Genomic DNA, 56,966 nt, shown 5'->3' on the forward strand with positions numbered 1-56,966 from the left:
GTCGAGCCGATCGAGCCGCCCGAGGGCGAACGCGAGAGCAGGCCGATCCAGTAGAACAGCGTGGCGAGCACGAACAGCGCGCTCATCCACAGGATGGCCGACTGGCTGGACAGGAAATACTTCAGGAAAAACGTGCTGTCGGCGCGCGACAGATCACCCTGATACAGCTGGATTGCGAACAACGACAGCGCCGCGATCCCGGCGATCAACAGGCGCGCCGGCTTCCAGCGCCAGCCCAGCACGACGAGCGCCGGCGTGGTGCCGCAGAGCACCAGCTTGTCGTAGTCGTTCATGTGCGCGTGGTAGCGCGACAGGGCAAAGGCCGCGCCCGCAATCATGGCGAGGGCAAACAGCCAGTCAGGGGCGTCGAGACGCCTCATGAAGGGACGCTCGTCGTCCAGCACGCTCGTTTGACTCGCGCTGCGCGCGGGCCTGGATCGATGCAGTGCCGCTGGAAGTGGCACCGCGGCATCAGCTGAAGATGAGCCTGATTTCATGGCATTCACCATTCAATAACGAAGCAGACAGCATGGCGCAGCGCCTGCCGCCGGGCATAAAAAGGGTGCCCGCTCCGGGGGGGACGGCGCACCATGAAAGATGCCCGATGAGGAGGCGGGCACCAAAGCCGTTGAGCGCAAGCGGCGCCACGTGCAACGCTGCCGCCTCATTGATTGCCTGGCGGGCTGGCGGATACCGCCTCTTCTGGCGGAAACACCTCAACGAACGCCGCCACCGCACGCATGTCCCGGTCCGACATGTTGGCGCACACCGCCTTCATGGCTGCACCGCGAGGCCGGGTGTCGGTTTGCTGGAACACCTCCAGTTGCTTCATGACGTAGTCCGCGTGCTGGCCCGCGAGCCGGGGAAACTGATTCATGCCTTCGCCATGCTGCCCGTGGCACGCAACGCACGCCGCGACGCCCTTGTCAGGCAGGCCCGAATGATAGATCGCCTTGCCTTCGTTGATGAGATCGAGTTTGCCCGCATCGCCGAGAACCACGGATTGACTCGAAAAATAGGTGGCAAGCTCGTCGATCTGTGTGTCGGTCAAATGCGTGAAGCCCCACATAAAACGCTGCGCGTTCGGATCGGCTCGCGAGTGAGTCTTGAAGTCCGTCAGTTGATCGACCAGGTATTCCTTTTGTTGCCCGGCGAGCTTCGGAAAGCTAGGCGACACGGAAACGCCGTTCACACCGTGACAGTTCGAGCACACCTGCAAGGCGATCGTTTTCCCCGGAACCTGCGGGTTGTCGACCTGCCGCGAATGCTCCAGGTCCTGGCAGGCCGACCCGGCCAGCAGCATTGCGATGGAAACGAATTGCGCCATTTTTTCCATGTTGCCAACCTCCTTGCTGCAGTCTCTGTATCTGTACTTCGTGCGCTGCGCGTCAAAGCGCAGCCACTTCGACGCACAGGCAACAGCGCGTGGAGCATCACCACGAAGCGGCCCACAGATAGATGAATAGCGTGTCGTTGTCTCTCGCGTTGCGCCCGGCGCCGTCGTAATTGGACGTGGCGCCGAGAAACTTGGTGTAATGCGTATATTGCAAGCCTATCCTGATACGTTGATTCGGTATCCAGAATATTTCAGGCATCCAGCCCTGGGTGTTCGTGTGAAAGTTCGCGCTACCCGCGTAGGCTACGCTGTCGGGACTGCCTGTCGTATTGAAGAACGAAAGACTGACACCGTACTTGGCCTGGTAGACGTACGATGCCTTGAGTCTCAGCGAATCGAGGTTTCCCGACGTGCTGTCGCCGAGGACGAAATTGTTCGGATCGTGGATGTTCTCACGCACATAGCGGGCCTGTGCGGTGATCGTGTGCGGCTCGAGCAGGTACTCGTACTGCGCGTCCATGCCGTAGTCGCGAAAGCGCGTTACGCCCTGTGTGAAGATCGGGAACTGGTTCGAGTCGTTCGGATAGATGTTCACGTTCAACAGGAACGCGCCGACCATTGCGCTATGGGGCCCCCAGTCTTTCGTCAACGCAATGCGCGCGTACGGGTTGTAGCCGCGCAGATACGTTTGCGGGTGAGCCGAGTTTCCTTCTGCACTGCCGTGACTCATGAACGACCAGATGCCGTCGGCCGTGCTGTACGCGGTCAGTTCGGCATAGACCGTTTTGTTCCAGTACAGATAGCCGCCAACGCCTGCCACCTGCGACGCAAGGCTGCCCTCAATGACCGGCAAACTCGGGATCGAGGCAACCGGACTGATCGTCGAGGCGATGTACGGATAGCCCCATGCCGGCGCGGAGTTCCAGACGTCCTGCACGGTCGGATTGTTGTGCACCGTCACGCCGAGGATGAGATCGTTCGCCTCTCCGATGATCCGGTCCACGAACCGGATGTCGGTATTGTCGGACCCCCAGTGGCCTTCCCATTTGTTCGTCACGCCATTCTGATGGTCATAGTTCGTATAGGTGAACTGCGCGAACGCGCCGATCTTGTCGGTGATCTTGCCGGCGAGGAAAATGCTCGCAAAGTCGAATATGGGCAGGCCGTTCTTCGGGTTGATGATATTGCCGCTCGCGTCGTTGTTGACCCTCGTCTGGCTCAGATCGCCGACTGCCATGGCGGCGATCGGGATCGTGCGCTCGCCAAGCGTGTAGCCGGTGAGCTTGAACATTCGCCCATAAGGCGTGAGCTCAGGAAATTGCCCTCCGGCGTGGCAGGCCACGCAACTTTGCCCGGTTTGGCGCGCGAAGATCGGCAACGCGTATGCGGTGCTTGCCTGCAGCAATGCCAGCATGGTTAAGGCGACTATCCAGCCGCCGCGCAGCAAGTTGTGAAATGCTGCATGGCTGACACGTGTTCTTGCCATGGCTGCGTTCACGATGAACCTCTCGTACCTCACGCGATAACTTCATTGTGCAAACGCGCAATCCGGATCGGCATGGGTTAATGCCCTCCTCTTCCGGTAGGCGTTGCGCTAGATGTCGCGGTGTGTCAATTGCCCGTTCATCGTTTGGCGCACAGCATTGAGCGCCGCGGCCTCTTCGAAACGAAGCTGCGCGCGAAAAATTCCTTCGGTATGTTAATTAATCAATACATGAGCTTGAAGGCGCGTGACACGTTCCTGTCACACGCAATTGACCTCACGGCACGATCCAGTCCCCGTCGGCCACGAGATTGATGTGATCCGGCCCGGCAAAGCGGACGATATAGCCGCCTTTGGACGCGAATGTCTGCCCCGGCGCCAGCGTCAGGCGCGGATAGTAACCCGTCAGGATGCGGCGTTCGAGCATGTCCTGAATGCGCTCCACCAGGTAGTCCCTCACGAACGCATCGACCATATGGCTCAGCGTCTCAGCGAGCAGACCGCAGGCAAGATACGTGTCTGCCTGCACCTGGGGAGCCACCATCGGAATCTGTCTGATCGAGAACCAGCCGAACGCATAGTCGACGCGCACGCGCCGCCCTTCCGGCAAATCGAACGGGTACGCGAGGCGCGTGACGCCGCGCCAGCTCGCCGGCAAGGGGGTGCCGTCGAGCCCGCCCATGAGGCCCGACATGAACACGGTATGTGTCGCCGGGGGGATGCGCGCAAGCGCCGCGACGTCCGGTGGACGCAGCCACAGCACGAGCACGTCTGCGCGCGGTATGCCTTGCATGGCGTGCGCCACGCTCTCGCCGGGGGCAAGCGCGCGGTCCGACACCGCCATGCCGTGAGCCTTCAGCGCAGTGGCGAGCGCTTGCGCGCCGCGCTCGCCGTTGTCGCCGGCACGATAGACCTGCCAGACGTGCAGCGCTTTCGCGTCTTTCGTTCCCTGCGCCTGCCGCGCGCCGGCTTCATCGACAATGCGCGCCGCGATCAGGCCCGATTCGAGCAGCACGCCTTTGGAGAAGTACACGGAGTAGAAATCGTGATCGGTTTCGACCGGCACTTCCACGTTGGGAAAGAGGCACGGCACCGCCTCCTGCTCGCAAAAGTCGTGAATCGGCGCCCAGTTCTTGCCTCCGATACCCGACACCACGGCGAACACGGGCTGCCGGGCGAGAAACTGCGTAAGCTGGCCGCGCCAGGTGTCCGGCGGACCTTTAAGCTCCCAGACGTGCAGCTCCCACCGGCGATTCACCATGAACATCATCTTGCGCGACGAACGCAGCGGCGGCACCGCACCGAGTGGAAAGACGTTCTTGTCGGCGAAGTAGTGCGTGAGCACATCGAGCATGCCCGCGCGCTTGACCGGATCGGCATCGGGCGTGACGATCGTCGCGAAGTGCAACACGGTATCCGTTACGCCCGTTGGCCTGTGCCGATCGAGGTGTTTCAGATAGCCGATCAGCGCCTGCATATCGGCGTCGTTCAGCGCGTATTGCGGCATCAGGCTGCTCAGCGGCTTGCCTTCCGAGTCGATCCCTTCGCGAATGGCTCGCGCGATCGTCGCATCGGTGTATGGTTCGCGCTCGGCGCGCATGCCGGGAACATACGGCAAGTCGGTGTCTTCCGGGTTTTGCGCACGCGGCTCGACGAGGTAGCGCCACGTGATCGGCGGGATGCTGCTGTTGCCCTCCCGCGCGCCCAGGCCGCTGCGGCGATGGCAGTTCACGCAGGCCGCGGCTGCGCCTTGCAGGTGCACGCCCCCCTCGTGCATCGCCTCGAGCGGTTCGCCCGAACTGAGGATGCCCTGCTGGTAGAGGGCCTCACCTGCGCTGCCCGTTGTGATCGACTGCGCCGCCGGTGCGCAGCGCGCTTCGCCCACCGGCACGATCAGCGCGGCGAGCAGCGTGACGAGCAGCGTGACGAGCCGTGCGCAGGGAGCCAACCCTCGCCACGCCAGCGAAGGTGTCCATGCCCGGCCTCGTGGCCTGCTTGCCGCGCGCTTCATGGTCAGGGCAACGGCTGTCCGGCGCCAGGCAGCGCCGGTGAGGCATCGACGTCGATTGAAACCGATTTGCGATGCATCTGCGGCGGCGCGGGTCGCGTGAAGAGGCCATCGTCGAGCGCCGGATTGACCGACACCTTGTCGATCGTCAGCTTGTCCTTGTTGTCGGACGCCGCTGCGCCGCTTTCGATCTCCAGCGGTATTTGCAACCCCTCGACGCTCCTGAAGTCGCTGTAATCCACCAGCACCACGACCGTTTGCCCGAGCGGCGTGCGCACCTGGTGGTCGACCCGTACGTCGAGAAAGGTTTGCGCGTCGATCCACACGTGGCGGGTCACGCCGGAAGGCAGCTTCGCGGCGAGACGATACGTATCGCGGCCGCCCACCTGATCGGTGCCCTCGAGCGTGACCGCGACACCCTTCGCTTGATGGTCGATCAAGAACCCGTCGATCACCTGCTCGTCGCGTGCGGACGTCGCCTCATCCATCGAGTACGGACGCGGCGTGGCGCTGCCCATGCCGTTCGGGCCCAGTTTCCACCCTTGTTTGCCGTCGAATACGCGCACCGACTTCTGGTTGTACACCGTGACCTCGAAGCGTGTCTTGTTCGGGCGCTTCATGGCGAGGACGAATGGCAGATCCGGTGCAGGCGCATTGGCGCTATTTACGTGGCCGGACCAGATCATGGTCTGGACTTTGCGCCAGGCGTCGAGACCGCCACGCGCTTCGACGTTCTTCTCGACAATCTGATCGACGCTCAGGTCCCGCGCGGGTAGTTGCTCGCCCGCGAACACGACCGCCGCGACGCTGCCGGCGAGCACCCATACTGCGACTGGTTTCATGGCCGTGAACCTCATCGAGGCGCTCGCTGGCTAGTGGCTTGCGCTCTGGCGTGGGCTCGGGTGAGCGCCGGCGTTCGCGCTTGCATTGGGACTGGCGCCAGGGCTCGCCGCCGCGTGCGGGCTCGGGCTCGGGCTCAGAACCGGGTTGGCGCCGACGCCCGGCGCCGGGTGCGTCACTTTCGCCACCGTGAGCTGCGGCTTGGCAAAAAGCGTGTCGTCCGCCGGGGCGTTCAGCGTGACCTTATCGACGATCAGCTTGTGCGAGCCTCTCGCACCGATGACTACCGTCTCGAGCGTATGCGGCATGACGAGACCGCCCTCCTTGCGGTAGTCGCGATAGAAGATGGCGACGTTGTGCATCTTGCCGTCGAGCTTGCGCGCGTCCCCGTCCATCTTCAGTTCGAGAAAGCTGGACGCATCGACCCATACGCGGCGCGACGTGTTGTCTTTCATCGTCAGCTTCAACACATACGCGCGGTGGCCTTCGACCATTTCCATGCCTTGCACGTCGACTCTCGTGCCCGTTGCCGCAGAGTCCATGAGCGGACCGTCCAGCTCGGCCCACGATGCGGCCGCTTTGGCCTCCGCGGGCGAGTACGGCTCCACTTCGTTGCGGCCGAGGAACGGTCTGACCTTCCAGCCCTGTGCGCCGTCGTAGACCTGGAATGCCGTCTGGTCGTTGAAGCGGACCTCGATGCGGCTCTTGCGCGGGCGCTTGAGCGTCATCGTGAATGGCAGCCTGGTGTTCTTCGTGCCGCCCGCCTCGAGCTGCCCAGACATCGTCATCGTGTTGACCGCGTGCCATGCCTGCAGGCCGCCGCGTGCCGCGGCGTTGCGCTCGACGATCTGCGCCGCGCCCATATGCGCCGCTCCCGCCGTCTGCGCGCTTGCTGCAGAAGACCCCGCAAGCGCGGCGGGAGCGCTCGCCAGAAGGGTCGCCACCGACGCGGTCTGGATTGCCAGCGAAAGAAAGCGGTTCATGAGTCATCTCCTCTTTATCTGCGCACGCAAAGCGGTTGCGCAATCATTGGACTATCAGCCCGTCGACGTGAAACGACCCCACGAAAACGTCGACACGCTCTCCGGCCTTGATCACTCCACCCTTGTTCGAAAACACCATCCAGTACTCCTGACCGGTTTCCAGCGGACCGCTCTGGCGCAGCGCGCCGACCTTGTCCATCACCGGGATTTCGAGCAGCGCATGGCTCGTTCGCCCGAACATCAACGCCGTCGCGGTCTTTTCGCCGAGCGGCCGCGCCGCCACCGGGTCCGTCACGCGATAGCTGAAGCGGATCAGGTTGCCCGACGCCGTGCGGCGCACGCTCAGGTGGTCGATACCCTGTGCCAGCTCGTAGTACCCCTTCGCGCGCTGCGGCAGGCTCGCCGGCGAGTACGGCGACTGCTTCGCCGCCGCTCCCGCTGGCTTGTGCGCCGCGTTCGCGCTTTCCTCGCCCGCGGCCGGCTGCAGCCAGGCCGCGGCGAGGCACACAGCGCCGGCAATCAGCACTGCCCGCGGCGGCCGGAGGCTGCGCCCGCTCACGGCAACGCTCCCAGCGTCTTCGCACCCGCCGGTGCCGCCGGTGCGGGCGTGGCAGGCGCAGTCGTCGTGGCGGCCGGCAAGATCCCCTGCAGCAAGCCGAGCAGCGTCACCGGGTTGTTGACCCCCAGCGCAAGCGGGTACGGCTGCGAGGCAAGCGTGCCGGGCCGCACGAACTCCACTGCGCCGATGTCGTAGGCCCCCAGCTGCGGCCGCGGCGTGCCGAAGATGTCGCGATTCGGTGCGCCCGCCGCCGTGGCATGGTTGAGCGCCGGCGAGGTGCCCGGGATCGTGTAGTTCCCGAGCAGCACGTTCAGTTGCGTGCCCGTGCTCGCCTCGTTGAACAGCGACAGCGGACCGTACGCCATGTTGATCCAGTTGTTGCCCTCGTCCGGCGTTGCCGACGGCAGCAGGCTGAACAACGGATTCGGCAGCACCGTGTCCGCAATGCCCGGTGGCACCGTGATGCCGATGCCGCCCGCCTCCGGCGGCACACGCGAACCGTTGCAGTACTGATGCACGACGGTCGGATTCGATCCGCTGTTGTTCGCGTTCGGATAGTCGCCGGCGTCGGTCAGGATCGAGTAGCGCGGGTTCATCGTCAGGCCCGAGCCGTGGTTGGCGGCCCCGGTGTCGCCGAACGCGCCGATGTCCCAGTAGACCGCCTTCGGATCGCAGTAGCCCGTGGCCTGCCCGGCCTGATTCAGCGTCGGGACCAGCGTGACGACGTTCTGCAGCCCGGCAATGCCCGGATCGAGTCCTCCCACTGTGATGTAGAACGTGCGGTTCTGCCAGAACAGGTCATTCGTGAGCACCGGGTTCGAGAACGTCGTGCAGCTCGGGTGGCCGGCTGGACACGTCACGCCCAGGTTGGTGAATGCCGCCACCAGATTCTGCGTATGGCGCGCGGTCTCGAGCCCGGCCGGCTCGTACTGCGACGTCGTGGTCGGCTGGCAGGTCGTTTCCGAACCGGAGGTCGTGCAGTTCGGCGGCCCGACATTGGCCTGGGTCGCAGCGGCGGTGTTGAACAGCACGCCGGCCGTGGCGGTCGTGTCGTTGGAGATGACCGTGTTGTTGATGAAGCTCACGGCCACCGCATCCTGCAGCGACACGCCACCGCCTGCCCAGCCCGCCACGTTGTTCGCGATGATGTTGTTCGTCACGTTCACGCGGTACCAGCTTGCGCTGTTGTTCGGACTGCGTTGCACATCGGTGCCGTTGACGTTCTGCAGCCGCAGGCCGCCGCCCTTGCCGCTTTCCGCCGTATTGCCGATGATCAGGTTGCCGTCGATCGTGATGCCCGGGCCTGCGCCGTCCGAGAGCTGCGGCGCGCAGTCGACGTCCTCGGTCGCGTTCTCGCAGAAGGTGCCATCCGGCGGCACACCCTGAACGATCAGCCCGCCGCCGTACGTCGGCAACGTCGGGTTGTTGCTCTGATTGAACAGGATCCAGTTGTGCGACAGGTCGCCGTTGTAGCTGAAACCGAAGTGCGCGACTCCACCGCCATCGCCGCTGCTGATGTTGCCGCAAACCCAGTTGTAGTTGAACCTGTAATAGTCGGCACCCGAGCAGAACGACACCCCGCCGGCCGAAGACGGCGTGGTCGAATTGATCTCGTCGCCGTACGAAGCGTTCGACGTGACCTGGTTGTTATGCACGTTGACGTGGGCGTTGTACAGGAACGGGAGCTGGGTCACGTTGTCCCCCGCGATCGTGCCGTCGGGCACTTCGACCTGGCCGACGATAATGCCGCCCGTGAGCGTTCCCGCGTTCGAGAAGACGCGATTGTTCGACACCTCCGTGTAGTGATTCCAGCCGTGCAGGTAGATACCGCCGCCGCCTTGCGAGCTGTTCGTGAACGACATGCCGTCGATGCGCGACGGGTTGCACAGGAAGTTGCTCTGATAGGTATTGCAGTCCGCGGCGCTGTTGGTCAGCGGCGTGCAGATACCGTTCGCGACGCAATTCTGGTCCTGTGTCAGCACACCGCCCACGAGCACGTCCTTCACGCCCTTGCCGAGCACGGTAATGGCCGCGCCTTCGTACGCGCCCATCAGCGTCGGCTCGATCAGCGTCTCCGCAAGGTTGCCGTTGAGGTTGAAATCCCAGCCGGCAGTCGGCTCGAACGGGATGCCGTCGATCTTGCGCTGCATCGAGGCGAGGCAACTGTACGTGCCGGTCGGATCGTACGGATTGCCCGCCGAGATCAGGGCCCCGTTCAGTGCGTCGCCGAACAGGCATCCTACTTGCCTGCGCCACGGGTCGAGCTTGCCCGACGGATGCGGATTCGCGTCGATCGTGACGGACGTGGCACCCACGCCCTGCAGCCGCACCGGCTTCCACATGAGCAGCATCTCCTTGTAGGTGCCCGGGCCGACGACGATCATGTCGCCCGAAGTGGCGTGGTCGATCGCGGCCTGGATCGCGTTGCCCGCGGTGTTCTCGCCGCCCACGTAGGTAGGCGCCTTGCCGCCGACCGTCACGGTGACCGCGTCGATCGAGCGCTTGCCGCTGGCCGAGGTCACGACGAGCTCGCCGCACTGGGTAGGCGTTGCCACCCCGCGCTGCTGGATCGTGCAGGCCCCGCCGGCGCCGATCAGCGGCGGCACGACCACCGTGATCTTCGCGTCGCTCCACGATGTCACGAGAGCCGGTAAGCCCCCGATCGTCACGGCGCCCCGCTGCGCGCCGAAGCCGTAGTTGCGCGTGATGAACTTCTGGTTGAACGGCGCGTTGGTTGCGCTCGGGCCGGTGTAGGCATGGTTCGGCACCTGCTGCTGGCCGACCGACGTGATCGTCAGCGTCTTCAAGGGTGCGCTGACCCACGGGCCCGCGCCGCCGTTGCTGCCCGCGGACGTGTTGCCGGAAATCGCGTCGCCGGTCACGCTCGCAATGCCCGGCGTGCCGTCCGGATAGGCGCAGTCGACCTGGTTATACCCGTCCGCGAACGCCGCAACGGGCACCACCGGTGTATCCATGTACTGCGTTTGTCCGGGCATGAACGGAATCTCGTAGCAGAACTGGCTGTATGCCGGGTTGTAGAGCGGGTCCTTGATGGTCTGGCCCGAGTGCGCCGGATCGGGCATGTACGGGTCGTTCATGCAGGCGACCATCATCGTCGGCGCGTAGCCCGTCGGGTTCGGCGGATTGACTTCCCAGGTCGAGTAGGTCAGCCCGTTGAAGATGCCCCACTGGTCCGAATAGGTGCGCGAGATTTCGTTGCCCGCGAAGTCCTTGAACGACACCGGCACGTTCGGCACTGCGAACTTTTCGCCGAACTGCGGCGAGTACGGATCGAACTCCGACGAGAAGTCGTCCAGCATGAAGCCCGTGTAGTGCGCGGCAACGTGCGTCGAGCTGAAGATCCAGAACTTCGCCAGCACCGAACTCTGGTCGGTGAGTTCCACCTCCTTGCGGTCGCACAGATTCCTCGAAGCCCCCGCGAACGGCGAGACTTCCTGCGAGCCCGGGAACAGGCTGATGTAGTCAGGAACGATGCGCAGCTCGCCCACACACGGCCAGAAGCGTTCGACCGACCCGGTATCGCCTTCGCCGTGCGGCGTGGAGCCGAGATTCGTGGTCGGGTTCTGCGCGTTGTTCTGGTTGTACGTGGAGTTCATCGCGGCCTGGTCGGGCAGGATGAAAATGTCGCCGATGCCGCCGAACTGCTGCGTGACCGGTGCGATGTAGTTATCGCCGATCAGGATGTTCTTGTCCTCCTCCTTCACGAGTTCGTAGCCCGGCGGCACGATGATCTCGACCACGTACTTGCCGGGGGGCAGCATCTGCGTGCCGTCCTTCGTGGGATTCGCCTGGCAGATCGTGCAGTTCGTGCCGGTCGGCAAGCCGGTTTGCGGGTTGCGGCTCGTCACGCTCGGGAACTGGTACATGCCGTCGTACGGCGCCGGCTGCACCTGGTTGAACACGTGCATGCCGTCATAGCACTTGAACTGCGAATTATTCGGCAGCGCGCGCTGCTGCGGGTCGAGCCACATCTTCGTGTTCTGCAGCGTGAAGAAGAATGGATCGCTCGTGCTCTGGCCCGGGCAGTTCATGTTCGGAATGCCGTCCGAACGGAAACCCTGGGCCCAGTCGTCCCAGCTCGCGGTCTTCGTCGAGTCGACGAGTTTCAGGCTCGTGGAGCCGTCGGCCGCGACGCCTTCCTGGTACAGGTTCACCGTGACGTTCGGCACGTCGGGCGTCCACTTCGTGTGAATCAGCAACGTGGGATCGTCGAACGGGCGCGTCGAAGCGTAGATGACTTCGCCGTGGATGCCGCCATTCTCGTTCGGCGCGAACTGCGCCTTGCCGAACTCGATGAACGAGCTCTGGCCCGAGAAGCCCTGCCAGCCCATGGTGGTCACCCACGGCGGATCGACACGGCCAGTCGAAGGACTCGAGCCCGAGCGGTCGTTGCAGTCCGCGTCGTTGCAGTACACCGCGCCCGGCACCCGCAGGTTCGTTGGCAGATGGATCGATTCCAGCGTGTTCGCGTAGTTCGCGGCGATGGTCGACTTGCCGCCGCCCGGCGTGCCGTCGGGTGGACCGCCCGCGTCATAGACAACGTGCACGCCAGTCTGCTTGAAGCGGGTCTGGTCGGTATCGACGACGTACCAGTTGAACAACGGGAACTCTTCGTTGAACGACGCATAGCCGTTCATGTCCGTGTTGTTGAAATCCGAATAGCTGCCGTCGCGGAAGCGGATGTTGGTCGACAGCAGCGCGAGCCCTGGCTTGCTCGGATCTCCTATGCCGTTGCCGTTCGTGTCGAGGAACGTGCGCGTATAGAGATTCGTCTGCCACTGCAGCACCGCGAGATCGCCGGCGTCCGTCACCGCGCCGCCTCCGAGCGTCACGGCCGAGGCGAGCCCGTCGACGATCTGGTCGTTCCACTGGTCGAACACCGTGATGCGGGTAATGCCGGCCGGCAGGCCCGAGAAGCTGAATGTGCCGTCCGCGTTGCACTTGGTGAACGCGTAGTCTTCGCCGTCCGGATCGCCCACGCTCACGTAGCACTGCGTGAAGCTCAACGGCTTGCGCGACTGGCTGCCGTACAGGTGCTCGTCAGGCGGACGGCTGTAGTGCAGGTTCGTCACGCGGCCCTTGAGCCCGTTGTTGCAGGTCGAGGTGGCGCACAGCAAAGGCAGCCGCGCGTTGACGATCTTCGGGTTCGCAAAGCCGATCGAGACATGGAAGCCCGCCGGCCCGAACTCCTGGAAGTACGCCGGGCCGCCGACCTTGATGAACGAGTCGTGCGCCTTTTGCCCGTCCAGCGTGTTCGTCTGCAGCCACTCCTCGCCTCGTGAGATGCGGTCGGCCGCGGGCGTGGCGATAATGCCATACCGGCCCGGCATCAGATTGGCGATGATGGCCTGGCCGACGAGCGGCGATATCGTCTTGCCGTCCGACTCGTATTTCGGGCAGGTCGGGATCATGCCGACAAGGCCGTCCGGGTTCGTCGAAATCGGGCACGCGTTGAGCTGGGTGACCGGATCGATCGTGCCTGCCAGCGAATTGGACAGCGGCATGTTGAACATGTCGTAGGTCATCTGTCCGGTCGGGCTGCCGCTGCCGCCGGCGTCGTCCCACAGCTTGATTTCGAAGCCGCCGAGTCCCGGCTCGCGGGCCGAGCCGAAGGTGTCGGTGCCGCCGCTCACGTCCACTTCGCCGTTCAGCGGTGCATCGTCCTCGAACACGAACACGGAAACCTTCGCCGTCGGGAATGGCGCTTCCTCCAGCAACACATTGACCGAGGTCTGGCCGGCCGAGATCGGTGCGCCGCCCATGCCGTTGCCGCACTTGCCCGTGCCCGGCGCGAAGTTCGCAACGGTCGGACAGTCCTTGGAGATATCGAACTGCCGCTGCGCACCTGTGGGGTTGGACGGATCGACCGGCTGCGGCGCACCGCCGCCGTTCGTGAACGAGTTGTAGGCGTTGCCCGGCAAGATCGAGATGTAATAGCGCTTCTTCGGATCGAGCGCCACTTGAGACGGATCCACCGGCACCTGCTGCGCCGCCGTTGTCCGGCACACGCCGTTGCCGATATCGCACACGGCTGGTTTATGGGTCTGGCTCGCGGGATCGTAGACCGTCTGGCCCGCTTCGCATGCGGCGACGCCGACACAGCCCGCCGCCACCACAGGCATGTAGCTCGTATGGAAGTTCGCGCCAAGACTCGGCACCGGCAGCGGCGGGCAAGTCGCCGGACGCGTGGACGAATTCACCTGGCAGGCCGGATCGATCTGGAACGTTCTGTCTTCCTCGATGATCCAGCGGTAGTCGCTGATCTTCACCGGCGTTTTGCCCGGTTGCGTGCTGGGCGCATCCAGCACGTTGACGACGAGTCCGCTGCCGCCCTTGAACGTCACGGTCACGGTCGCCGTGTTGCTCGCCGTGTTCTGCGCATTCACCGCCTGGTACCGGAACGTCACGCTGGCGGACGCCGTGCTGCCCATTGGCGCCGTTGCCGGGCTAGCCGTGAACGAGCCGTCCGGATTCAGCGTAACGGAGCCGCCGGTCGGCGTGCCGACGAGCGTCGCGGTGAGCTGTAGTCCATTCGGATCGCTCGCGTACGTGAGCACGCCGGGTTCGGCGATCTGCAGGCGCGAGGCGATGTTGCTCGTATAAGCGGCGTTGCCGGCCGTGGGCGGCCCGGACAGACAGCCGTTGCCGGACGTGCACGCCGTGAGCGTCACGGTGGCGGCGGCGTTCGGGTTACCGTTCGCCTGATACTGGAAGCTGTCGGCCGTCGTGCCTGGATTCGGCGTGTACACGAACGTGCCGTCGGGGTTCAGCGTGAGCGCGCCGCCGGTGGGCGGAGTCTTCACCTGCACGCCGTAGACATTGGCGTCCTTCGCCGCCACGCCTCTCGCCGGATCGGACACGGTGAGCGTCTTGCCGGGCACGAAGAAATAGGTGGAACCGGTGACCGTCGCGTTCGCCACGGCGGCAGCGGAAGCCGCACTCGAGTTGTTGATGCTGATGTAGCCCTGCATGCCGCCATCGCGCGCATTGTTGGTCGACAGACTCAGCTCGCGGTCGAACACCGGCAACGCGGACGTGCTCGCCGCCGGCATGTTCACCAGCGCATCGTAAGTCTTGCCGGCAGACATGAACACTTCCGACTGGACCCGCGGATTGCCGGGCAGCAGGTTGCCGTCCTCCGCGATCAACGCGAAGCCGGAAACCGGTGAGGCGCCGGTTTGCGCGCCCACCACGGCAGGCACGTGCATGCGCAGACCCGCATTGACAAAGCGAAGCATGATCGGCCCGGTCGTCGCGGCGCTCGTCGCGGCGAACGTCGAAGCGCCCGGATTGGTGCGGTCGAACGAGACACCGTTGATGAGGTAATAACGCGGGTCGTAGTTCACCGTGGGCGGATAGCAGGTGCCAAACGCGGTCGACTTCGAATCGCCACAGCCGCCTGGCTGAGCGGACCAGGCCATGGTTTCGCTAAAGCCCGGGGTCGCGACCGCCGCGGCGACCGCCGTGTTCTGCACTGGATCGATTTCGCCCAGCACGAGCGGCACGTCGGTGTCGTAGCTGACGCCCGGATACGCTTGCGCCGGAGTCGTGCCGTTTGCCGCCGTTCTCACCACCAGCACGCCATACAGCCCCATCGGCCCCTGGATCGACGGATGCGTGCCCGACTCGATCAGGTACGTGCCGGGGTTCAGGTTGTTCCATGAGAGCGCCGTGGTGCTGCCGTGCGCCACTTCGGTCGAGAACGACTGCACGCGGGCCACTTGTGTCGGCGGCGTAAACGACGCACCGCCGGGCGCGGGCGCAGCGGTCGGCCACGTGGTCGCGGTCTGGGTGGGGTGCGTCGGGCTCGGCATGCTTGTCGCCGTCGTGCCCAGACCGCCGCCCAGTTGCCCGACGATCACGAGCGACGTCGGCACGGAGCCCGGCAGGCTGTTGGTGAGATTGATCGTGAGTTGCCCGGGCGGCACCGTGATCACCACGGGGGACCAGTTCGTACCCGCCCCGGGGTTCGCGGCCGCACACGCGGCGGGCGCAACGGCCGCCGTCGAGCACGCGTAGCCCCACATCGGCACGCTCTGTCCGTCAGGCATCACGGCAGTGGTGGCTTTCGCAGTCAGATTGACGGTCGCCTGGGCAAATGCCATCTCGCTTGCGCCCAGCAGCAGGCAAGCCGCAATCGATACCTTAAGCATACCTAACAGGTTTGCCTTGAGTGTGGTGGATCTCATCGCCGTTCTCCCCGCCTCTAATTCGATTCGTCGATCAGGAACGCTTGCGGATCAACGAGCATCATCATCATCATTCCGCCAGGGAAGATGTTGTTCGTGGTGATCTCGCGCTCGTTGTGCGAGTGCCACATGAAGGCAAAACCGGCTTCCGTTTGCGGCGGATTCACCACCGTGCCGCTTGGCGGCGTCGTGCCCGTGGGCGCGGTCGCGCGTATGGTCGCGTCCGGTCCCAGATAAGGACTGCCGCCGTACCAGAAGCCGTTGGTCAGCACGTGCGAGTCGGGCAACGTGACCGGGCCGCCGCTGCCCACCTTGCCGAACGGATGCGCTTCAAGCGCCTTGTTGTGGTCCGCGCACCACTCGTAGTAGTTCGGCGCCGTCGGATCCTGCGTGTAGTAGCCGTTCGCGTCCGGAATGCAAACGCTGCCGTCGCCGGGATAGTGCCCGTAGACGTCCCAGTTCAGGCCCCTGCCCGTCCAGTAGAAAATCCCGTCCATCGCAAGGCCCGGCGTCGTGGTGGTCGTGAACAGCAGCGGGCCGGCGACCTTCGTCGCGTCGGTCTTCGAAAGCAGCATGTTGCCGTCGCGCGCGAGCACACGCACGTGGTTGCCGTGCTCGTGGAACGGATGCTGCCAGCGGCCCGTGCCGATGATCCGCAACAGAACCAGCTCGCCCGGGTGCATGTGCGGATTGCCGTTGTATGGCTGATTCGGATACTGCGCCGCGTAGTTCGGGTCCATGTCGTCCGGCATCGAGCGCCCGTTCACCATGAAGTACGCCGGGTGATAGGGTTCCGTCTCCACGGTCATGCAGCCGGTCGGATTCGTGCACGCGTTGCTGGCCTGCTGCTCCGCCTGGGCATGAATGCGCGGATCCACTTCGGAGAACTGAAACAGATATTCGCGGTCGTAGCACGCTGCGCTGTGGTTGTAGGCCGCGGCGGCATTGCGGAAATCGGGCTGGCCGTCGAGCAGCTTGCGCGCTCCCTGGATCGGGTTGCAGCCAGTCGGTACGGCGAGCGTGCCGGGCGACGAAGTCGGCAGCACGATGACCGCGCCATACAGGCCCATCTCGATCTGCAGATCGCCCTGCGTGCCGCTGTAGTAGGCATGCGTGCCGGGTGTGGCGGCAACGAAGCTATAGGTGACCGTGACGGTATGGGACGCCTCGCGCGTGAGCAGCCCCTGCACGCCGGTTGGCGTGCCGGAGCAGACCTTCGTCGTCGGATCGATGGTGCCCAGGCATACGTCAAAGCCGGGAAAGAGAATCGACGTGTTGCCCGCCGCCGCCGGCAGATTGTTGGTGAGCGTCACGGTGACGATGTCGCCCTGGTTGACGATCAGCGTCGGGCCGGGAATCTGCATGGTGGGACAGTTCGCACCGGCAATGTTGGGCGGCGAAAAGCCGGCCGGCGCGGTGTTGCAGCCATAGCCCCACGAATAGACGCTATTGCCGTCCGGCTGGGTGATGCGGTTCGCCTCGGCGCGCAGGTCGAAATGCGTGCCCGTGATGCCGGGCGCGGCCGCATGCACCGGCATGTAGAAGAGCGCAGCGAGCGCCGCCACGCCGAACCGTGCAAGCCGTCCGAGGCGCGCGAGGGTCGCGGTTCCTAAGCGGTAAGTGATATGTCCCACGGCTCTTCTCCTAAGTGCAGGACTTTCTGGCCGAGTCCATGGCGGGTCAGCCGTGAACTGTTTTCATCGACTGCAAGAGGCGTCTCATAGCGTGCAGACCTTCGTTTTCGGGTCCACCGACCTGCAGATGTGCACTTCGGTCATCAGGCCTCCGAAGTTTTCCTGGTCGTTCGCCAGATGATCCAGATTCGGCGTGTACAGATAGAAGACCTGCCCGGACTGATACTTCGTCGTGTCGCTCGCGTCGAGGATCAGATCGAGCGACTCCCCGCCACCGAGCGTGATCGAGTTCGTGTAGTAGGTCATGTCGTTGCCGGACATGTCGCGCAGCAGCCGCGCGTTGACGGCGACCACGTGCATCGGAATGCCGAGCGAGGCGAGCGTCTGATATTCGGTGACGTCGAGATCGGAGATCCGCAGCAGCACCTTGCCGCCAACAGGAATATTGATCAGCGACGGCAGCGGTTGCGAGAAACGCGGCACGCCGTCCGACGCGGGCGTGGAAAGCGCACTCGGATTCACGGTGTCGGGGTAGCTGCGGCCATTCAACATGAAGAACTTGTCTTTCATGTCGGTGAACGGTTCCGGATTGAACGTCATGCCGACGAAGTGGAAATTCGGATCGAAGCCATGAATCTGCACCGGATACTCGACGTCGTAGGCGGTTGAGCCGTCGCCGTCGTTGTAGGCGTAAAGCGTGGGCGTGCCGCTCAGGTTGTTCGCATGCAGCACGCCGTTCTGCGCCGGCAGCGGCGTCGAGCACAGGATGTCGGTACCGCACCGCGTACGCAGATCCTGTTGCTGCGACACCAGCGACTGGTACAGCGACTGGCCTGCGGGCACGCGGTTCTGGCGCGGCCGCACGAAGATCTGCCCGACCATGCCCATCTGCAGGTGCTCCGGCGGCGTGATGTGGCAGTGCCAGAAGTAGGTGCCCGCATCCGGCGCGAGGTAGTAGTACGTGAAGCTCGCGCCGATATTGATCGCGACCGAGGCGTCCGGCACACCGTCATAGAACGACGAGGCGTTCGGATAGCCGTGGAAGTGGACCGTATGCCTCTCGAACAGGTCGGGGCGCATGATCATGCCGACGTTGGTCAGCGTGAGGAAGAACTCGTCGTCCTCGTCGATCGCCATCATCGGCGCGGGCTCATTGCCGTTCATCACGCCAATGTCCATGATCGGCCGCGGGTCGACATGGCCGGTGAGCTGACCAGGCGGAACGGATTCCGGATCGGGCGTGAGACCGACCGCGCCGTTATAGGTCGGATCCGTTCTGGGGTCGCCGACGGTGTTGAACACCGAGGCGAACTCCGTGCCCGGCAGGCCGGCCTTGATGTCGGCGAGGCCGGACAGCGGCCCGAAAGCGAACAGATATGTCTGCACGCCATTGGCCATCGTCGCGTAACCGTCGCCGCCCGAGATCTGCTGGCACTTGATCGCACCGTTGACGACACCGGTCGACGCCGAGGTCTGGCCTGTGAAGGACGGTCCCGTGTACGGCGGCTCGCCGGCGCCGGCCGCCAGCGCCGTTGGATGGGACGGCGTGGTCGGCGGGCATTGAACCATGAACGACTGGGAGAATGAGGGAATCGCAAACATCGTGAACAGCAGTGCTGCCACGCTATTGCGACACATGCGGATGCTGAACATATGACCTCCGTCCTTGGGGTCAACCAGCGCGTTACGCGCTGTACGGCGCGTTCTATTGCCAATGCGGGCCCATGCAACCGTCACACTGACCCGTATCAGGATTTTGGATTTGGGCAACGGGACCTGCGATGGGTCACCTCCCTACACTTGCAGTAGGGCAAACCCAGCGCCTTGTGCGGTTGCCCTCCTGACGAACAACTGAGTGTGTCCTGGCCAACACAAGCAACGTGTCATGCCGAGATTCCGGCAGCGAAATGGTCCAAGGGGGTGCGCCGTTGCTTTCATTTATGTTTCAATGACATCACGGCTTCGTTACGTTTCGTTTCGGTTTCGGCGACCACGCGGGCGATCCGGCTCGTGCTCGTCGAATAAATCTGAGGATTGAAACGTCGTTCTTATGTGTTCTGTGGCATATAGCGGTGACTTCCGGATGGGTACAATCCCGCGTATTCACGTCCGGCGCGAAAATGCGAAAACCGCAGACGCATCTCGAACACGAGGTCAAACGGGCGACACTCACCTCCTGGTTTCTTTACCGGCGAGGGACTTGGCGTACTTGGCGGCGGGGGTGGGTCATGGATTATCTGGAAAAGAAGGCCGTGCTGAATCTCGTTGAGCGGAAAGATCACGTCCTTGAATTTGTCGGGCGAGATCACGAGAAGCGGACGTATTACCCGGCCAGGTCGATGTGGTTGAAGCTGGAGCAGCTTCAGGTGGCGCAACAACTCGTCGAGCCCCTGGACGAAGACCGGCAACCGATACTGTCCACATCGCTACACGGTGTGGCACATCTGGACGGCCAGGAACTCTCGATCATTGGCATTCCTGATCAAGCAACGCGTACGCTCCAGGTATCATTCGAGGCCCGCGACGTCAGCACGGCCGACCGGCTTGGTTTGCGCGCGCTAGAAGACGAACTCGGTAACTCGCTGTCCGATGTGGCGCTCGGCACGGCCCGACTAGGATTCAATTCTGCCGACGAGGAGACCGGAGAACCCGAGCAATGGTGGCTCGCCTGCCACATCCCTCCCGCCTGCCTGCAGGTGCTTGCGCAAGCGATCTCGGAAGGCCAGCTTGGCGCTGTGGAGTTGGGGCTGACGATGCGGCATATCTACACGGCCGAAAGTCCGGCGGCGAACCCCGCGCGCCAGCCTCGGCTCTTTCTCCGGCCCAGCGACAGCGACGACACGATCGAATGGCCGAGTATCGCAACTGGCTTTGTCACCAACCTTCGGATCGACTTTGCAACGGCTTCATTGCGCGGCTCCGCAGCGAGTGGCGACGAAGCGGTCGCGGCAAAGCTCGTCGCCGATGCCGTGAGCTCCCTGGGACCGACGCTGCTTAATCTGCGATTGACTTTACGATGGATCGGCATCCTCATTGCCGTGTTGCTGTTCCTTGAGGTGCTCGAGCGGCTGCAGATCTGATCCGGTTGGCCGCAGGCCGCCTGCGCTTTTCGTGGAGGTTTGCAGCCACATCTTGCTGTTGAGATAATCCTTCTTATCACAATGCATGAATTTTATGGAATAACTACGGCGTGGAAAAAACCGCCTGACGCGGCGACTTCAGGCCTGCTAGACTATGAGTTCCCCCGAAAACCATGGAGGGAGCCATGATGACCGTTTATGTAGTGAAGACCGGTGAACAGTACCTCTGCTGCGCAGAGGACGGCGACATTGGCATGGCACCGGAAATTGAAGGGGCCAAGTCCTTTTCGTCGTACGCAGAAGCGGAAAAGGCGGCGCACGAAAACGCCGACCCCGGATACGAAATCGTCACCGTCAGCGTGACTGTGCACTAACGCGGAGTTCGCCGCTGGGCGCCCGGCGAAAACGGGCACTGGCGGCGCAGGCTGTTTTGCATCTACTTACTGGCACTTGTCGCCTGCCCGGCAAGGAAGTTCAAGATAATCTCGTTCACCTCTTCCGGACGCTCTTGCTGCACCCAATGACCCGCCTTCGCAATGAGATGCTTCTTCCATAGGTTGGGAACGTTGAGTTCCAGCGCGTCATAGTCCTTCGCCGCCATCTTCACGACGCCGTCCAATTCCCCCGCGAGGAAAAGCGTTGGCTGCATAATGCGAGCACCATCAAGGAAGCTGGTCAGCGCCCAGTTTCGATCGATATTTCGATACCAGTTGATGGGTCCACGAAACCCGCTCCGCTCGAATTGACCGACTAGATACTGCAAATCCGTTTCGGTCAACCATGCCGGGAGTTCATCGGGTAATGCGAGGTTGTCCACGAGCCGTGTCGATTTGGGAAAGGTCGAGAAATTGGCCAACTGCCCTTTCGCCACCGCATCGCCTGATGCCGTGTACAGAATGCCGAGCACCGAGCGGCGGATATCTTCTTCGAGTTCGCGCTCGGCGCGTCCCGGCAACTGAAAATAGTCCTGATAGAAGTGACATTCCTGCGTGATCTGGGCAAAGCGCACCGATGGACGCACCAGACGTCGAGGCATGTAAGGCACGCTCAGCAGGCCGAGAACGGGAAACAGCTCGGGGCGCAGCAGCGCAGCGTAAGCAGCGACGGCAGCCCCCCAGTCATGGCCGATCAGAATCGCGCGATCTTCGCCGAGAGACTTGACGAGGCCGACCAGGTCCCCGACCAGATTCAAAATATCGTAAGCCTCGACGGATTCCGGGGTATCGGTGAGCCCGTAACCGCGCTGGTCCGGTGCGACCGCGCGATAACCTGCAGCCGCCAACGCTTCTATCTGCCAGCGCCACACGTACCAGGATTCCGGCCAGCCATGGCAGAGCAGCACGAGTGGCCCCGTGCCTTTTTCGACATAGTGCATCCGGATGCCGTTGACGTACGCGAACTTCTGTTGCAGCCCGTTCATCATGGAGTCGACCTCGTTTTGAGCGATGGGAAACGCCTGGCGATCAGAATGTGACAGGGCGTGCGTTGCGGGACTGTTTTTTTATATTCGCCTTGCATTGTTCCGATTTATTTTTTTAAAACATCGCGCGATTTTCTGATAGAAAGCTATACGTAAGGATTGAGCGGAGCCACCGCTCTGAATGGAGCCTCGACGCATGAATCTTCCGAAACGTATGCTCGTTGCCAATGTCGCGTGGGCGCAGGAAATTGCCTCTCGCGACCCGCAATTCTTCAGCGCGCTAGCCACCGGGCAGAAGCCGCAAGTGCTCTGGATCGGCTGCTCCGATAGCCGCGTGCCAGCGGAAAGCGTCACTCACTGTGCACCTGGCGATTTGTTCGTTCACCGCAACATCGCCAACCTTTTTCACTCCGACGACGACAACAACATGAGCGTGCTCGAATACGCGGTACGCGTGTTGCGGGTCAAGCACATCATTGTCTGTGGACACTACGGTTGCGGCGGCGTGCGCGCCTCGCTGCTCCCGCCCGCCGACGCGCTGCCCCACGTGAACCGGCGCATCAAGCCGCTTTGCGCGCTCGCGCAGACACATCGCGCAACGCTCGCGCACTTGCCGTCGGAAGAAGCACGCATCGACCGTCTCGCCGAACTGAACGTGATCGAGCAGGTGCGCCTGCTGCGCGAACATCCGCTCGTGAGCGAGAGCGCGCCCGCGCCGCTTGTACACGGGTGGATCTTTTCGCTCAACAACGGGCAGCTACGCGAACTTGCGTCGGGCTACGACGCTGAAACCGCGATGGCCATCGCAGCAGCCTGAGCAATCCGCTCAGGATTGCGTGATCCAGGCACGGCCCGACCGTCCGTGCCGCCCGCCAATCGCGTGCGGAATTCGCCGACTCCTCTACTCTTCTTTTCTTCCTGCTTCCGTCATGACTTCGAGAGCTTCCCTGTCTGCGTTTGCGCGCGACCTCGCCGCCGGTACCGTCGTCTTTCTCGTCGCGCTGCCGTTATGCCTCGGTATTGCAAGAGCATCCGGCGCCGAGCCGTTGACCGGCCTCGTGTCCGGCATTGTCGGCGGCATCGTCGTCGCCGCGCTCAGCGGCTCGCGCCTCAGTGTGAGCGGCCCCGCCGCCGGACTCGTCGTGATCGTCGTGGATGGCATCGCACGCCTCGGCAGTTTCTCAGCATTCCTGATTGCTGTATTGCTCTCAGGGGTGCTGCAGTTCGGATTTGGCATGCTCAAAGCCGGGCGGCTCGCCTCGTATGTGCCCACGCCGGTCATCAAGGGCATGCTGGCAGCAATCGGACTGCTGTTGGTGATCAAGCAGGTGCCGCTCGCACTGGGACTGACGTCGGGCAACAACGCCGAATCGTTGACGGGCGCGCTTCAGTCGATCTCGCCTGTCGTCTGCGCGGTTGCCTTGCTCTCGCTTGCCATTCTCGCGGGCTGGGAAACGCGCGCATTGCGACGCTTCGCGCTCGTGCGACTGGTTCCCGCGCCGCTTGTCGTCGTGATTGCAGGCATCAGCGTAACGCTGGTTTGCGGCGCGCCTGGCTCTGGTTTTGCGCTGCCGGTCGAGCAGCGGGTGGCGCTGCCCGCCATCGAATCCTTCGCGGCATTGGGCGAGGCACTGCAATTCGGCGACTTCGAATTGAGCTTCGCGCGGCTTGCCGACCCGGAAATCTGGATCGTGGCCATGACGCTTGCCGTCGTCGCGAGTCTCGAAACGCTGCTGAGCCTCGAAGCGGTCGAGCAGATCGATCCGCAGCGGCGCGCCGCGCCGCCGAATCGCGAACTCAAGGCACAAGGTATCGGCAATATCGTCGCGGGCGCCATTGGGGGGCTGCCCATCACGTCGGTCATCGTGCGCAGTTCGGCAAACGTGCACGCCGGCGCGCAAAGCCGGCTCTCTGCGATCGTGCATGGCGTGCTGCTGCTTGTCAGCGTATTCGCGCTCACCGACGTGATCAATCTGATTCCGCTCGCAAGCCTTGCCGCCATTCTCATTCATACCGGCTTCAAGCTCGCCAAGCCTTCGTTGTTCGTCGCGCTCGCGAAACAAGGCGTGGCGCCTCTCGCGCCATTTGTCGTTACGATCGCCGGCGTGCTTGCCACCGATCTGCTCACGGGAATCGTGCTCGGCGTGCTGTGCAGCGCCGCTCTCGCGCTGTGGGCGAATCTGCACCGGCCGATCGCCCTCGCGTGCCATGACGACCATTTCCTGCTCTCGTTTCGCAAGGACGTGTCGTTTCTCGGCAAGGTGCCGCTCAAGCAGATGCTCGCCGATATTCCGGACCGCGCGACGGTCATCGTCGACACCACACGCGCCGATTTCATCGATCACGACGTGCGCGAACTGCTCGAGCGCTTCGTTGCCGATGCGCCGCTAAGGTCGATCGCGGTGGAGATACGGCATGCCGCAGGCATCCTTCCGCCTGCAACACGTTCTGGCGCTTGAACTGCCGCCCGTGATCGTCTGGCGGCAGCCAGGCCCGGAGTCCTCGTTGGCCGCCACAGCCGTCGTAACAGCAAAAGCTCGCACACCTCGTGTGGTGAAAACGTCAAAACCACGCTGCCGTATTTTTGAAATGTATTTTTTGAGGATCATTATTGGGCAACGAACTTTGAATCCGTTATGCAGGTAAATGGGGGCATTTCATGGGCAGCGCGCTAGTTTGGGCAGCAATCCCTCACAACAGCGATGGGGTCGTGTTTCAGGTTCGCGTAATTCGCGGGCTCCAACGCTTTCATATTTCGCGCCGGGCGCTTGAGGAGGCTTTCGGCCTGGCGCCTCAGGCATCGGATGCACGACAGCTCGAACTCTTTTATCAACACACGACTCACATCTTGAGTCGCGCCATGCAAAAACGTCCGATTGCGGGCGCTGGCACCGCTGCGCTTCAGACTGCGGATTTCGCCATGCTTGTGGAAGTGGAACACGGCGCGGCAGCGTATTCGTTGGAAACGCAAGGGTATCTGGCTTGAAAACGGGTGGCTGTTGATGAAAGCGGTCGTTCGTGCGCGGGAAATCGAACGTCGAGCGAACGCCGAGCGAACGTCGAGAACGGGTTGCGTCTGCTCTCAGGTCCGGATGTAGACTTCGGATATGCGCCGTGACGCAGCCGTTGTGCTGGAGGTCTGTCAAGATATCCGGACCGGGCGCACCACACTCGAATCCCCCGTCGCCGGAGGCCGCATTATGGCCACTCAACTCAATCACACCATCGTCTGGTGCTCGAACCGGAGCGCCTCAGCGAAATTCCTGACCGAGATGCTGGGCCGGCCAGCGCCGACCCACTTCGGCCACTTCGACGTCGTCGAACTGGACAACGGAGTCTCGCTCGACTTCGCCAACGCCAACGGTCAGATCCAGCCGCAGCACTACGCTTTCCTCATAAGCGAAGCCGACTTCGACGCCGTCTTCAGCCGCATCAAGGATCGCGGCCTTGAGTACTCGGCCGACCCAATGGGTAGCCGGTCAGGCGAGATTAACCACAACGATGGCGGACGCGGCGTCTATTTTCGCGATCCTGACGGCCACTACCTCGAAGTGATCACCCGGCCTTACGGCAGCAGCGGCTGACAGCGGCCGGGTGGTTCGCACCGGGTGTCATCTGTTTTCAGCGCCGGGCTCAAGCCTGTTGCCCCACAGATCGTCGATCGCGCGAATCGCCAGCAAATAGCCGTTCGCGCCAGCCCCACAGATCACGGCAGTCGCCGCCACCGAGATCGACGAGTGACGATATTCTTCGGAACGCCGGTGGATATTGGTGATATGCAATTCCACCACCGGCCGGCGGACGAGTTTGACTGCATCGAGCACCGAAATCCGGCCGAACGAAAAACCGGCCGGATTGATGATCAGCGCGGCGTCCTGCAGGAATGCTTCCTGGATCCAGTCGATCAGCTCGCTTTCACTGTTGGTCTGGCGGAACACACAGTCGAACTTGAGCGCATCGGCCAGCGTCAGGCAGTTCTGTTCGATATCGTTAAGCGTGGTCGTGCCATAAATATGAGGCTCCCTTACGCCCAGCATGTTCAGATTGGAGCCATTGAGGATGTAGAGTTTTCGATTCATGGTGTCAATGCGTAGAGGAATGTTCCAGGGCGGTGCCTTTGGTTTCCCGGGATACCGCGATCATGACGAAGGAGAGCAGGTTCAGCGAGCCGCACACGGCTACGATGGCCCACGGAGAACCGTGAAAGGCATTGAGCAGCGCCACCGCGACTATCGGCATTGGGCCGCCGGTGAGCAGGTTGGCGCCCGAGTACGCCAGTGCCGACCCCGTGTAGCGCGCCTCGGTCGGAAAGGACTCGGCGAACCAGACCGGCTGGATGCCGCTTTGGAACTGTGTGAAGCCGAGGAACGCGCCCATCACGGCCATTGTCATGGCGATCGAGTTCTGGTTGAGAACCGGAAAATAGATCAGGCAGCATATTAGTGTGCATAACGAACCAATCATCAATGCACGTTTGCGTCCGAGCCGATCGCTCAGGTAGCCGCCCACCAGGGCGCCCACAATGGCACAGACATTCGCAACCATCAACAGCATGAAACCGGTCTGCTTCGGTACACCGAGGTGTTTCGTCAGGTAACTGAGCGAGAAAACCACGATCAAGTAGAACAGCGCAGCCGGGCCACAGAAGAACAACGTGAGGCGCAGCGCGGTGCGCCAGTGATATTTGAAAACGACGCCAAGCGGATTGACGGCGCGTGTGGAAGTGCCGCCCTTCTTGAGCGACTCGAAGGCAGGCGTCTCGCTAACCTTCCTGCGAATGTAGATGCCCAATAACACGAGAACAAAGCTTGCCAGGAACGGGACTCGCCATCCCCATGCATCAAAGTCGTCCGACGAGAGCAGCGCGGCCAGTGTAAAGAGCGAGAAATTGGCGAGAATCTGGCTAAGTGGCGAGCAAATGCCAAGCAGCCCCGAATACCAGCCACGTCGGCTGGCAGACGCATGCTCCACCGCCATCAGTTGCGCGCCTGTCGATTCGCCGCCGAGTGCGAAGCCCTGAATGATGCGCAGCGACACCAGTAGCGTCGGTGCGAGTATGCCAACTTGCTGGTAAGTGGGCAGCACCCCCATCAGGAACGACGACGCACCCATTACCGACACGGTGATCAGCATCAGTTTGCGGCGCCCCCAACGGTCACCGAGGATTCCGCAAATCACCGCGCCGAGCGGCCGTGCAGCCAGCCCTGCCCAGAAGCTCGCCAGCGACGCTAACAGCGAGGCCGTTGGGTCGAGTGAGGGGAAAAACAGTTTGGGAAAAATCGTGGCCGCGACCACGCCATACAACGCGAAATCGAACCATTCGAGCGCCGTACCGACGGTCGCGCCGGCGACTGCCCGACGCGCCATCAAGTGAGCTTGCGCAGACTGTTCGTCCGCAGCAAGGTCAGACCGAGCGAAAGATGACATTTTGTCTCCTGAATTTCCTTATGTTGAACGTTCGTTTCTGGCGACGAACAGATGCTATTGTTTGCGCTGCAAAGGAGGCCCGTTCCGCACCGGAACTGCATTTTATATTGTGAAAAACGCGCAAAAATGTCGCTAAAGAATGGCCTGAGAGTTCTGGATTTTCTGGCGTCGCAAGGCGAAGGCGCGGGCCTCGTGGCCATTGCCGACGCGTTGTCTCTGCCGCGCAGCACGTGTCATCGCGTCCTCGCCGAGCTGGTCGAAAGCGGGTATGTCCGGCAACTGGTCGATCACAGCCGTTACATCCTGACAATGCGCATGACGTCGAACGGACTCGAATTCCTGAGCCTGACGGGCATTGCGGATATCGCCCAGCCGATCATCGAGCGCATTGCCGCGCAAACCGGTGAACTGGCGCGGCTGTCACTCGTCGACGGCGAAGCGATTATCTGGGTGGGTAAGGCGGACGGACAGCGCGTTGGCTTTCGTTACGATCCCGACATGGGCCACGCGGCACGACTTTCATGCACGTCGACCGGGCACGCGTGGCTCATGACAATGACCGACGAGCAGGCGGTCGCATTGGTGTTAAAGCAGGGCTTCGGACAGCCGAATGAGTTCGGACCCAACGCGCCGACAACGCTCAAGGCGCTATTGGGATTCCTGCACGCTGCGCGCGTGCGTGGCTACGCGATGATCGACGAAGTGTTTGCTCCGCGCATGTCTGCGGTGGCGGCGCCCGTGGTTAGCGGCTCGCGCTGCGTAGGCGTCATCAGCCTGGCCGGTCCGCGGGTACGACTGACTGCTGAGAAGATTCACGAGTACTCGGTACTGCTGCGCGAGGCGGCCAATGAACTGGCCCAATTGAGCAATATGGCGGGATTCCCCAGTCGGCCGCCTCTCGGCAAAGGATGAAGTGACTTCATGATCTCGTGGAAACCGGGTGGGCTGGTCTCTCGTACAGTGACCAGACATACCCGCCGGGTTGCGACTCCGTGTACAGCCCTGCGCGGATAAAGCCAAGCGACTCGTACCAGGCGCATAGCTTCGCGTTGTGGATGGCGCAGTCGAGTCGAACGAAACGCCGGTTCAAGCCGCTCACCTGGTTAGCGCACCAATCAAGCATGAAGCTCCCGAGCCCGCGCCCGTTAAAGTCCTTGCGCACAGAAAGCCCATGAACATAGCCGGCAACCGGTGCTTGATGCCCCCAGTGATTGTCCTCATCCAGCACGAGCGAAAACGCCCCGACCAGCGTCCCTTCCATCTCGACGACATACACTTCTTTTTCAGAGACATTGTTTCGTACCCAGTTCTCGGAAAACCCGTCGCCTTCCCTGCCCCACGCATAGTCGCGGTACGTCACCTTCTTCGCGTGTGCATCGTTGCGAATCTGAGTCAGTAACGGCACGTCATCTGCCGTCGCCCGGCGGACGCTTTTCGATGTCATCGCTCATTTCTCCGTTGCAGAGTCTCGGCGAGATGAATCACGCCTCGCTGTTCACAGCCGACTCAGAATCTGGCGCTCGTAGGCTGACCAGTCTCTTCGGGAATTCTCAATCGAGAGCTTGGCTAGCGGTAGTTGCTGAAACAGAGCGTCGGTGATTTGCCGATAATCGCGATATAGGGAGATTAACCCGTCTAACCCCTGGTAACCTTTGCGCACACAGTACGGACTCGCGAGTTTCCAGTTCACCTGATAGTCGATCCACTCGGGCCCGCGCTCCGTGCAGACGGTTCGAACCGCTTTTTCGACGTCTTCCTGCCAAAGGTAGAGAACGAACGGATTGAGTGGCGCAATGACTACGGCCAACGCCTTTACGTAGTCAACAATCAGTGCTGTATCGGCGTCCATCAGCAGTAGATGAGTCAGGTCTCCATGAAACAGTTGACCATCCATCACCGGGATTGGCGAATCCCTCTGTGTTGCCTCGACAAAAGCGGCCCACCTGGCCAGCGCACGGTCGGCCAGATCCCGAGGTGTCGCGTCCCGCCACGGCTCGAACCAGTGTTCGAGTTCGTCCGTCGCTCGCACCGGGTGGGGCTCAGTCCTTTCATGTATCGGCAATGCCGCGCGCCCCGAATCTTCCAGGCGCCTGGCAATCAGGCGCATCGTCGTTGACTTGCCCGAACCCATGATGCCTTCGACGATAACCAGCCGATGGGCGGCGGTTTCTGCACCACAGGGATTCGGCGGGATCGCCATTTGTGCCGATAACACCTTGTAAGATGACCGGTAGCTCCAACAACAGCCCTATTCGACGCCCGAGCGCGATCAACCAACAACCTCGCTTCGCATACCGTCCATCACAAAGGCCTCACCGTCTCTCAACGTTCGATATGGTATTTGGTGGCGCTCGTAGAATTCCACTTCTTCGCCCACTGCAGCCGATTCGGGATGATCTGATTCGAAGTGCACCACGAGCGAAAGCGGCAACAGTCGGAGCCCGTCCCATACTACCGGTAAATCGTAACCCGGCGGAATCTCAGCGGGATCGCTCACGCGGACCAGTGCGCGCAGCGTGCTCGAGGCAATCACCGCCGCCGCGCTAAATCCTGCATAGACGATTCTGTCGCGCTCCAGCAAATCGGCGATCGCGACATCGAATCCGCTTTGCTTCATTGCCCTGCGCAGGATGAATGCGTTGCCGCCGTTGACCCATACCGCGTCGAACTGCTGTAGTGCCTCACGCAGTCGATCCGTCGCACCAAAGAACTGCCGGAGATCGAGTTCTTGCACGGCGAATCCTAATGCCCGGAGTTTTGTCGACTGACTTTCCAGCCACTGCGCTCGCGCTGCTTCACGATGGTCAAGCGCGTTGACGATAACCGCTGCGCGCATTTCACCGCCGACTAGCCGTACCAGTTGCTCGGGTCTGGCGCCTACATCGAATGATGAAAGGTAGATGCGCATGGCTTGCTGAGTTTGATCCGCCGACAAGCGTGAATGCGTACCGGCGGTGGCTATCAGTGGCCATTTAGCATGTGTCCGGCGCCCTTCGTGGACAGCGATGGCAGCTTTCTGCACGGGACGCGTCCACGAGTCGATCGTCACACCGAGTCGTGGAATGCGGTTTGATCATCGGCTCAAAAGGAGGCCCTGCCCTGAGCCCCGCTTTTTCTTACAATATCGAAACAGCGCGCACGCAACGATGCGTAGTCAGGCAAACGCAACCTGTGCAAGATACGTTGCGAAGTAGTCATCGTCCAGCCACCCGGAAACATGCTTCGACGCCTCGATGCGCTGAATCTCTTTCTGGCCTTTATCGGTCAGCATGGCAATCTGGAGCGGCGGGAGGTACTTCGTACTGGGAGGAGGTTTCTGGTCAATGGTCTGGATCAGACCCTGCGAGCGAAGCCACGTGAATATTGCCGGTCGCTTGTGCCACGGAATTTGTCGATACAACGCGAGTCGAAGAGCTTCAAGTACAGCGCCATTGTTGAATTCCATGAGCATCCTTCTGGTGGTCGGCTGAAACGTCCGGCTGGCACTGAGTACACACGGTAGCACATGAAGCGGCTCTTTTCGATGACATTCGGGCTCTAACAACGGAATTCGAGAAACGCGTCGTGAGCGGTGGCCGACTCTCGACGAGAAATCGTCGCGGGTCAAAAAAGCGCTCTGGCGCATTCTGGGCTGCTCGCCGCCAAGGCCGAGCAGCCAGCGTCCGCAAGGATCATCGTAGCGCCCGATTCAGGAAATCGCGGGTTCGACCGTTGGCCAGGGCGGCGGCGGCGGGATCGTAGTGGGCGCCATTGTTGCGCGAGAACGCGTGACGCTGGCCGGGGTAGCTGTACACCGAGACATTCGGTTTGCCAGCGAGAGCCACCTTGATTGCCTCTTGCGCTGGCCTGGAGATGAACTCGTCCTCCTCCCCCAGGTGCATCAACAGTGGCGCATGAAGGCCCGCTACCTCGGCAAGGTAGCTTTCGGTGTCGCTGCCGTGGTAGGCCACGGCGGCATCGACCTCAGAGCGGACCGCGGTCAAAAAGGCCATCAGGGCGCCAAGACAATAACCCAGCACGGCGACCTTTCCGGTGCACCCCGATAGCTCGGCCGTGGTCGCAACGGTGTCCTCGATGTCCCTCACCCCGGCGTCCCGATCGTAAGCCTCGTACAGACGCAGCCCATGCTGCCAGTCAGGTTCTGATCTGACGTCGAGGTCGACGCCAGGCGCTTGCCGCCAGTAAAGATCGGGCGCCACCGCGATGAAGCCCAATCCGGCCAGGTCATCACAATGCTTGCGGATATCGGCGTTGACCCCGAACACTTCCTGCAGGACGACGACAGCCGGCGCAGGCAGATCGGCCGGCCGCGCAATATAGGCTCCGAAGGCGCCGTCCCGGCCCTCGATGACGATACGACTTTCCATCGCTTTCTCCTTCGACGACCACGTTTGACAGATTCCAGCCGATGTCCGCGGAACGCGCCACGCCGAGCGTCGGTGCGAGCCTTGCCCGGGAGCGCCTCGCTCTAGCGGGCGGCGACCGCGGCGCAAGCCTTGCGGATCACGTCGAGCACCGCTTGCGGCTGCGAGAGCATCGGGACGTGGCTCGCCTTGAGCTCGACGGTTGTGGCGCCCATGCGCCTCGCGGCGAAGCGTTCCAGGTCCGGATGGACGGTTCTGTCCTCTGTGGCGACAATCGACCAACTCGGCTTCGTACGCCAGGCGATTCCGTCGTGCTTCTGGTTGAAGAGGTCGAGTGCCGGCGCGAAGTGAGTCGCATAGACGACCGCCTGCTCGTCCGGCAACAGGTCCTGAGCGAACGCCGCCGGGCCGGAATGCTTCAGCCAGACGCGACCGTTGGCCACCTCGATGTGGTTGAAGACTTCGGTCTTCGGGAATTTGTCCTGCTGACCCTGCGACGTCTCGGTCTCGTCCGGGCCCAGGGCGGCGATATACACCAGAGCGGCGACCTTGGGGTCCATGCCGGCATGGGTGATGACCGTTCCGCCGTAGGAGTGGCCGACCAGCACCACCGGGCCTTCGACCCGTGCGATCGTGCGAACGGTCGCGTCGACATCGCCTTTCAGCGTATCCAGGCCATATTGCGCGGCCATCACGTCGTGCCCCTCCGCTTTCAGCGTCGGGATGAGCTTCTGAAAACAGGACCCATCGGCCCAGATACCGTGCGCGAAAACGATACTCGGTTTCATTGTGTTCTCCTAAGGTGAGTGCTTGCGGGGGTTGCGGGCCTCCTACTCAAAAAGATGCTGCTTGAGGAACTCGACGGTTCTGGCGTTGGCCCTGGCAGCCGCCTTGGCGTCGAAGCGCGAGCCGCTATGCCGCGCGAACGCATGCGAGCAGCCGGCATAAGTCCGAATCTCGACGCCGAGCGGCGTAAGGCTATCGCGGATCGCCTTCTGCGCGGCGGGGCCGATGTACTCGTCCTGCTCGCCCAGGTGAAGCAGCAGCGGCCCACGCACTGCCTGCGCATCGCCGAGGAATTCATCCGTTCTCGCGCCGTAATAGCCGACACCGGCATCGACGCCGACGCGCGTAGCAACCAGATACGCAAGCAGTCCGCCGAGGCAAAAGCCGACCACGCCGACGCGTCCGGTGCACCAGGTCATGGCGCGTGTCTGCTCGACCGTCGCTTGCACGTCGGATACGGCCTGGTCGAGATCGAGCGCCTCGTATAACGCGTGCGCCAGCGGCCAGTCGGTCTCGCCGGACAGCTCGACGCGCGGCTGTTGGCGCCAATACAGGTCGGGACTCACCGCGATGAACCCCTTCGCTGCGAGTTCGTCACAGGTCATGCGAACGTCGGCGTTGACGCCGAACGCTTCCTGCACGACCACCACGGCGGCCGCAGGTCCCGATCGGGGCTCTGCAAGATAGGCGTAAAAGGCCCCGTCGGGTACAAACACTTCGACGCAAGACGCCATGGCCAGCTCCCTCTGCACGGGCGTACAACGTAGGCTAGCCGCCGGCGGATGCAGGCGTGAGTGAATCGTGGTGAATTGCCGTGAATTCTCGCTGCTGGCGCGGGCGAGGTATGCCGGGATCGTGGCCGACCGACTCGACTATCTGTCGATCATCGCTCGTGCCTCTACGAGGTCATACGTTTTGAATCCTTCGGTGAACGACTCAACAATGCGCGCGAGCACCGCGTGGGATACATGGACGGGTTCTTCGCGGTGCAACTTCGCGAGGCTCAAAGCCGTGCGCAGCTGCCAGGCGCACGCGCCCTGGCGCAGCGCGAGTTGAAATGATCGTTGAAAAAGCGCTTCGGCGGCCGACGCCGCACTCGTACCGAACTGGGCGAGCATGAGTTCGCCTTTGGTTCGCAGCAACTCGGGCAGACACCACCGCTCATCGTTGCGCGACGATTGCTCGATTGCCTCATCAACGGCACGCTGCGCCGCGTGCAGTTCACCGATGCTTCCGAGAGCGGCACTGACCTCGCAGAGTGCAGCAGTGTGATACAGCGCGAACCCGGCGCTGCGAAGCTCGTTGATCGCTTGCGAAAGTAGTTTGATTCCCTCGCGTGTGTGGCCGACCTTGATATGAAGAATGCCGCTGAAGCAACGCCCCATGGTCTGCCAGAGCCGCAATTCGTGCCTGGCGGACTGCTCGAGCAGCAACTGTACGTTACGCTGCGCTGCCTCGAAGTCGCCCACGAGCAGCGCGACCGCGCACGCGGATTGCCCGAGCGCATAACACAGCGATAAAGAATGGTTGTGCGCCAATGCCTCTTCGACGCTTGCCTCGGCTTCGCGAAACGCCTGATCGGGGTACCCCTGCACCCAGAGAATCCGCGAAAAAAAGCCTCTGCCGGCCACGACTTGATCGAACTGAAAGCGCAAGATCTGCGCTTTATGGGTTGCGGTGGGCGGCCGGCTCAGCATCCTCTCGAAGTGAGTGCGCGCCGCGCCCTGCTCACCGAGGAAATAGAGAGAGGTTCCCACCAGCCGGTCCCCGACGAACGAAGCGACGGGATCGTGCACCTCCGAGGCAAGCTGCGCGAACTGCTTCGCAAGGGTCAACCCGGATCCGTGGTTGTCGCCCGTGACCGTGTCGACCCAAAGCCCCCAAAGCGCACGTAAGCGATAGTCCGTGTCGTCCAATCGCTCGGCAAACTGCAACACCCTGGTCCATACCGATCTCGCTTCCGGACCGGGTCCGATCGAATACAAGGCGACGCCGAGGGCGCTAAGGAGTTGCATTTCGATTCTGTCGTCGACGATCTTCGCTGCGGACATGGCCTCGATTGCGCGGTAAATGCGGATCCGGCACTCGTTCATCAGCGAGAGCTTCAGCCAAAGCGGAACCGATGCGATCGAGAGCTCGATACCGAGATTCGGATCGCCTCCCTCGGAGAAGGCCCAGTCGAGGGCTGCGCGGACGTTGTCCGCAACATTGCCCCGCGCACCGCGTTGAATGCCGTCCAACAGCTTTTGATCGGCTTCCTCCGCCTGCTGCAAAAGCTGCAGGTAGTAGTTTGCGTGCCCCCGCGCCAGCGCTTCGATTTCGCCGAGTTCGAGAAGGCGTTTGCGTGCGTACGCAACGGTCGTATCAAGCAGTCTGTAGCGCGTGACGCCGCTGCCGATATCAGCAAAGACCAGCGACTTGTCGACGAGATTGGCGAGGATGCCGAGCATGTCTGCGGCGGTGATGGAATCATTCGCTGCGACCCGGGCGGCCGCCTCCCGATCGAAATAGCCCGCGAAGATCCCCAATCTCCTGAAGACGATCCGCTCGCCTTCCGGGAGCAGGTCGTAACTCCAGTCGAGCGTGACCATCAACGTCTCGTCGGCTCTATCAGGATCGACCCAAGCGGTACGCCTATTGCATCACTGACAAGACGCGCGAACTCGACGGGGTGATGCTGACCCTTCGCTTGTGGGGAATGCGGCACTGCGGGCTCGAACCAGAAGCTGAAAGCGCATTGACGATGACGCATCGTCGGACTGGCGCGATCATCGACGCCGACTGGCAACCTGAGCAAGCCGACCTGCCTTTCACCTTCAGCCAGGTTGAGAGCCAGATCAATCCGTCATGGGCGGCCGAGCGAGCCGCTCGCGCAGAGGCCTTTGCTGTCGAGCGGAAAAATCAGGTTTCCAGACGTGCCCCACGAAAACGCAAAACCGCCTCTGTCGAGAATTGAGCTTCCATGTCTGACTGCATGCACGGGATCATAGCGGCCTTGCGGGCGTGAATTGAACGCGATGAGAGGTCGATCGCGCGCGCTTGCTTCCGGCCTGTCACCCATCGGAAAATCGTTCGCGGCTGTTTCGGACTCCGGACGGCAATCTGCTCAACTTCGTTACGCCAGTCTCATTCGCCAACGCCGACTGGCGCGCGAGCTGTGCGCATGCGAGCCGGCCAAGGCGGCGGACGCCGTCTTCCATACGCTCGTCCCAGTCGTGCCCGGCGCTCAGGCGAAGGCAATTGCGAAAGCGCCGGCTCGCCGAAAAAACATCGCCGGGTGCGAAGCAAATGCCTTGCTCGAGCGCCTCGTCGAAAAGCGCGCGCGAATCGAAGCGTCTTGGCAATTCGAGCCATAGTACAAAGCCGCCTGCTGGCCGGCTGACTTTCGTTTCGGCGGGGAAGCTTGCCTCGATGGTACGGGTCATGCGCGCCAGGTTCTCTTCGAAGATTCGGCGGATGCTGCGCAAGTGCGAATCGTAGGCGCCACTCTCGAGGAAGTCTGCGAGTGCGATCTGAGGCAAAACCGGGCAGCAGAGGCTGAACGCGAGCTTGCGCTCCATCACTTGCTGCGTGTAGGCGCCGGCCGCAATCCACCCGACCCGGTATCCGGGGGCAAGCGATTTCGAAAACGAGCTGCAGTAGATCGTATTGGCGCCGCCATCGAGTGCGATGAACGGCTTCGGCCGATCGCGACCGAAGTGAATGTCACCGTAGACGTCGTCTTCGATGAGCGGTACGGCGTGCCGCGCCAGCACGGCGAGAAGCGCAAGTTTGTCGGCTTCGGCCATCGCGGAGCCAAGTGGATTGTTGAAGCTCGACGACAGCAAACAGGCCGCCACCGGTTCGGTCTCCAGCAAGCGTGCGAGTGCACCGACGTCGATGCCGTGCGTCGGGTGAGTCGGCAGCTCGAATGCCTTCAGGCCGAGCATCTCAATAGTGTGAAGGAATCCGAAATAGGTGGGAGATTCGATTGCGATCGTATCGCCGCGACTGGCGACAGCCGAAAGCGCGAGCGTGAGCGCCTCGGTGCAGCCGCAAGTCACGAGCACGTCGTCGGGCGACAGCGCGTGCCCGACGCGCATCGCGCGCCTTGCGATCTCCCGCCGCAGGCGCGGTTCGCCGTGCGGCGGGCTATAGGTGTTGTAGCGCATACCGTGCTGTCGCGCAGCGCGCGCGAGCCCGAGGTCGAGCCGCTTCGATTGCAGCAGCGCGGCGTCGGGCACGGCACAGCCAAGAGGAACGAGCGTCGAATTCGATGCGTGCTCGAGCAGCGCCGCGACCGCTGCACTGATCGACACCGTCGACGCCTTCGCGCGCGGCCGCGAGGCCGACGGCAATGCGAGGGCGCCACGGCGCGCGGCCGCGACGTAGAAGCCCGACTGCGGACGCGAGACAAGAATGCCCCGATCTTCGAGCATGCGATACGCCTGCAACGCCGTGGAAACGCTCATGCGGTGCTGCTCGCTGATCGCGCGCACCGAGGGCAGCCGCATGCCCGGTGCGAGCGCGCCGTTGTTGATCATGCCGACGATGAGTTCGGCCAGTTGCTCGTAACGAAACGGCGTGTGCGTGTCCATGTAAGCGCTCGTAGCGGAATCAACCCAGATTATCGACGTCGCGCCGCGACTCGCCAAGGGAAATTGTGTTGGTCGATTCTCCGGAAAATTGTGACTGTTATGGTCCGCGAGAGAACGCTACGATGCGTGCTATGCAATCGCGTCCGATGGAACCCGATGCCGTAGCGCAGCAAGGCCCTGCGCACGGCTGGGATTTCCGTCACGGCATGGCGGGAGCGGTCGCCCGGAGGCTCCCAATGCGTCGTCTGACGAATGACTCACGGCAAAGGCAAGGTACAAGCATGAACGCACTCCAACAGGCTTTCGATGAAAAGCGCGGGACTGGCTTCGACGAAGCGCATGCCCACGCATGGCGCGGGAGATTTCCGCGCAACGAGATCATCTCGCTGCTCGATGTGAATCGCCCATTCAATCTGGCGGAGAGCACGTCGCAAGACTTGACGGTCGGCGCATTGCTGGACCTGGCGGGTCTGGACGGCATACGCAATCTGAAACTCGGCTATGGAACCTCGGCAGGTTCGTTGGCGCTGCGCGAAGCCATCGCAGAAGGCTGCGGCGTGCCGGCCGAGCAGATCATCACGACACAAGGCACTGCGCTCGGGCTCTTCCTGCTCGCTTTCGAAGTCTGCCGGCCCGGCGACGAGGCGGTCCTCGCAACGCCGTGCTTTCCGCCAAGTCGTGACTGTCTGCTCGGAGCCGGCGTCGACGTCCGCGAGATCAAGCTCTCGTTTGAGCATGGCTATCGGCTGGATCTGGAACAGATCGAGGCAAGCCTGTCCTCGAAAACGAAGCTCGTCAGCCTCGCCTCGCCGCAAAATCCCGCTGGCGTCCAGACGTCTCGCGCCGACATCGAGAAGCTGCTTGTGCTGATGGAAAGGCACTCTCCGGAAGCGATACTTTTCGTCGACGAGACCTATCGGGAAGCCGCTTATGGCGACAACGCCGTGGCCGATAGTTTTGCGGCGCTCGACGCGCGCATCGTCACCGGCGCATCGGTATCGAAGGCGCTCGGCGCGCCGGGCTTGCGCACCGGCTGGCTCACGGTGGCAGACAGCGATCTTCGGGCGCGTTTGACTGTCGCCAAGATGAATACCGTGATCTCGGGTTCCGTGCTCGACGAGACGCTCGCCACCGTCCTTTTGCGTCACAGGGAAGGTGTGCTCGCGCCGCGCCGCCAGTTGCTCGCCCACGCGCTCAAGGAACTGACGCAGTGGTGCGAGAGCGAGCGCGAACGCATCGAATGGGTCCGGCCCGACGCAGGCGCGCTGTGCTGCGTGCGCCTGCGCGCCGAGGCATTCGACGAGGCTGCCGTCTCGCGCTTCTGGGATCTGTTGCCAGGTCGTGATCTGCAACTGGCATCCGGCGCATGGTTTGGCGAGAGCAGCCGCGTATTCCGGCTGGGCTTCGGCTATCTGCCGCCTGCGCGCCTGCAACCCGCGTTGTCTGCGCTCTCGTCGGTTCTGGACGCTGCTGCTGCCTGACACGCCATTGCCCTGAACATGTGGAGTACTACTATGAAAGTAAGCGTCGCCTATCTCGAGGAGCCCCCCTTCTACTGGACCGGTGAAGATCATCGCGCGACGGGCGCCGACATCGAGCTGGCCGACGTGGTGCTGCGAGCGATCGGTGTGTCCGCGATCGAGCATCATTTGACCTCGTTCGATGAACTGCTGCCTGGCGTGCAGGATGGTCGCTGGGACATGAACGTGCCCATTTTCGTGACGGCCGAGCGCGCGCTACGCGTTGCATTCAGCGCGCCCGTATGGTCGCTGGCCGATGGCTTTTTGCTTCGCCATGGCAATCCGAAAGCGCTTGCAAGCTACCGGGCCGTCGCCGCGCACAACGACGCGCGGCTCGGGATCGTTTCCGGGACGGTTCAGTACGATGCGGCCATCTCGGCGGGCGTGAGCGATAGCCAGATCGTGGCCTTCAAGGACCAGCCTCTCGCGCTCGACGCGCTGCTCGCAGGAAAGATCGACGCCTACGCGAGCACGGCGGTGGGAAGCCGTGCCCTCGCCGGTGCCAATCAGGCACTGGAAGTGGTTGCGCTCGAAACGAACAAGGAAGGCGGAGTACCTGTCGGCGCCTTTTCGTTCAACCAGAACAATCATGCGCTTCTACAGGCCGTGAACGAACAGCTTCGAAAATACCTTGGCTCGGCGGATCATCGTACCCGCATGGCGAAATACGGTCTCACCCGGACCGAACTCGACAGCGTGAGCGCAGCCTGAGCTAGGCGAGTCAGCGCAATTCAGATGAGGAGAACATGAATCGATCCTATAACGTTGTCGACGTCTTTTCCTCCCAACCGCTGCTAGGCAATCCAGTGGCCGTAGTCATGGACGCGCAGGGCCTCACGGTCGACGCGATGCAGGCTATCGCGAGATGGACGAACCTCTCGGAAACGACGTTCGTCCTTCCCGCCACGACAGCCGACGCCGACTATTGCTTGAAGATTTTCACGCCCCGTAGCGAGCTTCCTTTCGCAGGGCATCCGACGCTGGGCAGTGCGTACGCCCTCCTGGAAGCCGGGCGCGTCATACCTCGCCGAACCGGCCGATTGACTCAGCAATGCGGAATCGGCCTGGTCGAATTGACGATCGGAGCGCGTGAGGCAGATCGCGAACTCCACTTCCGTCTGCCGCCTGCGAAGCTCGAGCCAGTTCACACGGCGGAACTAGCGGAGCTGGAGCGCATTCTCGGCTGCAAAGTGGACCTGAAGGCTGCGCCGGGGATCGTGAACGTGGGTCCCATCTGGATCGTGGCACAACTAAACGATGCGGCTTCCGTACTCGCGCTTCGACCTGATCTCGCGAGACTGGCAGAGCTCGAGCGCCGCCTGGGTGTGACGGGTTTGACCGTATTCGGCGCTCGCGAGCGCGGCGACGACGCGGCTATAGAAGTGCGCACATTTGCACCCTCTTGTGGTGTGGACGAGGACCCTGTCTGCGGAAGCGGCAACGGCAGCGTCGCGGCCTTCCAGTGGCAGCGCGGCCTGTTGCCGGCCGGCGGAACCGATTACGTGGCGGCTCAGGGACGCTGCGTCGGCCGGGCTGGCAAAGTCAGGATAAGCGTGGACGCGAACGGAACCGTGAGCGTCGGCGGTTCCTGCGTCATTTCCGTGGAAGGCTCGCTTACGCTTTAGACGCCAACCGTGCGCAAGGCAGCCGACGAACTGGAAGCCGGCGGGGTCATGATCAACGACTCATCGGATTACCGGATCGATGCCATGCCGTTCGGCGGCTTCAAGTACGGCAGCCTCGGCCGCGAAGGTGTCAGGTTTGCCTACGAGGAAATGACTCAACCGAAAGTCGTGTGTATCAGGAGAACGACGGATAGAAACCAGAAGCATGCAGCAACGGCCCGATAAGGACGAGCCGCCAAGTCTCGCGTTAGTGGCTATTGCAACTGTCTGATAGCGATTCTCGCAGCAGAACACCAAGACAATCGACCGCTCTCTCCACGTCTTCCTATACTGGACTTCGTAAGTCATTGCGTGATCCAGCACCGAAGACGAGGAATGCCATGTCGAAAGCAAACATCACTGCGCTCATCCAGATCGCCTTGATCTGCATTGGCAGCTGTCTCGCGAACGCCGTGCACGCGCAGGTCACGCGAATGGAGGTCATCCCGATTCCGTCCGTGACGCTCACCGACCAGGAATTCCTGAGCGGCCGCGAGGATGGCAAACCTGTCACGGTGGCAGGCGAGCTTCGGATTCCCCGGCCCGGCACGGACCGGCTGCCGCTTGTCATTATGCTGCATGCTTCTGGCGGCGTCGGCAGCAGCGTCACAGACTGGGAGGAGTACTTTCTTTCGCTCGGTGTTGCGACCTTTGTGATCGACAGCTTCTCGGGCCGCGGGATCGTCAGCACGATCAACGATCAATCGCAACTCGGCCGCCTTGCACAGACCGAAGATGCCTATCGCGCGATGGCGGCGCTTGCGAAGCACCCGAGAATCGACCCGAACCGGATCGTGCTCATGGGATTCTCGCGTGGCGGGCAGAACGCGCTTTATGCAAGCCTGAAGCGGTTCCAGAAGATGCACGCCCAACCCGGCACCCAGTTCGCGGCGTTTATCGCGTTCTATCCTGACTGTACCTACACCTATCTCGAAGACGAGGATGTCGTTTCCAGACCGGTTCGCATTTTCCAGGGGACGGCAGACAACTACAATCCAGTCGCGCCCTGCCGCGCCTATGTGGAACGTCTAAAAACGAAAGTGAGCGATGTCCAGTTGACTGAGTACGTCGGCGCCAGCCATTTCTTCGACGCGCGAGCACTCAAGCAACCGCTGCAGTTACCCCAAGCACAGACCACGCGTAACTGCGCGGCTGTCGAGGTCGAAAACGGGCTGGTCGTCAACGCCAAAACGAGGCAACCGTTTAGTTACAGCGATTCGTGCGTCGAGCGCGGGACAACCATCGCGTACGACGAGAATGCGGCGGCCAAGGCCAGGGAAGCAGTCAGCGAGATCGTCAAAACCGTGCTGAAGCCCTAGGTTCACGTTGGCCACGTCCAAGGTCTGGCGCCTCGCGTAGTCACAAGGCAACTCGAAACGCGGCAATGGGTTCGCGAACCTGGTTCAGCTACGGCCGACTGCGCCTGGCACCAGCCGGCCATCCTCGTGTTATCACAGGCATGGGCGGAATCGATCGAAAGCGGATATCCGCCCTGCCTCGGCCCTATCAGACCTGGGCCATGCCGCCGTCCACGAAGAGCTCGGTTCCGTTGATGAAGCTGGCCGAGTCCGAAGCGAGGAAGGCAACCGCCTTGCCGATTTCTTCAGGCTCACCCAGGCGGCCGAGCGGCACTTGCGCAGCCAGCGCGTCGTACAGCCCCTGACGGGCTTCGTCGGGCACGAGGCCGCCAAGGCCAGGCGTGCGGATCGGGCCCGGGCTGACGACGTTCACGCGAATGCCACGTTCCTTCAGGTCCAGCGCCCACGAGCGGACGAAATTGCGCACCGCCGCCTTGCTCGCGCTATACACGCTGAAGTTGGCCGTACCGGTTACCGACGTGATGGACGATGTCAGGACGACCGATGCGCCGTCGACCAGCAGCGGCAATGCCTTCTGCACGGTGAACAGCACGCCGCGCACATTCGTCCCGAAGATCCGGTCGAAATGCTCTTCGGTGATGGCGCCGAGCGGCAGCATGTCCCCGCCGCCGGCATTCGCAAAGAGGATGTCGAGCTTGCCGGCCGTTTTGGCGATCTGGGCGTAGACCTCGTCCAGATCCGACAGCACCGAGGCGTCCGCCCGGATGGCCGTGGCCGCCGGGCCGATGGCCGCTACCGCGGCGTCGAGTTCGGCCTGCCGGCGGCCGGTGATGAACACACGCGCGCCCTGCTCCGCGAGTTCCTGCGCTGCGGCGAGGCCAATGCCCGTGCTGCCGCCCGTGACGAGTGCGATCTTGCCGTTCAGTTGCTTGCTCATGATGTGCTCCGTTGCGTGGTGTGAAAGGGATCTGCAAATGCGTTCGACCGTGTTTTCGTCGCTGCCTGAGTCCGTCGCGCACTGCATGGAAAGCACTTTAGGGAAAAGCGGTTTTTTGATAAATATGGAAACAATGAAATGACTATCCACCGCCATGTATAATCGACGCACCTGACATCCGGTCGGGTTTTCGGGAGTCCCTTCGCGATGGATCAGTTGCTGGCAATGCGGGCTTTCAGCCGCGTGGTGGAAGCGGGCAGTTTTACGCGAGCCGCGGAGTCGCTCGACATACCCAACACCACGATGAGCAAGCTGGTTCAGGAGCTCGAGGCGCACCTCGGCGTAAAGCTGCTCCAGCGCACAACGCGCAAAGTCACCGTAACGCCGGAAGGTCAGGACTACTACGCCAAGGTCACGCGCGTGCTTCGGGACCTCGAAGACATCGATTCGTCGTTCAGCGTGGCACGGAGCAATCCGCGCGGCAATTTGCGCATCGACGTTGGCGGCTTGACGGCACGCGACGTGCTGATTCCCCTGCTTCCGGACTTCATGGCACGTTACCCGGACATCCGAATCGATCTGGGCGTCGCCGACCGCTCGGTCGATCTGATCGGCGACAACGTCGATTGCGTCATCCGGGGCGGCCCGCTCGACAACTCATCGCTCGTCGCGCGCAGTATCGGCGAAGCGACGATGGTGACATGCGCCACGCCCGCCTATCTGAAGCACTATGGCGTTCCCGCGTATCCGGACGAGTTGAGAAATGGACACCGGTTGATCGGCTACATCTCCACCCAGACCGGCAGGGCCATGCCATTTCGTTTCGAGCACAAAGGCGAGCGCACCGAGATAAAAATCGAACACCGGCTCGGCATCAACGAAAGCAATGCGCATCTGGCCGCCGGCGTCGCGGGACTCGGGATCGTTCAAACTTTTGCTCATGCCGCCGATTCCGCGCTGCGGGATGGATCGCTCGTGGAGATACTGAAGAAATGGCGGCCGCCGTCGTATCCGTTTCATGTCGTGTATCCGCAGAACCGGTACGTAACCCATCGTTTGCGGGTGTTCATCGACTGGCTTCTCGAATATTTTCCCGCCAGGGTCCGAGGTATCGAGTAGCCGTCGCTGTAACAGGTGCATGCGGCTGGCGCATGCGCCCAGCCGGGCAAGGGCCGCATCGCTTCGTCTGCAAAACGGGCCGCATGGGGATTCAGTTACAAGATACTTATTGACGCCGGCCCAGCCGTCGGGTAATGTGCCGGGCGAAGGTCAGGAAGTTCGATTGCTGTTCATCAATTGCTCGCCTCCCGGCGGTATTCGTGGTCCTCTCCCTCCTTGTCGCTTCAGGCGCTCTTTAAGAGCAAATTTTCGTTTTTTTCTCAAGGATTCTTCATGGAAACCGGTACCGTTAAGTGGTTCAACGACAGCAAAGGCTTTGGCTTCATTACCCCGGACAAGGGCGGCGACGACCTGTTCGCTCACTTCTCCGAGATCAAGACCGACGGCTTCAAGACGCTGGCTGAAAATCAGAAGGTGAGCTTCGAAACGAAGCAAGGCCCGAAGGGTCTGCAAGCGGCTAACATCAAGCCGCTGTAAAGTTTGAAGGGCCCGGCATCCGACAACGGACGCCGGGCTGCAGCGACACCCTCGCGGAGCTTTGTCTCCCATAGTTGGCGCAATCGCTTTTTGCTGCACCTGCTCGTTCAGCAGCGTGCCACGCGCCACACGCCTCGTTGCACCTCATTCTCCCCTCTGGCTTCAACGCCCTTTTTCGCTCTCCGACTGTTTCAGATTCGGCTTGCAATGGCTTTGGATCGGCGCATCCGTGCACATTTCGCACGGCACACGCCTATCGAACATCAATAAAATTAAAATGCAAAACAAACACGTTCAACAATACAACGGCTATGCCGTCCAACCCTCGGCGCATCGTTTGCCCGACGGTAGTTTTTCCTCAAACCTGTTGCTCGAACGCACCGATAGCGCGCGAGCCGAAGGCTGCTACCAGTTTTATTCGCTCGATTACTTCGCGAGCGAGGAGCAGGCGCTGCAGCACTCGGCACGCTGGGCACGCAATTGGGTCGACACGCGCGGCTAAAGGCAACGCCACGATTCGAAGTACCCAACGCATCTGCGGCACCAGGGCGCGCGCAAGCAAACGCGCCCAAGCATCGCGCGCGATCCCGCACCGCGCCTCGTCGGCACACACGGCCGACAACATCTTTCCTTCTGGCCCCGCCGATAGTGGCAGGCAGACGGCGGCCTTCGGTTACAATGCAGGGTTCGTTTGCTTCGCACAGCACTTAAGCGACACGTGTTGGTTAGCGGCGAACTTTCCTTTGATCGATAGTTCAGTGAGGCCGGCGATAACAGTGCTCGCTGGACTGCACGCCCCGACTCGCATCGGAGCTGTATTGCGAGCCGCCGCGTCTGACCCCATCCCCTCGCGTATCTGATTCGCCGCCCGGACACGGCGGTGTCAGCGACTTCCCGGACGCAAGGGCTGCCCAGCAAACTCCTTGCTTCTCACTACCGCGCGAGCGCGTGTCGATCAGCGCTCGCGGCGTCTACCTCAATGCAGCACCGACCCCATGTCCCGCCAATTGATCAGGAACCTTGAATGGCCAAAGAAGAACTGCTGGAACTCGACGGTATCGTCGACGAAGTACTGCCAGACAACCGCTACCGCGTCACGCTCGACAATGGTGTGATGGTAGCGGCGTACGCTTCTGGTCGTATGCGCAAGAATCACATTCGCATCATTGCAGGCGACCGGGTAACGCTGGAACTCTCGGTGTACGATCTCACGAAAGGACGAATCAATTTTCGTCATAAGGATGACCGCAGCGGCGGCGCAACGCAAAGACCTGCATTTCGCCGTCGTTGATCGCGCGGTACGCGAGCGTCGACTGTGACCCTTACCGGTACCACGACGCTGCGTGCACATCCAGATCACCATCCACTATTGCTGCTGGATTTCAACCAGGAAAACAATTGACTACCGTAATTCTGAAACCTGACGAGCCCGTGGAAGTTGCATTGCGTCGTTTCCGTCGCGCAATCGAGCGCACTGGCTTGATTCCGGAGCTTCGCGCCCGGACAGCCTATGAAAAGCCGACCGCAGTACGCAAACGCAAGAAGGCTGCCGCAGTGGCACGCCTGCGCAAGCAGATCAAACGGTCGTTGCCGCCGAAAAAGCGCTACTGACCGGGAATGGCTGGGCAGCCGTGCTGAAACGGCCGTCCAGCGCCCAGCCGGTGCCACGCATCACCTGCGTGTGGGCCAAGCGGCCCTGATCCAGGCACGCTCGAGAATCACCCTGCCCGGTTTGGCCACGTGCCGCGCTTGACGATTGCCCAATACAGCCAGCCGATCAATACCAGCGACACCGCGCCAGCCATCGTTGGGAGTGCCAGGAAAGACCATCCTGGCTGCGCCGCGAAGATAATGACCGGATTGCTGCCGGCCGGTGGATGAACTGTGCGCGTCATCATCATCAACATCAATGCGCACGCTGCGGCGCCTGCCATCGGCACGTATCCCGGGCCAAACAGATGCAAACACACCAAGCCCGTCAACGACGTCAGAACGTGTCCTCCGACAACGTTTCGCGGCTGAGAAAACGGGCTTGACGGAAAGCCGAACAGCAGAACGCAGGTGGCCCCGAATGAACCGAGAATCCACGGTTCCGAGGTCGTCTGCGCCAGCATGCCCACGAGAGCCAACGCCACGAACGCACCCAGGCCAGCAAGCAGTATTCTCACCGCCTGGGCGCACCACGTAGAGGCCCCGTTGGTGCCGGCGGGTGCGGCAGACGGGGTCGTCATCGACATCAGGCCACCTTGAAGCGGGCCGCTTCTTCCGATCCCTTAGTCGCGTTGCCCGCGCTGTACGAGTGCGCACCCACACCGGCGAGCTTGCCACCCTGCACGATCAGATATTCGTCGCGAATCGGGCGGCCTTCGAAGTAGCACTCGAGGATCTCGCGCGTTCCCGCTGCGTAGCGGGCCTGTGCGGAGAGGCTGGTGCCGGAGATGTGAGGCGTCATCCCCTGATGCGGCATGCTGCGCCACGGATGATCCGCCGGTGCCGGCTGAGGGAACCACACATCGCCGCCGTAGCCCGCCAGCTGACCGCTTTTCAGCGCATCGACGATCGCGTCGCGGTCGCACAGCTTGCCTCGAGCCGTATTGATCAGATAAGCGCCGCGCTTGAAGTTCTTCAACGTCGCCGCGTTGATCATGTGTTCGGTTTCCGGATGCAGCGGGCAGTTCAGCGTGACCACGTCGCACACGCGGGTCAAGCTTTCGAGGCTCGTGTGATGGGTGAGATTGAGCTCCTTCTCCACCGATTCGGGCAGGCGGTGACGATCGAGGTAATGCAGCTTCATGTCGAACGGCTTGAGCAGGCGCAGCACGCGCAAACCGATACGGCCTGCCGCCACCGTGCCGACATGCATGCCCTCGACGTCATACGAGCGCTCGACGCAATCGGCAATGTTCCAGCCGCCTTCATTGGCCCAGTTGTGCGACGGAATATAGTTGCGCACGAGAGCGAGCGTCGTCATCACGACGTGCTCGGCCACGCTGTTACTGTTGCAATAGGTGACTTCCGCCACGGTGATCCCGCGATCCATGGCCGCCTGTAAATCGGTGTGATCCGAACCGATCCCGGCGGTGACGATCATCTTGAGCTTCGGGGCCTTCGCAATGCGCTCGGCCGTCATGTACGCCGGCCAGAACGGCTGCGAGATCACGATTTCGGCGTCGTGCAATTCGCGGTCGAGCACGCTGTCGGCGCCGTCTTTGCTGGAGGTCACCACCAGCTGGTGGTCGTTCGACTCCAGATACTTGCGCAGGCCTAGCTCGCCTGACACGCAGCCCAGCAAATGCCCCGGCGTGAAGTCGATTGCGCGGGGCGTCGGCGTGGTCTGCCCGTCGGGATAGCGCGTGATTTCAGGAAGGGTGTCACGGGCGTACTGCTTCGGCATACCGTTGACCGGGTCGTCGTACAGCACACAAACAATTTTTGCCACGATATCTGTCTCCACTCTGATGGGCGAGGAACCGGAAGCGCCGTGGGCGCCACCGGCTGTCCGATCGCGCTACCTGCGACCGATCGACGGACAGAGTGTCGACGAGAAGCGGAATGCAGATCCAATCTTTTCGACGTATCACCTGATAAGTGCGGCTTATGAAACGCTCGCCGGCACTTCACCAATCGCGCGCGGCCGATCGAGGAATGCGTCGAACCTCGTTTGCAGATCGAGGTGTTTCGCCGCCCGCCACAGGGCTGCCACGAGCGGCGGACGGGACGGAAGGTCGCGGGCTATCAGCCCGATCTCCCGGGTGAGTTCGGGCTCGAGCGGAGTGACCGTGTCCCGCCCGGTACTGTCGTTGACGCACAGCACGCTATGAGGCAATACCGTGTGAAGCCCTGCATGCAGGACATTCGACATCAAGGTGAGCAACGAGTCAGCCTCGACAACGACTTTGGGCTGAACGCCCGCGCGACGAAATGCGGCGTTGATGACCTGGCGGTTCTGCATTGAGGAGTCCAGAAGACCAAACTGCAAACCGCCCAGTGCGTCCCAACGCGCGGCACCGGTGCGTGCATGCTCACCCGATCCGGATGGCGAGACGAGGACATAGCGTTCGCGGTAGAGCGGCAGCACCTCGAATCCGGCCTGTGTGTGATCGTCGAGATAGGTGAAGCCAACGTCGAGCTCATATTCGTCGAGCTGCCGCAATATGGCGTCCGAACTCAGCGAGCGCACCGCATAGCGGAGCATGGGATGCGCTTCACGGCAGCTTGCGATCATGAGGCTCACGACTGGCATCGTCGTGGGAATCACCCCGATCCTCACGGTGCCGGTCAACAGGTTCGAAGCGCAGACGTCCTGCCTCATATGGTCGAGGGCCGCGATCGTCTGCCGTGCCCAACCTAGCACGCGCTCGCCTTCCTCGGTGAACCCGAGAAAGCGGCGGCCGCGCCTCACGATCACGAGACCCAGTTCGTTCTCGAGACTGCGTATCGCGGACGAAAGTGCCGGTTGCGTCACGTTGCAAAGCTCCGCAGCGCGCGCGAAATGCCGCTCCTTTGCCAACGTAACCAGGTAGTTGAGTTGCCGGATGAACATCGCGCGTTTCGCCCCTCGATATATTCGGTGATATATTACGCGAATTCTTCCCCGGTGCCGACCTGGCGCCGGCGCTGTCGCTCCTGGCTTGTGCGGCGCAAAACCAAAACTTCGGAAATTGTCCGAATAGGGGCGTAGTATTCCTTGCGATATAACGAAGCGGTCCAACCCCTGTTCGGCCGATATGCGAGGAGCACGCCCATGAACCACGCAGAACTGCAATATCTCACCACGGAATATCCCTTCCGCAAGCAATACGACAATTTCATCGGCGGGCAGTGGGTCAAGCCCGTCGGCAATGAGTACTTCGACAACATCTCGCCGGTCACGGGCGAGCCGTTCACGTCCATCCCGCGCTCGCGCGAAGCCGACATCGAGTTGGCGCTCGACGCCGCCCACAAGGCGAAGGACGCCTGGGGCCGCACCGCCCCCGCCGACCGCGCGAATCTGCTGAACAAGATCGCCGAGCGCATCGAGGCCAACCTCACGCGGCTCGCGGTGGCGGAAACCATCGACAACGGCAAGCCGCTGCGCGAGAGCATGGCCGCCGATATTCCGCTCGCGATCGACCACTTCCGCTATTTCGCGAGCGCGATCCGCGCGCAGGAAGGCGCCATTTCGCAGATCGACGACAGCACGGTCGCTTACCACTTTCACGAGCCGCTCGGTGTGGTGGGCCAGATCATTCCGTGGAATTTCCCGATCTTGATGGCCACGTGGAAGCTCGCGCCGGCGCTCGCCGCCGGCAACTGCGTCGTGCTCAAGCCCGCCGAGCAAACGCCGGCCTCGGTCCTCGTGCTGATCGAGCTGATCCAGGACCTGCTGCCGCCCGGCGTGATCAATGTGGTGAACGGTTTTGGTCTCGAAGCGGGCAAGCCGCTCGCCTCGAACAAGCGCATCGCGAAGATCGCCTTCACGGGCGAGACCACAACGGGCCGGCTCATCATGCAGTATGCGAGCCAGAACATCATTCCCGTCACGCTGGAGCTGGGCGGCAAGAGCCCCAACATCTTCTTTGCCGACGTGATGGATCACGACGACAGCTTTCTCGACAAGGCGCTGGAAGGCTTCACGATGTTCGCGCTCAATCAGGGCGAAGTGTGCACGTGCCCGTCGCGTGCGCTCGTCGACGAGAAAATCTACGACCGGTTCATGGAGCGCGCGCTCAAGCGCGTGGGCGCGATCGTCCAGGGGCATCCGCTCGATCCGAAAACGATGATCGGCGCGCAGGCCTCGCAGGAGCAGCTCGAGAAAATCCTCTCGTACCTCGATCTCGGCAAGCAGGAAGGCGCGCAATGCCTCACGGGCGGAGAGCGCAACCCGCTCGATGGCGAGCTGAAGAATGGCTACTACATCAAGCCAACCGTGTTCCGCGGCCACAACAAGATGCGCATTTTCCAGGAGGAAATCTTCGGGCCAGTCGTCTCGGTCACGACGTTCAAGACCGAGGAAGAAGCGCTGCAAATCGCCAACGACACGCTCTACGGGCTTGGCGCCGGCATCTGGACGCGCGACGGCACGCGTGCCTACCGCTTCGGCCGCGCGATCCAGGCGGGGCGTGTATGGACGAACTGCTATCACGCCTACCCGGCGCACGCGGCGTTTGGCGGCTACAAGCAATCGGGCATCGGGCGCGAGAACCACAAGATGATGCTCGACCATTATCAGCAGACGAAAAACCTGCTGGTGAGCTATAGCGACAAGCCGCTCGGCTTTTTCTGATGTGTGCTGCGCGCCTCGCCGCGTGAGGCGAGGCGCGGAACGGTTGGGAGAGCTGACCATGGCCGAAAAGGTGTCCCGCGTCGTTGCAACGCCGGCGGCCGTCGCGCTGATCCAAAAGCTGGTGGCACAGCACGGCCCAGTGCTTTTCCACCAGTCGGGCGGCTGCTGCGACGGCAGCGCGCCCATGTGCTTTCCCGCGGGCGAGTTCATGGTCGGCAATGCCGATGTGAAGCTCGGCGTGATCGCGGGCGCACCGTTCTACATGAGCGAATCGCAGTTCGAATACTGGCAGCACACGCAGCTCATTATCGACTGCGTGCCAGGCAATGGCGGCATGTTCTCGCTGGAGCGCCCAACCGGGCTGCGCTTTCTCACGCGCTCGCGGCTGTACGACGACGCGGAATCGGCGTGGCTCGATCATCATCCGGTCGAGCGCGTGCAGGGCTAAGGCATCGCGCGCGTTCGATACGTGAGCGCATCCGGCAGCGCCTCGGTGTCGACGTGCCCGTCGATGAGCGGCACCACCTCGTCGCCAAACGCGGCGACATCTTCGGGGTCGTGCGTGATGAGCAGCATGGGAATGTCCAGGCGCGTCTGCAGCGCCAGCAGTTCGCGGCGCATACGTTCGCGCAGCGCGTGATCGAGCGCCGAGAATGGCTCGTCGAGCAGCAGCAGCTGCGGCTTCGAGACCAGCGCCCGCGCGAGCGCCACGCGCTGTTTCTGGCCGCCCGAAAGGTGCACGGGATGGCTGCCCGCCACGCCACGCAGCTCGAGCGCATCGAGCCAGTATTCGACGTCGGGATGCGCATCGCGGCGCGCCGGATTGAACCATCCCTTGTGCAGCCCGAACGCAATGTTCTGCTGCACATTCAGATGGGGAAACAACGCGTAGTCCTGGAACAGATACGCGATCCGGCGCATCTGCGGCTTCAGGTCGATGCCGCTCGCGCTGTCGAACAGCGCTTGCCCGCCCAGACGAATCACGCCTTCGTCGGGCCTCAGGAGGCCCGCGACCGCCTGCAGGGTCAGCGTCTTCCCCGAACCCGATGGGCCGAACAGCACGACGCGCTGTGCGTGCGTTTCGAACGCGACGTCGAGCAGAAAACGGCGTCCGGCGGATTCGAGCGTTTTACGGACAGCGACGGTCAGGGACATGGCGCTAAGCGTGAGATCAACGCGAGGTCAACAGCGAGTGCTGCGGCACCAGCCTGCCCGCGAGCACGAGAATCACGACGCACGTGACCGAGGTGACGACCACGAGGAAATTCGCCGTGCTGTCGTCGCCCGCCTGCACAGCCGAATAGATCGCAACGGAAAGCGTTTGCGTGCGGCCCGGCAGATTGCCCGCGATCATCAGCGTCGCACCAAACTCGCCGAGCGCGCGCGCAAATGCGAGCAGCGTGCCTGCCACGATGCCGCGCATGGCGAGCGGCAGCGTCACGCGAAAGAAGATCGCGGCCTCGCTGATGCCGAGCGTGCGCGCAGCACGCTCCAGTTGCGGATCGACCGATTCGAATGCGGCGCGCGCCGACTTCAGCACGAGCGGGAACGCCACGACCATCGACGCCAGGACGGCGCCTTGCCACGTGAACACGAGCTGGATGCCGAGGCTGTCGAGCCAGCGGCCAAATACGCCGCGCCGCCCGACCAGCACGAGCAGGTAGTACCCGAGAACCGTGGGCGGCATGACGAGCGGCAGCGTCAGCAGCGAATCGAGCAGGTCTCGCGCGCCGGAATGCCAGCGCGCGAGACCGTAGCCGGCGGCCACGCCGAACACGACGTTCAATGCCGTGGCCCAGCCGGCGACCTTCAGCGAGAGCAGCAGCGGAACCCAGACCTGTCCCATGAGGGTCGCTCCTCTTGCGCGGGCGGATCAGTGCGCCGTGCCGGCCGGCTTGAAGCCATACTTCGCGAGTATGGTCTGCCCGGCGGGCGACAGCACGTAGGCGATGAAGGCCTTCGCATCCGCTGCATGGCGGCTGCCCTCCACGAGTGCAATCGGATAAGTCACGGGGGTTTGCGTCGGCACGGTCAGTGCGACCTTCACGCGCTCGGGCATGATCGCGGCGTCGGTGGCGAACACGAAGCCCGCGTCGACCTCGCCACGCGAGACGTAATCGAGACTCTGGCGCACGTCGCCCGCCAGCACGCTCTTCGCGTTCACCGCGTCCCACAGGCCCGCCGCTTCGAGCGCGCCTTTCGCGTAGCGGCCGATCGGCACCGACGCCGGATCGCAATACGCCACGCGCTTCACGCCCGGTTGCGCGAGGGCGTCGAGCGACGTCGGCATGAACGAACTGTCCTTCGGCACGATCAGCACCAGCGCATTGGCCGCGAAATCCTGGCGCGTGGCGGGATCGACCACCTTCTCGGCGACGGCCTTGTCCATCGCCTTCTGGTCTGCCGACGCGTAGACGTCGGCGGGCGCGCCCTTCACGATCTGCTGCATCAGCACGTCGGAGGCGCCGAAGTTCAGCAGTACCTTCGTGCCCGGGTGCTGCTGCTCGTATGCCGCGCCAATCGCCTTGAACGCATTGGTGAGGCTCGCCGCGGCGGAGACGATGAGCTCGTCGGCGCGTGCGTTCGCGCAAACGGCCATCATGCCGACGCCGATGACGAACAATGTCTGCTTCAGAAAACGTGGGAACGATACGCGCATGGTCTGATATCTCGAGATTAATGAATCAACGTGAAAGCAATGTAATGTTCCGGAATCGAAATATTACACTGTATATAGCGATAGTCGAGCTTGGCGCGCTGATTCAGAATATCTAGCCGTTGCATGACGAACGCGCTATCGACGTAGAATCCGTTTTTCTGCGCTCCGGAGTTGCGATGCGCCCTCACCCGAACGCCATGCCAGGAGCCGTCATGCCGGGAATCACGTTATCGAGAGCCTTCGGCGTGGGCCGCGCCGCGCGGCGGCTTACATGGCACGCGCTGGCAGCAACGCTCCTCGCCATCGCGGGCTGTCACAGCGCGCCATTTTCTGCACCCACGCGCGTCGACCTGAACGCCCAGCCGAACGCAATCGCCGTGCGCCCCGGTGACGGCGCGCTATTCATCACCGACGACCGGAGCAACGACATCCTGTGGTCTTCGAACCAGTCGGACTTCCGCCCGTATGCCAGCCTGCCCGCTATCGCGGGTCAGCCCAACAGCCTCAGCCAGTTCGTGTTCCTGCGGCCTGACGCACTGCTCGCCCAACGATTTGGCTTTGGCAAGACAGGCGCCCTCTTCGTCGTTTCCGCCGCCGGTGACGCCCATGCCCTGAGCGGTCCGGCTTCCGGGCGACGCAGACTGGGACTCGTATCGATCGGTCCCGGCCGTGCGCTGTCGAGCTGGTTCATCAAGCGGGAAAACGAGCCGCCAACGGGCGGCGTCAGCCTCGTGAGCTACGACCTGACGACATACGCCGCTACCGAGCGCGATCTCGTCAGTGGTCTTGCGAAGCCTGTGGGAATCGCGGTCCACGGCGGCGCGCTGTTTGTCGCGGACCAGGGCGCGGGTGAGATTCTGCGCTACGACCTCGCCGAATTGCTGGCCAAACCGGAGCCCTCACACAGCGGCACGGCGTTCGCGAAAATCGAAAGCCCGGACCTGCTCGCCGCCGATGCATCCGGAGCGCTCTACACAAAATGTGGCGCGCACGGATTCTGCCGCATCACGCCGGACGGCACGGTGTCGAGCCTCGCCGACGACTTCCAGGACGCGCGTGGCGTAGCCGTCGACGAGACGCGCCACGTTGTCCTTGTCGTGGACCGCGCGAAAGGCGCAAACGCAACGACCAGCGCCATCCGCGCGTTCGCGCTAGCGAGCAGCGAGGCAAGCGCGGATCACTGAGCGCTAGCGCGCGGCCGCATGAATTCGTGCATGCGGCCTCGCACATAGTGCAGATGCACCTTCCGTTATAAGCCCGAATCTGCAAGGCACACACGCGTGGCCAGGCATTTCCCCGGAATTGACGCACCGTTATATCGAACCGTATATAGCTAGGAACGGCGTCAATCGAAACGGTGTTCTGCATGTCCCGGGAAGTCATCGACTCTTATCTGCTGAAGGTTCTCCATACGCTCATCTGCGAAGCCAGTGTCTCGCGCACTGCCGCGCTGCTCGGCCAAACGCAGCCGGCAATCAGCGTCGCACTACGCAAACTGCGTGCGATGACGGGCGATCCGCTCCTCGTGCGCAGCGGCAGCCACATGGTGCCCACGACGCACGCGCTCACGCTGATCGAGCCCACGGCGCAGGCGCTGGCGGGCATCGCCGCCGTACTGCATCCCACCACGGCATTCGATCCCGCCACGACGCGCAGGACTTTTCATATCGGTTCGCCCGACTATCTGGACGTGTTTTTCCTGCCCGCTATCGTCGATGCGTTCCATACCGAAGCGCCGCGCGCACGTATCGAGTTTCAGCATCTGATGATGGTGAATGGCGGCTACGAGCATGGTCTGGAAAGCGGTGCGCTCGACCTCGTGATTGGCAACTGGCGCACACCGCCCGAGCATCTGCACCTCCAGCCGCTGTGCAAGGACGAACTCGTCTGCCTGATGCGTGCGCAACACCCGATCAAGCCCGGCAAGCTGACCCGGGAGAGGTATCAGGAGGCCGCGCATCTGGCCGTCACCACGCATCATGCGGCGGGACTCGGCACCATCGATATCGAACTGGGTCGCAGCGGCCTGTCGCGCAACGTGACGACCAGCCTGCCGTACTTCGGCATGGCGCCGTATGTGCTGATGCGCTCGAACCTGCTTTTCACGACCACGCGCGCGCTGGCCGCGCACTACTGCAATCTGCTCGATCTGCGCATGGAGCCCATTCCCGGCGAGCGCCAGGCACTCACCTATTACCAGCTTTGGCATGACCGCACGCATCGCGGTGCGGCCGCAATCTGGCTGCGCCACCTCGTGGCCCAGATCGCCAAGGGACTCGCGCGATAAATTTCGGAACCCGAATCATTTTAAAAAGAACCGCGAGCATGGCTCGCGGCGGCAAACGTCCGGCGCTCGTGCCCGGAGGACTGGTAACCGGATACGAACGCCAGAGCGCAACAGGGGTCGGTCAGTGGAAGCTGCCTGTCGTCGGACGCGCGTGACCGCGTCCGGTTGTCGTGATGCTATGCCTCGCCTAGCCGGTCAACGACCCGTTCGAGCCGGACGCCATCTGCTTCAATAGCGCGGCCTTGTGCGCGGTGGCGCCGCCAATGAGAGCAAAGCCGGTGACACGCTTTGTCCCCGCGTCTTCGCATATCGCGCGTACCGACTCGGGCGACTCGTGCGTGGCCACTTCGACGCTCCAGCGTCCGCCCGGCATGCCCGGTGTCGCGACAACGGCCGGCGCGGCCGGCGTCTTCACGACAACGGGCATCACCGGAAAATCGACGCGCGTGAGCGTTCCCGACAAGGTGCGCGCGAGCGCACGCGCCGCATGCATGATCGGCAACACATAGGGCTGCACCCGGCCGTCGATAGCCGCGCAGTCGCCGAGTGCATAGACGTGCGGCGCGCTGGTGCGGCACCACGCATCTGCACCGATGCCGCCATCGACGCGCAAGCCGGCCTCGCTCGCGAGCGCCGTTCGCGGCACGAGGCCGACCGCCGAGACCACGATATCGGCCTCGAGCGTGGCGCCATCCGTAAGCGTTAGACGATATCCCGGATCGCGCCTCGAAACGGCAGCGACCCCGATGCCGAGCCGAACGTCGACGCCTGCGCGGGACAACGCACTGGCGAATACTGCACCCGCCTGCTCCGGCAGCAGCCGCGAGAGCGGCGCGCTGGCCGGATCGATCAGACACACCGGATGCCCCGCAGCGACAAGATCGTTCGCGAACTCGCACCCGATCAGACCCGCGCCGAGTATGGCCACCGAATGACGCGACGCAAGCGCCTCGCGAAAACGCGCGTAGTCGCCGAGATCGTTGATCGACAGCACGTCTGCCGCGCCATCGCCCTCGATCGGCACGCGCCGCGGGTCCGCGCCCAGCGCGAGCACCAGCGCGCGATAGCGCAGCCGCTGCCCATCGACGACAACAACACGCTCGTCTGGCGCGATGCGTTCGACATGGCGATGGGTCCAGATACGTGCATCCAGTTGCGCGGCCATCGCCTGCGCGTCGAAGCTCGCGAGTTCGTGCGGCGCCTTCTTCATCGCAAGCGCATTCGACAATGTGGGCTTCGAATAGAACCTGCCGTCGTCGCGGCTCACGATAACGATAGGCGTGTGGGCGTCGAGCTTGCGAAACTCGCGCGCCACTGTATAGCCCGCGAGGCCCGTGCCGACGATCACGAGTGGATCGCCTTGTGCCCCGCCGATGATATCCTCGCTCATACGCTCACCACCTGCATTTCGAAGTCGTGCTTGCCCGTCGCGCAGTCCGGGCACATCCAGTCCTCAGGTACATCTTCCCAGCGTGTACCGGGCGCGATGCCCGCTTCGGGCAGCCCTTTGGCCTCGTCGTAGCGAAACCCGCAAATCACGCATTCCCAGATCTTCATGGTCGCTCCTTTCCCGCCGCATCAACGCACAAAGTCAACGTACATAGCGCTGCCCCAGCCCGATCTCCGCGAGCGCGCGCCGGTACGCACCGGAGGAGCGATCGGCGAGAATCGGTGCCTCCTGGGAGCGGTCGACGGGCAGTTCTTCGGGACACTGCAACTCGACAATCGCGCGATCCTCCTCGAATACCTGACGGTTGAACGCATAGACGTCGTCGAGCGGCAAGTCCTTGTCGAAGTTACGCGCGATCGGCACAAACAGGCGCGTGAGTCGCGCGGACACCGGGCTTGCAGCATTGAGGATTGCCAATCGTCCATTCTCGGGAAAGTGCACCGTCAGCCGCGCGAAGAACGGCACGTCGACCTCGAACACCCTGCGCCACAGAAAACCCTCTGGCGCACGCTGCTGCATCGACTTCGGGAAATTGCTCACGGTGCTCACGTATTCCGCGCGC

53 protein-coding genes and 1 pseudogene (1 of these 54 running past the window's edge) are annotated in these 56,966 nt (G+C 62.6%); 22 read left to right on the plus strand and 32 right to left on the minus strand.

Going from position 1 to position 56,966, the window contains the following annotated elements; all coding sequences use genetic code 11:
• From U5A57_RS11420 to U5A57_RS11465, 10 genes and pseudogenes are all read right to left on the minus strand, one after another.
• Positions 1-497: pseudogene (locus tag U5A57_RS11420) on the minus strand (c-type cytochrome biogenesis protein CcsB); the annotation flags it as partial.
• 167 nt (positions 498-664) lie between these two features.
• Positions 665-1,336: a c-type cytochrome gene (locus U5A57_RS11425; RefSeq protein WP_321910888.1), complete on the minus strand. Its 672-nt coding sequence runs from the start codon at positions 1,334-1,336 to the stop codon at positions 665-667.
• A 97-nt stretch (positions 1,337-1,433) separates the two neighbouring features.
• Complete coding sequence (locus U5A57_RS11430) at positions 1,434-2,627, minus strand: cytochrome C (RefSeq protein WP_321910891.1); 1,194 nt, start codon at positions 2,625-2,627, stop codon at positions 1,434-1,436.
• Positions 2,628-3,096: 469 nt separating this feature from the next.
• On the minus strand, positions 3,097-4,830 hold the full coding sequence (locus U5A57_RS11435; protein ID WP_415774605.1) for a c-type cytochrome: 1,734 nt from the start codon (positions 4,828-4,830) through the stop codon (positions 3,097-3,099).
• Positions 4,831-4,832: 2 nt separating this feature from the next.
• Complete coding sequence (locus U5A57_RS11440) at positions 4,833-5,669, minus strand: hypothetical protein (RefSeq protein ID WP_321910892.1); 837 nt, start codon at positions 5,667-5,669, stop codon at positions 4,833-4,835.
• A gap of 30 nt (positions 5,670-5,699) precedes the next feature.
• Positions 5,700-6,650 (minus strand): outer membrane lipoprotein-sorting protein, encoded by a 951-nt coding sequence (locus tag U5A57_RS11445; RefSeq protein ID WP_415774606.1) that lies wholly within the window; start codon positions 6,648-6,650, stop codon positions 5,700-5,702.
• Positions 6,651-6,693: 43 nt separating this feature from the next.
• Positions 6,694-7,209, minus strand: a complete 516-nt coding sequence (locus tag U5A57_RS11450) for a hypothetical protein (protein ID WP_321910893.1) — start codon at positions 7,207-7,209, stop codon at positions 6,694-6,696.
• Positions 7,206-15,419 (minus strand): Ig-like domain-containing protein, encoded by an 8,214-nt coding sequence (locus U5A57_RS11455; protein WP_321910894.1) that lies wholly within the window; start codon positions 15,417-15,419, stop codon positions 7,206-7,208. The genes U5A57_RS11450 and U5A57_RS11455 overlap by 4 nt, the downstream gene beginning before the upstream one ends.
• Positions 15,420-15,436: 17 nt before the next feature.
• A complete protein-coding gene (locus U5A57_RS11460) occupies positions 15,437-17,053 on the minus strand; it encodes a multicopper oxidase domain-containing protein (RefSeq protein WP_415774023.1) in 1,617 nt (538 codons plus the stop codon).
• 84 nt (positions 17,054-17,137) lie between these two features.
• Positions 17,138-18,706 (minus strand): multicopper oxidase family protein, encoded by a 1,569-nt coding sequence (locus U5A57_RS11465; protein WP_321910896.1) that lies wholly within the window; start codon positions 18,704-18,706, stop codon positions 17,138-17,140.
• A 575-nt stretch (positions 18,707-19,281) separates the two neighbouring features.
• Here U5A57_RS11465 and U5A57_RS11470 point away from each other — a divergent pair.
• The gene (locus U5A57_RS11470; protein ID WP_321910898.1) at positions 19,282-20,133 is read left to right on the plus strand and encodes a hypothetical protein; all 852 of its coding nucleotides are present in this window, start codon (positions 19,282-19,284) and stop codon (positions 20,131-20,133) included.
• Positions 20,134-20,318: 185 nt separating this feature from the next.
• Positions 20,319-20,507 carry a hypothetical protein gene (locus U5A57_RS11475; RefSeq protein ID WP_321910899.1) on the plus strand — a complete coding sequence of 63 codons (189 nt, stop codon included), beginning with the start codon at positions 20,319-20,321 and terminating at the stop codon, positions 20,505-20,507.
• A 62-nt stretch (positions 20,508-20,569) separates the two neighbouring features.
• On the opposite strand, the gene U5A57_RS11480 is transcribed toward U5A57_RS11475, so the two are convergent.
• Positions 20,570-21,556, minus strand: coding sequence for an alpha/beta hydrolase (locus U5A57_RS11480; protein WP_321910900.1), 987 nt, complete (start codon positions 21,554-21,556; stop codon positions 20,570-20,572).
• Positions 21,557-21,749: 193 nt separating this feature from the next.
• Here U5A57_RS11480 and U5A57_RS11485 point away from each other — a divergent pair, with 193 nt between their 5' ends.
• The 4 genes from U5A57_RS11485 to U5A57_RS11500 all read left to right on the plus strand — a co-directional run bounded on the left by U5A57_RS11485 (position 21,750) and on the right by U5A57_RS11500 (position 25,137).
• Positions 21,750-22,370, plus strand: a complete 621-nt coding sequence (locus tag U5A57_RS11485; RefSeq protein ID WP_321910901.1) for a carbonic anhydrase — start codon at positions 21,750-21,752, stop codon at positions 22,368-22,370.
• Between the two features lie 112 nt (positions 22,371-22,482).
• The gene (locus U5A57_RS11490) at positions 22,483-24,012 is read left to right on the plus strand and encodes a SulP family inorganic anion transporter (protein WP_321910902.1); all 1,530 of its coding nucleotides are present in this window, start codon (positions 22,483-22,485) and stop codon (positions 24,010-24,012) included.
• Between the two features lie 200 nt (positions 24,013-24,212).
• On the plus strand, positions 24,213-24,539 hold the full coding sequence (locus U5A57_RS11495; RefSeq protein ID WP_321910903.1) for a hypothetical protein: 327 nt from the start codon (positions 24,213-24,215) through the stop codon (positions 24,537-24,539).
• 214 nt (positions 24,540-24,753) lie between these two features.
• Entirely contained in the window at positions 24,754-25,137 is a 384-nt protein-coding gene (locus U5A57_RS11500) for a VOC family protein (protein ID WP_321910905.1), read from the plus strand.
• Positions 25,138-25,164: 27 nt separating this feature from the next.
• Here the strand turns inward: U5A57_RS11500 and U5A57_RS11505 are convergent, their stop codons facing one another.
• A complete protein-coding gene (locus U5A57_RS11505) occupies positions 25,165-25,632 on the minus strand; it encodes a type II 3-dehydroquinate dehydratase (protein WP_321910907.1) in 468 nt (155 codons plus the stop codon).
• Between the two features lie 4 nt (positions 25,633-25,636).
• Positions 25,637-26,980 carry an MFS transporter gene (locus U5A57_RS11510; protein ID WP_415774607.1) on the minus strand — a complete coding sequence of 448 codons (1,344 nt, stop codon included), beginning with the start codon at positions 26,978-26,980 and terminating at the stop codon, positions 25,637-25,639.
• Positions 26,981-27,106: 126 nt separating this feature from the next.
• On the opposite strand from U5A57_RS11510, the gene U5A57_RS11515 reads away from it, so the two are divergent.
• Entirely contained in the window at positions 27,107-27,892 is a 786-nt protein-coding gene (locus U5A57_RS11515; RefSeq protein ID WP_321911322.1) for an IclR family transcriptional regulator, read from the plus strand.
• Positions 27,893-27,899: 7 nt separating this feature from the next.
• Here U5A57_RS11515 and U5A57_RS11520 read toward each other — a convergent pair whose 3' ends face one another.
• The 8 genes from U5A57_RS11520 to U5A57_RS11555 all read right to left on the minus strand — a co-directional run bounded on the left by U5A57_RS11520 (position 27,900) and on the right by U5A57_RS11555 (position 34,721).
• Positions 27,900-28,424, minus strand: coding sequence for a GNAT family N-acetyltransferase (locus U5A57_RS11520; protein WP_321910909.1), 525 nt, complete (start codon positions 28,422-28,424; stop codon positions 27,900-27,902).
• A 51-nt stretch (positions 28,425-28,475) separates the two neighbouring features.
• Entirely contained in the window at positions 28,476-29,180 is a 705-nt protein-coding gene (locus tag U5A57_RS11525; RefSeq protein ID WP_321910911.1) for a hypothetical protein, read from the minus strand.
• A 69-nt stretch (positions 29,181-29,249) separates the two neighbouring features.
• Positions 29,250-30,029, minus strand: a complete 780-nt coding sequence (locus U5A57_RS11530) for a Type 1 glutamine amidotransferase-like domain-containing protein (protein ID WP_321910912.1) — start codon at positions 30,027-30,029, stop codon at positions 29,250-29,252.
• Between the two features lie 105 nt (positions 30,030-30,134).
• On the minus strand, positions 30,135-30,425 hold the full coding sequence (locus U5A57_RS11535) for a hypothetical protein (RefSeq protein ID WP_321910914.1): 291 nt from the start codon (positions 30,423-30,425) through the stop codon (positions 30,135-30,137).
• Between the two features lie 226 nt (positions 30,426-30,651).
• Positions 30,652-31,347: a dienelactone hydrolase family protein gene (locus tag U5A57_RS11540; protein ID WP_321910915.1), complete on the minus strand. Its 696-nt coding sequence runs from the start codon at positions 31,345-31,347 to the stop codon at positions 30,652-30,654.
• Between the two features lie 101 nt (positions 31,348-31,448).
• Entirely contained in the window at positions 31,449-32,132 is a 684-nt protein-coding gene (locus U5A57_RS11545) for an alpha/beta hydrolase (RefSeq protein ID WP_321910916.1), read from the minus strand.
• Positions 32,133-32,174: 42 nt separating this feature from the next.
• Positions 32,175-32,864 carry a dienelactone hydrolase family protein gene (locus tag U5A57_RS11550; RefSeq protein ID WP_321910917.1) on the minus strand — a complete coding sequence of 230 codons (690 nt, stop codon included), beginning with the start codon at positions 32,862-32,864 and terminating at the stop codon, positions 32,175-32,177.
• A gap of 138 nt (positions 32,865-33,002) precedes the next feature.
• Entirely contained in the window at positions 33,003-34,721 is a 1,719-nt protein-coding gene (locus U5A57_RS11555; protein ID WP_321910918.1) for a hypothetical protein, read from the minus strand.
• An 83-nt stretch (positions 34,722-34,804) separates the two neighbouring features.
• Here U5A57_RS11555 and U5A57_RS11560 point away from each other — a divergent pair, with 83 nt between their 5' ends.
• Complete coding sequence (locus tag U5A57_RS11560; RefSeq protein ID WP_321910920.1) at positions 34,805-35,086, plus strand: hypothetical protein; 282 nt, start codon at positions 34,805-34,807, stop codon at positions 35,084-35,086.
• 97 nt (positions 35,087-35,183) lie between these two features.
• Here the strand turns inward: U5A57_RS11560 and U5A57_RS11565 are convergent, their stop codons facing one another.
• Complete coding sequence (locus tag U5A57_RS11565) at positions 35,184-36,707, minus strand: PLP-dependent aminotransferase family protein (protein WP_321910921.1); 1,524 nt, start codon at positions 36,705-36,707, stop codon at positions 35,184-35,186.
• 281 nt (positions 36,708-36,988) lie between these two features.
• On the opposite strand from U5A57_RS11565, the gene U5A57_RS11570 reads away from it, so the two are divergent.
• The 5 genes from U5A57_RS11570 to U5A57_RS11590 all read left to right on the plus strand — a co-directional run bounded on the left by U5A57_RS11570 (position 36,989) and on the right by U5A57_RS11590 (position 41,210).
• Positions 36,989-38,188 (plus strand): pyridoxal phosphate-dependent aminotransferase, encoded by a 1,200-nt coding sequence (locus U5A57_RS11570; RefSeq protein WP_321910922.1) that lies wholly within the window; start codon positions 36,989-36,991, stop codon positions 38,186-38,188.
• Positions 38,189-38,221: 33 nt separating this feature from the next.
• Positions 38,222-38,938: a transporter substrate-binding domain-containing protein gene (locus U5A57_RS11575; RefSeq protein WP_321910924.1), complete on the plus strand. Its 717-nt coding sequence runs from the start codon at positions 38,222-38,224 to the stop codon at positions 38,936-38,938.
• 35 nt (positions 38,939-38,973) lie between these two features.
• Entirely contained in the window at positions 38,974-39,852 is an 879-nt protein-coding gene (locus U5A57_RS11580; protein ID WP_321910926.1) for a PhzF family phenazine biosynthesis protein, read from the plus strand.
• Between the two features lie 9 nt (positions 39,853-39,861).
• A complete protein-coding gene (locus tag U5A57_RS11585; protein WP_321910928.1) occupies positions 39,862-40,077 on the plus strand; it encodes an aldehyde dehydrogenase family protein in 216 nt (71 codons plus the stop codon).
• 155 nt (positions 40,078-40,232) lie between these two features.
• On the plus strand, positions 40,233-41,210 hold the full coding sequence (locus tag U5A57_RS11590; protein WP_321910930.1) for a dienelactone hydrolase family protein: 978 nt from the start codon (positions 40,233-40,235) through the stop codon (positions 41,208-41,210).
• A 187-nt stretch (positions 41,211-41,397) separates the two neighbouring features.
• Here U5A57_RS11590 and U5A57_RS11595 read toward each other — a convergent pair whose 3' ends face one another.
• A complete protein-coding gene (locus U5A57_RS11595; protein ID WP_321910932.1) occupies positions 41,398-42,147 on the minus strand; it encodes an SDR family NAD(P)-dependent oxidoreductase in 750 nt (249 codons plus the stop codon).
• A 207-nt stretch (positions 42,148-42,354) separates the two neighbouring features.
• Here U5A57_RS11595 and U5A57_RS11600 point away from each other — a divergent pair, with 207 nt between their 5' ends.
• The 5 genes from U5A57_RS11600 to rpsU all read left to right on the plus strand — a co-directional run bounded on the left by U5A57_RS11600 (position 42,355) and on the right by rpsU (position 45,354).
• Positions 42,355-43,266, plus strand: a complete 912-nt coding sequence (locus U5A57_RS11600) for a LysR family transcriptional regulator (protein ID WP_321910933.1) — start codon at positions 42,355-42,357, stop codon at positions 43,264-43,266.
• Between the two features lie 273 nt (positions 43,267-43,539).
• The gene (locus tag U5A57_RS11605; RefSeq protein WP_065065051.1) at positions 43,540-43,743 is read left to right on the plus strand and encodes a cold-shock protein; all 204 of its coding nucleotides are present in this window, start codon (positions 43,540-43,542) and stop codon (positions 43,741-43,743) included.
• A 277-nt stretch (positions 43,744-44,020) separates the two neighbouring features.
• Positions 44,021-44,245 carry a hypothetical protein gene (locus U5A57_RS11610; protein ID WP_321911324.1) on the plus strand — a complete coding sequence of 75 codons (225 nt, stop codon included), beginning with the start codon at positions 44,021-44,023 and terminating at the stop codon, positions 44,243-44,245.
• Positions 44,246-44,767: 522 nt separating this feature from the next.
• Positions 44,768-45,034, plus strand: coding sequence for a translation initiation factor IF-1 (gene infA / locus U5A57_RS11615; protein WP_321910935.1), 267 nt, complete (start codon positions 44,768-44,770; stop codon positions 45,032-45,034).
• A gap of 107 nt (positions 45,035-45,141) precedes the next feature.
• Complete coding sequence (gene rpsU, locus U5A57_RS11620) at positions 45,142-45,354, plus strand: 30S ribosomal protein S21 (RefSeq protein ID WP_321910937.1); 213 nt, start codon at positions 45,142-45,144, stop codon at positions 45,352-45,354.
• A 107-nt stretch (positions 45,355-45,461) separates the two neighbouring features.
• Here rpsU and U5A57_RS11625 read toward each other — a convergent pair whose 3' ends face one another.
• From U5A57_RS11625 to U5A57_RS11635, 3 genes are all read right to left on the minus strand, one after another.
• Entirely contained in the window at positions 45,462-45,980 is a 519-nt protein-coding gene (locus U5A57_RS11625) for an HPP family protein (protein WP_321910939.1), read from the minus strand.
• Positions 45,980-47,182, minus strand: coding sequence for an NAD-dependent formate dehydrogenase (locus U5A57_RS11630; protein WP_321910941.1), 1,203 nt, complete (start codon positions 47,180-47,182; stop codon positions 45,980-45,982). Before U5A57_RS11630 ends, U5A57_RS11625 begins: the two co-directional genes overlap by 1 nt.
• Before the next feature lie 156 nt (positions 47,183-47,338).
• Complete coding sequence (locus tag U5A57_RS11635; protein WP_321910944.1) at positions 47,339-48,286, minus strand: LysR family transcriptional regulator; 948 nt, start codon at positions 48,284-48,286, stop codon at positions 47,339-47,341.
• Between the two features lie 201 nt (positions 48,287-48,487).
• Here U5A57_RS11635 and adh point away from each other — a divergent pair, with 201 nt between their 5' ends.
• Both adh and U5A57_RS11645 read left to right on the plus strand, forming a co-directional pair.
• Positions 48,488-50,008, plus strand: coding sequence for an aldehyde dehydrogenase (adh, locus tag U5A57_RS11640; protein WP_321910945.1), 1,521 nt, complete (start codon positions 48,488-48,490; stop codon positions 50,006-50,008).
• Positions 50,009-50,066: 58 nt separating this feature from the next.
• Positions 50,067-50,456 (plus strand): DUF779 domain-containing protein, encoded by a 390-nt coding sequence (locus tag U5A57_RS11645; protein ID WP_321910946.1) that lies wholly within the window; start codon positions 50,067-50,069, stop codon positions 50,454-50,456.
• Here U5A57_RS11645 and U5A57_RS11650 read toward each other — a convergent pair.
• From U5A57_RS11650 to modA, 3 genes are read right to left on the minus strand one after another with little or no spacing between them, the layout of a single operon-like run.
• On the minus strand, positions 50,453-51,163 hold the full coding sequence (locus tag U5A57_RS11650) for a sulfate/molybdate ABC transporter ATP-binding protein (protein WP_321910947.1): 711 nt from the start codon (positions 51,161-51,163) through the stop codon (positions 50,453-50,455). The genes U5A57_RS11645 and U5A57_RS11650 overlap by 4 nt on opposite strands.
• Before the next feature lie 16 nt (positions 51,164-51,179).
• Positions 51,180-51,854: a molybdate ABC transporter permease subunit gene (gene modB / locus U5A57_RS11655; RefSeq protein ID WP_321910949.1), complete on the minus strand. Its 675-nt coding sequence runs from the start codon at positions 51,852-51,854 to the stop codon at positions 51,180-51,182.
• 27 nt (positions 51,855-51,881) lie between these two features.
• Positions 51,882-52,667 (minus strand): molybdate ABC transporter substrate-binding protein, encoded by a 786-nt coding sequence (gene modA / locus U5A57_RS11660; RefSeq protein WP_321910951.1) that lies wholly within the window; start codon positions 52,665-52,667, stop codon positions 51,882-51,884.
• Positions 52,668-52,879: 212 nt separating this feature from the next.
• Between modA and U5A57_RS11665 the strand changes: the two genes are divergently transcribed.
• Both U5A57_RS11665 and U5A57_RS11670 read left to right on the plus strand, forming a co-directional pair.
• Entirely contained in the window at positions 52,880-53,851 is a 972-nt protein-coding gene (locus U5A57_RS11665; protein ID WP_321910953.1) for a hypothetical protein, read from the plus strand.
• A gap of 182 nt (positions 53,852-54,033) precedes the next feature.
• A complete protein-coding gene (locus U5A57_RS11670) occupies positions 54,034-54,954 on the plus strand; it encodes a LysR family transcriptional regulator (protein WP_321910955.1) in 921 nt (306 codons plus the stop codon).
• A 187-nt stretch (positions 54,955-55,141) separates the two neighbouring features.
• Here U5A57_RS11670 and U5A57_RS11675 read toward each other — a convergent pair whose 3' ends face one another.
• The 3 genes in view from U5A57_RS11675 to U5A57_RS11685 are tightly spaced (at most 34 nt apart) and all read right to left on the minus strand, a layout consistent with a single transcriptional unit that may run on beyond the window.
• The gene (locus tag U5A57_RS11675) at positions 55,142-56,344 is read right to left on the minus strand and encodes an NAD(P)/FAD-dependent oxidoreductase (protein ID WP_321910957.1); all 1,203 of its coding nucleotides are present in this window, start codon (positions 56,342-56,344) and stop codon (positions 55,142-55,144) included.
• A complete protein-coding gene (locus U5A57_RS11680; RefSeq protein ID WP_321910959.1) occupies positions 56,341-56,511 on the minus strand; it encodes a rubredoxin in 171 nt (56 codons plus the stop codon). Before U5A57_RS11680 ends, U5A57_RS11675 begins: the two co-directional genes overlap by 4 nt.
• A gap of 34 nt (positions 56,512-56,545) precedes the next feature.
• Positions 56,546-56,966 carry the end of an aromatic ring-hydroxylating dioxygenase subunit alpha gene (locus U5A57_RS11685; RefSeq protein WP_321910960.1) on the minus strand. The gene runs 635 nt beyond the window's last position, so 421 of the gene's 1,056 nt are visible here — the last part of the coding sequence; the start codon falls outside the window, past its right edge — the gene reads right to left on this strand; its stop codon occupies positions 56,546-56,548.

This window comes from Paraburkholderia sp. J11-2 (assembly GCF_905220185.1).
Lineage (GTDB): Bacteria > Pseudomonadota > Gammaproteobacteria > Burkholderiales > Burkholderiaceae > Paraburkholderia.

Bases quoted from the DNA above. Each gene is read 5' to 3' on its own strand.
- U5A57_RS11635 (WP_321910944.1), bottom strand. From the start codon at position 48,286: ATGTTCATCCGGCAACTCAACTACCTGGTTACGTTGGCAAAGGAGCGG.
- U5A57_RS11580 (WP_321910926.1), top strand. From the start codon at position 38,974: ATGAATCGATCCTATAACGTTGTCGACGTCTTTTCCTCCCAACCGCTG.
- U5A57_RS11595 (WP_321910932.1), bottom strand. From the start codon at position 42,147: ATGAGCAAGCAACTGAACGGCAAGATCGCACTCGTCACGGGCGGCAGC.
- U5A57_RS11495 (WP_321910903.1), top strand. From the start codon at position 24,213: ATGGGCAGCGCGCTAGTTTGGGCAGCAATCCCTCACAACAGCGATGGG.
- U5A57_RS11455 (WP_321910894.1), bottom strand. From the start codon at position 15,419: ATGAGATCCACCACACTCAAGGCAAACCTGTTAGGTATGCTTAAGGTA.
- U5A57_RS11575 (WP_321910924.1), top strand. From the start codon at position 38,222: ATGAAAGTAAGCGTCGCCTATCTCGAGGAGCCCCCCTTCTACTGGACC.
- U5A57_RS11545 (WP_321910916.1), bottom strand. From the start codon at position 32,132: ATGAAACCGAGTATCGTTTTCGCGCACGGTATCTGGGCCGATGGGTCC.
- U5A57_RS11665 (WP_321910953.1), top strand. From the start codon at position 52,880: ATGCCGGGAATCACGTTATCGAGAGCCTTCGGCGTGGGCCGCGCCGCG.
- adh (WP_321910945.1), top strand. From the start codon at position 48,488: ATGAACCACGCAGAACTGCAATATCTCACCACGGAATATCCCTTCCGC.
- U5A57_RS11535 (WP_321910914.1), bottom strand. From the start codon at position 30,425: ATGGAATTCAACAATGGCGCTGTACTTGAAGCTCTTCGACTCGCGTTG.
- U5A57_RS11675 (WP_321910957.1), bottom strand. From the start codon at position 56,344: ATGAGCGAGGATATCATCGGCGGGGCACAAGGCGATCCACTCGTGATC.
- U5A57_RS11425 (WP_321910888.1), bottom strand. From the start codon at position 1,336: ATGGAAAAAATGGCGCAATTCGTTTCCATCGCAATGCTGCTGGCCGGG.
- U5A57_RS11440 (WP_321910892.1), bottom strand. From the start codon at position 5,669: ATGAAACCAGTCGCAGTATGGGTGCTCGCCGGCAGCGTCGCGGCGGTC.
- U5A57_RS11625 (WP_321910939.1), bottom strand. From the start codon at position 45,980: ATGTCGATGACGACCCCGTCTGCCGCACCCGCCGGCACCAACGGGGCC.
- U5A57_RS11475 (WP_321910899.1), top strand. From the start codon at position 20,319: ATGATGACCGTTTATGTAGTGAAGACCGGTGAACAGTACCTCTGCTGC.
- U5A57_RS11485 (WP_321910901.1), top strand. From the start codon at position 21,750: ATGAATCTTCCGAAACGTATGCTCGTTGCCAATGTCGCGTGGGCGCAG.
- U5A57_RS11605 (WP_065065051.1), top strand. From the start codon at position 43,540: ATGGAAACCGGTACCGTTAAGTGGTTCAACGACAGCAAAGGCTTTGGC.
- U5A57_RS11490 (WP_321910902.1), top strand. From the start codon at position 22,483: ATGACTTCGAGAGCTTCCCTGTCTGCGTTTGCGCGCGACCTCGCCGCC.
- modA (WP_321910951.1), bottom strand. From the start codon at position 52,667: ATGCGCGTATCGTTCCCACGTTTTCTGAAGCAGACATTGTTCGTCATC.
- U5A57_RS11600 (WP_321910933.1), top strand. From the start codon at position 42,355: ATGGATCAGTTGCTGGCAATGCGGGCTTTCAGCCGCGTGGTGGAAGCG.
- U5A57_RS11680 (WP_321910959.1), bottom strand. From the start codon at position 56,511: ATGAAGATCTGGGAATGCGTGATTTGCGGGTTTCGCTACGACGAGGCC.
- U5A57_RS11555 (WP_321910918.1), bottom strand. From the start codon at position 34,721: ATGGTCACGCTCGACTGGAGTTACGACCTGCTCCCGGAAGGCGAGCGG.
- U5A57_RS11610 (WP_321911324.1), top strand. From the start codon at position 44,021: ATGCAAAACAAACACGTTCAACAATACAACGGCTATGCCGTCCAACCC.
- U5A57_RS11465 (WP_321910896.1), bottom strand. From the start codon at position 18,706: ATGTTCAGCATCCGCATGTGTCGCAATAGCGTGGCAGCACTGCTGTTC.
- U5A57_RS11590 (WP_321910930.1), top strand. From the start codon at position 40,233: ATGTCGAAAGCAAACATCACTGCGCTCATCCAGATCGCCTTGATCTGC.
- infA (WP_321910935.1), top strand. From the start codon at position 44,768: ATGGCCAAAGAAGAACTGCTGGAACTCGACGGTATCGTCGACGAAGTA.
- U5A57_RS11480 (WP_321910900.1), bottom strand. From the start codon at position 21,556: ATGATGAACGGGCTGCAACAGAAGTTCGCGTACGTCAACGGCATCCGG.
- U5A57_RS11515 (WP_321911322.1), top strand. From the start codon at position 27,107: ATGTCGCTAAAGAATGGCCTGAGAGTTCTGGATTTTCTGGCGTCGCAA.
- U5A57_RS11470 (WP_321910898.1), top strand. From the start codon at position 19,282: ATGGATTATCTGGAAAAGAAGGCCGTGCTGAATCTCGTTGAGCGGAAA.
- U5A57_RS11570 (WP_321910922.1), top strand. From the start codon at position 36,989: ATGAACGCACTCCAACAGGCTTTCGATGAAAAGCGCGGGACTGGCTTC.
- U5A57_RS11540 (WP_321910915.1), bottom strand. From the start codon at position 31,347: ATGGAAAGTCGTATCGTCATCGAGGGCCGGGACGGCGCCTTCGGAGCC.
- U5A57_RS11430 (WP_321910891.1), bottom strand. From the start codon at position 2,627: ATGTTCAAGCTCACCGGCTACACGCTTGGCGAGCGCACGATCCCGATC.
- U5A57_RS11670 (WP_321910955.1), top strand. From the start codon at position 54,034: ATGTCCCGGGAAGTCATCGACTCTTATCTGCTGAAGGTTCTCCATACG.
- U5A57_RS11650 (WP_321910947.1), bottom strand. From the start codon at position 51,163: ATGTCCCTGACCGTCGCTGTCCGTAAAACGCTCGAATCCGCCGGACGC.
- U5A57_RS11550 (WP_321910917.1), bottom strand. From the start codon at position 32,864: ATGGCGTCTTGCGTCGAAGTGTTTGTACCCGACGGGGCCTTTTACGCC.
- U5A57_RS11565 (WP_321910921.1), bottom strand. From the start codon at position 36,707: ATGGACACGCACACGCCGTTTCGTTACGAGCAACTGGCCGAACTCATC.
- U5A57_RS11445 (WP_415774606.1), bottom strand. From the start codon at position 6,650: ATGAACCGCTTTCTTTCGCTGGCAATCCAGACCGCGTCGGTGGCGACC.
- U5A57_RS11505 (WP_321910907.1), bottom strand. From the start codon at position 25,632: ATGAATCGAAAACTCTACATCCTCAATGGCTCCAATCTGAACATGCTG.
- U5A57_RS11520 (WP_321910909.1), bottom strand. From the start codon at position 28,424: ATGACATCGAAAAGCGTCCGCCGGGCGACGGCAGATGACGTGCCGTTA.
- U5A57_RS11560 (WP_321910920.1), top strand. From the start codon at position 34,805: ATGCTGACCCTTCGCTTGTGGGGAATGCGGCACTGCGGGCTCGAACCA.
- modB (WP_321910949.1), bottom strand. From the start codon at position 51,854: ATGGGACAGGTCTGGGTTCCGCTGCTGCTCTCGCTGAAGGTCGCCGGC.
- U5A57_RS11525 (WP_321910911.1), bottom strand. From the start codon at position 29,180: ATGGCGATCCCGCCGAATCCCTGTGGTGCAGAAACCGCCGCCCATCGG.
- U5A57_RS11510 (WP_415774607.1), bottom strand. From the start codon at position 26,980: ATGTCATCTTTCGCTCGGTCTGACCTTGCTGCGGACGAACAGTCTGCG.
- U5A57_RS11645 (WP_321910946.1), top strand. From the start codon at position 50,067: ATGGCCGAAAAGGTGTCCCGCGTCGTTGCAACGCCGGCGGCCGTCGCG.
- U5A57_RS11435 (WP_415774605.1), bottom strand. From the start codon at position 4,830: ATGAAGCGCGCGGCAAGCAGGCCACGAGGCCGGGCATGGACACCTTCG.
- U5A57_RS11500 (WP_321910905.1), top strand. From the start codon at position 24,754: ATGGCCACTCAACTCAATCACACCATCGTCTGGTGCTCGAACCGGAGC.